Origin of the sequence: Tsukamurella hominis, assembly GCF_965137015.1 — a bacterium.
Lineage (GTDB): Bacteria > Actinomycetota > Actinomycetes > Mycobacteriales > Mycobacteriaceae > Tsukamurella > Tsukamurella hominis.
Map to the genome: position 1 here is coordinate 1 of NZ_CBCRZG010000017.1, position 56,342 is coordinate 56,342.

Annotated in this window: 55 protein-coding genes, 1 tRNA gene, 2 rRNA genes and 1 riboswitch (1 of these 59 running past the window's edge); of the genes, 41 read left to right on the top strand and 17 right to left on the bottom strand. The window is 71.6% G+C overall.

Annotated features, from left to right (window positions below; all coding sequences use genetic code 11):
- From ACM9LD_RS18610 to recN, 8 genes are all read left to right on the top strand, one after another.
- A 23S ribosomal RNA gene (locus ACM9LD_RS18610) occupies positions 1 to 96 on the top strand; the annotation flags it as partial.
- Between the two features lie 139 nt (positions 97 to 235).
- Positions 236 to 352: ribosomal RNA gene (gene rrf, locus ACM9LD_RS18615) — 5S ribosomal RNA — on the top strand.
- A gap of 138 nt (positions 353 to 490) precedes the next feature.
- Positions 491 to 1,825 (top strand): hypothetical protein, encoded by a 1,335-nt coding sequence (locus ACM9LD_RS18620; protein WP_415678049.1) that lies wholly within the window; start codon positions 491 to 493, stop codon positions 1,823 to 1,825.
- Positions 1,822 to 2,772, top strand: coding sequence for an HAD-IIA family hydrolase (locus ACM9LD_RS18625; RefSeq protein ID WP_415678050.1), 951 nt, complete (start codon positions 1,822 to 1,824; stop codon positions 2,770 to 2,772). Before ACM9LD_RS18620 ends, ACM9LD_RS18625 begins: the two co-directional genes overlap by 4 nt.
- Before the next feature lie 10 nt (positions 2,773 to 2,782).
- Positions 2,783 to 3,001 (top strand): hypothetical protein, encoded by a 219-nt coding sequence (locus ACM9LD_RS18630; protein WP_415678051.1) that lies wholly within the window; start codon positions 2,783 to 2,785, stop codon positions 2,999 to 3,001.
- Entirely contained in the window at positions 3,001 to 3,825 is an 825-nt protein-coding gene (locus ACM9LD_RS18635; RefSeq protein WP_415678052.1) for a TlyA family RNA methyltransferase, read from the top strand. The genes ACM9LD_RS18630 and ACM9LD_RS18635 overlap by 1 nt, the downstream gene beginning before the upstream one ends.
- Positions 3,822 to 4,727 (top strand): NAD kinase, encoded by a 906-nt coding sequence (locus ACM9LD_RS18640; RefSeq protein WP_415678053.1) that lies wholly within the window; start codon positions 3,822 to 3,824, stop codon positions 4,725 to 4,727. Before ACM9LD_RS18635 ends, ACM9LD_RS18640 begins: the two co-directional genes overlap by 4 nt.
- A 4-nt stretch (positions 4,728 to 4,731) precedes the next feature.
- The gene (gene recN / locus ACM9LD_RS18645; RefSeq protein WP_415678054.1) at positions 4,732 to 6,513 is read left to right on the top strand and encodes a DNA repair protein RecN; all 1,782 of its coding nucleotides are present in this window, start codon (positions 4,732 to 4,734) and stop codon (positions 6,511 to 6,513) included.
- A gap of 74 nt (positions 6,514 to 6,587) precedes the next feature.
- On the opposite strand, the gene ACM9LD_RS18650 is transcribed toward recN, so the two are convergent.
- A complete protein-coding gene (locus ACM9LD_RS18650; protein WP_415678055.1) occupies positions 6,588 to 7,607 on the bottom strand; it encodes a hypothetical protein in 1,020 nt (339 codons plus the stop codon).
- A 166-nt stretch (positions 7,608 to 7,773) separates the two neighbouring features.
- Here ACM9LD_RS18650 and steA point away from each other — a divergent pair, with 166 nt between their 5' ends.
- The 13 genes from steA to ACM9LD_RS18715 all read left to right on the top strand — a co-directional run bounded on the left by steA (position 7,774) and on the right by ACM9LD_RS18715 (position 20,920).
- Complete coding sequence (gene steA / locus ACM9LD_RS18655; protein ID WP_415678056.1) at positions 7,774 to 8,964, top strand: putative cytokinetic ring protein SteA; 1,191 nt, start codon at positions 7,774 to 7,776, stop codon at positions 8,962 to 8,964.
- A complete protein-coding gene (locus ACM9LD_RS18660; RefSeq protein WP_415678057.1) occupies positions 8,965 to 9,885 on the top strand; it encodes a copper transporter in 921 nt (306 codons plus the stop codon). It begins immediately after the preceding gene.
- A 65-nt stretch (positions 9,886 to 9,950) separates the two neighbouring features.
- Positions 9,951 to 11,684, top strand: a complete 1,734-nt coding sequence (locus ACM9LD_RS18665; protein ID WP_415678058.1) for a CTP synthase — start codon at positions 9,951 to 9,953, stop codon at positions 11,682 to 11,684.
- On the top strand, positions 11,665 to 12,348 hold the full coding sequence (locus ACM9LD_RS18670) for an NUDIX domain-containing protein (protein ID WP_415678059.1): 684 nt from the start codon (positions 11,665 to 11,667) through the stop codon (positions 12,346 to 12,348). Before ACM9LD_RS18665 ends, ACM9LD_RS18670 begins: the two co-directional genes overlap by 20 nt.
- A 14-nt stretch (positions 12,349 to 12,362) precedes the next feature.
- Positions 12,363 to 13,295: a site-specific tyrosine recombinase XerD gene (gene xerD, locus ACM9LD_RS18675; protein WP_415678060.1), complete on the top strand. Its 933-nt coding sequence runs from the start codon at positions 12,363 to 12,365 to the stop codon at positions 13,293 to 13,295.
- A gap of 148 nt (positions 13,296 to 13,443) precedes the next feature.
- Positions 13,444 to 14,331, top strand: coding sequence for a ParA family protein (locus tag ACM9LD_RS18680; RefSeq protein WP_415678153.1), 888 nt, complete (start codon positions 13,444 to 13,446; stop codon positions 14,329 to 14,331).
- A complete protein-coding gene (locus tag ACM9LD_RS18685) occupies positions 14,328 to 15,233 on the top strand; it encodes a segregation and condensation protein A (RefSeq protein ID WP_415678061.1) in 906 nt (301 codons plus the stop codon). The genes ACM9LD_RS18680 and ACM9LD_RS18685 overlap by 4 nt, the downstream gene beginning before the upstream one ends.
- Complete coding sequence (scpB, locus tag ACM9LD_RS18690) at positions 15,230 to 15,883, top strand: SMC-Scp complex subunit ScpB (RefSeq protein WP_415678062.1); 654 nt, start codon at positions 15,230 to 15,232, stop codon at positions 15,881 to 15,883. Before ACM9LD_RS18685 ends, scpB begins: the two co-directional genes overlap by 4 nt.
- Positions 15,876 to 16,484, top strand: coding sequence for a hypothetical protein (locus tag ACM9LD_RS18695; protein ID WP_415678063.1), 609 nt, complete (start codon positions 15,876 to 15,878; stop codon positions 16,482 to 16,484). The genes scpB and ACM9LD_RS18695 overlap by 8 nt, the downstream gene beginning before the upstream one ends.
- A 42-nt stretch (positions 16,485 to 16,526) precedes the next feature.
- On the top strand, positions 16,527 to 17,471 hold the full coding sequence (locus ACM9LD_RS18700) for a pseudouridine synthase (RefSeq protein WP_415678064.1): 945 nt from the start codon (positions 16,527 to 16,529) through the stop codon (positions 17,469 to 17,471).
- Positions 17,472 to 17,485: 14 nt separating this feature from the next.
- Positions 17,486 to 18,169, top strand: coding sequence for a (d)CMP kinase (gene cmk, locus ACM9LD_RS18705; RefSeq protein WP_415678154.1), 684 nt, complete (start codon positions 17,486 to 17,488; stop codon positions 18,167 to 18,169).
- Positions 18,166 to 19,599 (top strand): ribosome biogenesis GTPase Der, encoded by a 1,434-nt coding sequence (gene der, locus ACM9LD_RS18710; RefSeq protein WP_415678065.1) that lies wholly within the window; start codon positions 18,166 to 18,168, stop codon positions 19,597 to 19,599. Before cmk ends, der begins: the two co-directional genes overlap by 4 nt.
- Positions 19,600 to 19,603: 4 nt before the next feature.
- Positions 19,604 to 20,920: an MFS transporter gene (locus tag ACM9LD_RS18715; protein ID WP_415678066.1), complete on the top strand. Its 1,317-nt coding sequence runs from the start codon at positions 19,604 to 19,606 to the stop codon at positions 20,918 to 20,920.
- A 4-nt stretch (positions 20,921 to 20,924) separates the two neighbouring features.
- Here ACM9LD_RS18715 and ACM9LD_RS18720 read toward each other — a convergent pair whose 3' ends face one another.
- The 5 genes from ACM9LD_RS18720 to ACM9LD_RS18740 form a co-directional block, all read right to left on the bottom strand.
- Entirely contained in the window at positions 20,925 to 21,290 is a 366-nt protein-coding gene (locus ACM9LD_RS18720; protein ID WP_415678067.1) for a GntR family transcriptional regulator, read from the bottom strand.
- Positions 21,287 to 22,201 carry a hypothetical protein gene (locus ACM9LD_RS18725; RefSeq protein ID WP_415678068.1) on the bottom strand — a complete coding sequence of 305 codons (915 nt, stop codon included), beginning with the start codon at positions 22,199 to 22,201 and terminating at the stop codon, positions 21,287 to 21,289. The genes ACM9LD_RS18720 and ACM9LD_RS18725 overlap by 4 nt, the downstream gene beginning before the upstream one ends.
- A gap of 3 nt (positions 22,202 to 22,204) precedes the next feature.
- Positions 22,205 to 22,714 carry a hypothetical protein gene (locus ACM9LD_RS18730; protein WP_415678069.1) on the bottom strand — a complete coding sequence of 170 codons (510 nt, stop codon included), beginning with the start codon at positions 22,712 to 22,714 and terminating at the stop codon, positions 22,205 to 22,207.
- Between the two features lie 379 nt (positions 22,715 to 23,093).
- Complete coding sequence (locus tag ACM9LD_RS18735) at positions 23,094 to 24,209, bottom strand: MlaD family protein (protein ID WP_415678070.1); 1,116 nt, start codon at positions 24,207 to 24,209, stop codon at positions 23,094 to 23,096.
- Positions 24,210 to 24,333: 124 nt separating this feature from the next.
- Positions 24,334 to 25,122 carry a siderophore-interacting protein gene (locus tag ACM9LD_RS18740; RefSeq protein WP_415678071.1) on the bottom strand — a complete coding sequence of 263 codons (789 nt, stop codon included), beginning with the start codon at positions 25,120 to 25,122 and terminating at the stop codon, positions 24,334 to 24,336.
- 113 nt (positions 25,123 to 25,235) lie between these two features.
- Here ACM9LD_RS18740 and ACM9LD_RS18745 point away from each other — a divergent pair, with 113 nt between their 5' ends.
- Genes ACM9LD_RS18745 through ACM9LD_RS18755 form a run of 3 tightly spaced genes read left to right on the top strand, consistent with a single transcriptional unit; the run spans position 25,236 to position 27,939 of the window.
- Positions 25,236 to 26,615: a DUF2252 domain-containing protein gene (locus ACM9LD_RS18745; protein WP_415678072.1), complete on the top strand. Its 1,380-nt coding sequence runs from the start codon at positions 25,236 to 25,238 to the stop codon at positions 26,613 to 26,615.
- Between the two features lie 59 nt (positions 26,616 to 26,674).
- On the top strand, positions 26,675 to 27,157 hold the full coding sequence (locus ACM9LD_RS18750) for a hypothetical protein (RefSeq protein WP_415678073.1): 483 nt from the start codon (positions 26,675 to 26,677) through the stop codon (positions 27,155 to 27,157).
- A gap of 47 nt (positions 27,158 to 27,204) precedes the next feature.
- The gene (locus ACM9LD_RS18755) at positions 27,205 to 27,939 is read left to right on the top strand and encodes a tyrosine-protein phosphatase (RefSeq protein ID WP_415678074.1); all 735 of its coding nucleotides are present in this window, start codon (positions 27,205 to 27,207) and stop codon (positions 27,937 to 27,939) included.
- A gap of 9 nt (positions 27,940 to 27,948) precedes the next feature.
- Here ACM9LD_RS18755 and ACM9LD_RS18760 read toward each other — a convergent pair whose 3' ends face one another.
- Both ACM9LD_RS18760 and ACM9LD_RS18765 read right to left on the bottom strand, forming a co-directional pair.
- Positions 27,949 to 28,407: a hypothetical protein gene (locus ACM9LD_RS18760; protein ID WP_415678075.1), complete on the bottom strand. Its 459-nt coding sequence runs from the start codon at positions 28,405 to 28,407 to the stop codon at positions 27,949 to 27,951.
- Between the two features lie 39 nt (positions 28,408 to 28,446).
- On the bottom strand, positions 28,447 to 29,508 hold the full coding sequence (locus tag ACM9LD_RS18765) for a PQQ-dependent sugar dehydrogenase (protein WP_415678076.1): 1,062 nt from the start codon (positions 29,506 to 29,508) through the stop codon (positions 28,447 to 28,449).
- A gap of 69 nt (positions 29,509 to 29,577) precedes the next feature.
- Between ACM9LD_RS18765 and ACM9LD_RS18770 the strand changes: the two genes are divergently transcribed.
- The 3 genes from ACM9LD_RS18770 to ACM9LD_RS18780 all read left to right on the top strand — a co-directional run bounded on the left by ACM9LD_RS18770 (position 29,578) and on the right by ACM9LD_RS18780 (position 31,037).
- A complete protein-coding gene (locus tag ACM9LD_RS18770; RefSeq protein WP_415678077.1) occupies positions 29,578 to 30,051 on the top strand; it encodes a hypothetical protein in 474 nt (157 codons plus the stop codon).
- Positions 30,052 to 30,136: 85 nt separating this feature from the next.
- Positions 30,137 to 30,213: transfer RNA gene (locus tag ACM9LD_RS18775), tRNA-Pro, on the top strand.
- Between the two features lie 101 nt (positions 30,214 to 30,314).
- The gene (locus ACM9LD_RS18780; protein WP_415678078.1) at positions 30,315 to 31,037 is read left to right on the top strand and encodes an NAD(P)H-dependent oxidoreductase; all 723 of its coding nucleotides are present in this window, start codon (positions 30,315 to 30,317) and stop codon (positions 31,035 to 31,037) included.
- Here ACM9LD_RS18780 and ACM9LD_RS18785 read toward each other — a convergent pair.
- On the bottom strand, positions 31,032 to 31,646 hold the full coding sequence (locus tag ACM9LD_RS18785) for a DJ-1/PfpI family protein (protein WP_415678079.1): 615 nt from the start codon (positions 31,644 to 31,646) through the stop codon (positions 31,032 to 31,034). The two genes, ACM9LD_RS18780 and ACM9LD_RS18785, sit on opposite strands and share 6 nt — an antisense overlap.
- Positions 31,647 to 31,707: 61 nt before the next feature.
- Between ACM9LD_RS18785 and ACM9LD_RS18790 the strand changes: the two genes are divergently transcribed.
- Positions 31,708 to 32,148, top strand: a complete 441-nt coding sequence (locus ACM9LD_RS18790; protein ID WP_415678080.1) for a nitroreductase/quinone reductase family protein — start codon at positions 31,708 to 31,710, stop codon at positions 32,146 to 32,148.
- Positions 32,149 to 32,200: 52 nt separating this feature from the next.
- A complete protein-coding gene (locus tag ACM9LD_RS18795; RefSeq protein WP_415678081.1) occupies positions 32,201 to 32,866 on the top strand; it encodes a hypothetical protein in 666 nt (221 codons plus the stop codon).
- Here ACM9LD_RS18795 and ACM9LD_RS18800 read toward each other — a convergent pair.
- Positions 32,856 to 33,425 (bottom strand): maleylpyruvate isomerase N-terminal domain-containing protein, encoded by a 570-nt coding sequence (locus tag ACM9LD_RS18800; RefSeq protein WP_415678082.1) that lies wholly within the window; start codon positions 33,423 to 33,425, stop codon positions 32,856 to 32,858. The two genes, ACM9LD_RS18795 and ACM9LD_RS18800, sit on opposite strands and share 11 nt — an antisense overlap.
- A gap of 53 nt (positions 33,426 to 33,478) precedes the next feature.
- Here ACM9LD_RS18800 and ACM9LD_RS18805 point away from each other — a divergent pair, with 53 nt between their 5' ends.
- Positions 33,479 to 34,312 carry an alpha/beta fold hydrolase gene (locus ACM9LD_RS18805; protein ID WP_415678083.1) on the top strand — a complete coding sequence of 278 codons (834 nt, stop codon included), beginning with the start codon at positions 33,479 to 33,481 and terminating at the stop codon, positions 34,310 to 34,312.
- A 7-nt stretch (positions 34,313 to 34,319) separates the two neighbouring features.
- Here the strand turns inward: ACM9LD_RS18805 and ACM9LD_RS18810 are convergent, their stop codons facing one another.
- A complete protein-coding gene (locus ACM9LD_RS18810; protein WP_415678084.1) occupies positions 34,320 to 34,781 on the bottom strand; it encodes an OsmC family protein in 462 nt (153 codons plus the stop codon).
- 38 nt (positions 34,782 to 34,819) lie between these two features.
- On the opposite strand from ACM9LD_RS18810, the gene ACM9LD_RS18815 reads away from it, so the two are divergent.
- The 10 genes from ACM9LD_RS18815 to gcvP all read left to right on the top strand — a co-directional run bounded on the left by ACM9LD_RS18815 (position 34,820) and on the right by gcvP (position 46,875).
- Positions 34,820 to 36,301 carry a M28 family peptidase gene (locus tag ACM9LD_RS18815; protein ID WP_415678085.1) on the top strand — a complete coding sequence of 494 codons (1,482 nt, stop codon included), beginning with the start codon at positions 34,820 to 34,822 and terminating at the stop codon, positions 36,299 to 36,301.
- Positions 36,302 to 36,369: 68 nt separating this feature from the next.
- Positions 36,370 to 38,676: an accessory Sec system translocase SecA2 gene (gene secA2, locus ACM9LD_RS18820; protein ID WP_415678086.1), complete on the top strand. Its 2,307-nt coding sequence runs from the start codon at positions 36,370 to 36,372 to the stop codon at positions 38,674 to 38,676.
- A gap of 28 nt (positions 38,677 to 38,704) precedes the next feature.
- Entirely contained in the window at positions 38,705 to 39,310 is a 606-nt protein-coding gene (locus ACM9LD_RS18825; protein WP_415678155.1) for a CDP-alcohol phosphatidyltransferase family protein, read from the top strand.
- 89 nt (positions 39,311 to 39,399) lie between these two features.
- A complete protein-coding gene (gene gcvH / locus ACM9LD_RS18830; RefSeq protein WP_224647836.1) occupies positions 39,400 to 39,804 on the top strand; it encodes a glycine cleavage system protein GcvH in 405 nt (134 codons plus the stop codon).
- A 136-nt stretch (positions 39,805 to 39,940) separates the two neighbouring features.
- Entirely contained in the window at positions 39,941 to 40,381 is a 441-nt protein-coding gene (gene odhI, locus ACM9LD_RS18835) for an oxoglutarate dehydrogenase inhibitor Odhl (protein WP_068525802.1), read from the top strand.
- Positions 40,382 to 40,386: 5 nt separating this feature from the next.
- A complete protein-coding gene (gene ftsR, locus ACM9LD_RS18840; protein WP_462933953.1) occupies positions 40,387 to 41,121 on the top strand; it encodes a transcriptional regulator FtsR in 735 nt (244 codons plus the stop codon).
- An 85-nt stretch (positions 41,122 to 41,206) separates the two neighbouring features.
- Positions 41,207 to 41,725, top strand: a complete 519-nt coding sequence (locus tag ACM9LD_RS18845) for a bifunctional nuclease family protein (protein WP_415678087.1) — start codon at positions 41,207 to 41,209, stop codon at positions 41,723 to 41,725.
- A 238-nt stretch (positions 41,726 to 41,963) separates the two neighbouring features.
- Complete coding sequence (locus tag ACM9LD_RS18850) at positions 41,964 to 42,578, top strand: MerR family transcriptional regulator (RefSeq protein WP_415678088.1); 615 nt, start codon at positions 41,964 to 41,966, stop codon at positions 42,576 to 42,578.
- Positions 42,579 to 42,635: 57 nt separating this feature from the next.
- Positions 42,636 to 43,829: a macrolide family glycosyltransferase gene (locus ACM9LD_RS18855; RefSeq protein WP_415678089.1), complete on the top strand. Its 1,194-nt coding sequence runs from the start codon at positions 42,636 to 42,638 to the stop codon at positions 43,827 to 43,829.
- 50 nt (positions 43,830 to 43,879) lie between these two features.
- Positions 43,880 to 43,987: riboswitch (glycine riboswitch) on the top strand.
- 56 nt (positions 43,988 to 44,043) lie between these two features.
- Positions 44,044 to 46,875, top strand: coding sequence for an aminomethyl-transferring glycine dehydrogenase (gcvP, locus tag ACM9LD_RS18860; RefSeq protein WP_415678090.1), 2,832 nt, complete (start codon positions 44,044 to 44,046; stop codon positions 46,873 to 46,875).
- Positions 46,876 to 46,938: 63 nt separating this feature from the next.
- Here the strand turns inward: gcvP and nhaA are convergent, their stop codons facing one another.
- Positions 46,939 to 48,795 carry a Na+/H+ antiporter NhaA gene (gene nhaA / locus ACM9LD_RS18865; protein ID WP_415678091.1) on the bottom strand — a complete coding sequence of 619 codons (1,857 nt, stop codon included), beginning with the start codon at positions 48,793 to 48,795 and terminating at the stop codon, positions 46,939 to 46,941.
- A 99-nt stretch (positions 48,796 to 48,894) separates the two neighbouring features.
- Positions 48,895 to 49,167, bottom strand: coding sequence for an antitoxin (locus ACM9LD_RS18870; RefSeq protein ID WP_415678092.1), 273 nt, complete (start codon positions 49,165 to 49,167; stop codon positions 48,895 to 48,897).
- 476 nt (positions 49,168 to 49,643) lie between these two features.
- Between ACM9LD_RS18870 and ACM9LD_RS18875 the strand changes: the two genes are divergently transcribed.
- Positions 49,644 to 51,554 (top strand): HNH endonuclease signature motif containing protein, encoded by a 1,911-nt coding sequence (locus ACM9LD_RS18875; protein WP_415678093.1) that lies wholly within the window; start codon positions 49,644 to 49,646, stop codon positions 51,552 to 51,554.
- 78 nt (positions 51,555 to 51,632) lie between these two features.
- Here the strand turns inward: ACM9LD_RS18875 and ACM9LD_RS18880 are convergent, their stop codons facing one another.
- The 4 genes in view from ACM9LD_RS18880 to ACM9LD_RS18895 are tightly spaced (at most 35 nt apart) and all read right to left on the bottom strand, a layout consistent with a single transcriptional unit that may run on beyond the window.
- Positions 51,633 to 52,223 carry a hypothetical protein gene (locus tag ACM9LD_RS18880; protein ID WP_415678094.1) on the bottom strand — a complete coding sequence of 197 codons (591 nt, stop codon included), beginning with the start codon at positions 52,221 to 52,223 and terminating at the stop codon, positions 51,633 to 51,635.
- Between the two features lie 24 nt (positions 52,224 to 52,247).
- Positions 52,248 to 53,351: a hypothetical protein gene (locus ACM9LD_RS18885; protein WP_415678095.1), complete on the bottom strand. Its 1,104-nt coding sequence runs from the start codon at positions 53,349 to 53,351 to the stop codon at positions 52,248 to 52,250.
- A 10-nt stretch (positions 53,352 to 53,361) separates the two neighbouring features.
- Positions 53,362 to 54,180 (bottom strand): spermidine synthase, encoded by an 819-nt coding sequence (locus ACM9LD_RS18890; protein WP_415678096.1) that lies wholly within the window; start codon positions 54,178 to 54,180, stop codon positions 53,362 to 53,364.
- Between the two features lie 35 nt (positions 54,181 to 54,215).
- A protein-coding gene (locus tag ACM9LD_RS18895; protein WP_415678097.1) for a malate synthase G crosses the window boundary here: on the bottom strand, positions 54,216 to 56,342 show its 3' portion. The gene runs 75 nt beyond the window's last position; only the last 2,127 of its 2,202 coding nucleotides appear in the window; its start codon lies beyond the right edge, outside the window; it ends in the stop codon at positions 54,216 to 54,218.

Sequence of the window (56,342 nt, forward strand, 5' to 3'; positions counted from 1 at the left end):
TAAGACCCCCTACAGACTATGGGGTTGATAGGCCAGAACTGGAAGCGCAGTAATGCGTGTAGGTGACTGGTACTAATCGGTCGAGGGCTTACCACACACATAACATTCGCCAAAACGAGCAACGAGCTCACAGAATGTAAGCGTGTAACTAACTACAGAGACCAGATCCTGTCTGGTTCGCGTCCACTATGCAATGTCTGAGACAACACACGACTGTGTGATTGTTTCGCAGTGTTACGGCGGCCATAGCGGAGGGGAAACGCCCGGCTCCATTCCGAACCCGGAAGCTAAGCCCTCCAGCGCCGATGGTACTGCACTCGCGAGGGTGTGGGAGAGTAGGACACCGCCGGACTAAAATTAGATACAGGATGAAGGCCCTTGGGGATCGTGTCGAACACTTCGCAGTGTTCCACCTCCCCAGGGGCCTTCGCCATGTCCAAGTACAGTAGTAGCGTGGGTCGCCTCGGAGGCGACGGGAAGCGGGTGCAACGTGGCGGCTGAGTCGAACGGCGACCGCCGGCAGCGTGCGGGGTTCACCAATCCCGCCGACCGGACCGACCGCAGCAGCGGCGGAGATTCGTCACGTGGCGCAAGCCGGGGTGCGGATCGCGGTGCCGGACGTTCCGACGAACGACGCGGCGGTGGCGATCGCTCCGGCGGTGGACAGCGCGGCGGCTACCAGGGACGCACCGGCGGTGACCGACGCTCCGAGGGTGGCCGTGGCGAGCGCCGTGACTTCGGCGGCAATCGTGGCGGCGACTCCCGCGGTGGAGACCGTCGGGACAGCCGTGGCGGCGACTTCCGTGGCGGGGACCGTCGCGACAATCGCGGTGGAGACTTCCGTGGTGGGGACCGTCGGGACAACCGTGGTGGAGATTCCCGTGGGGGCGATCGGCGCGAGTTCGGTGGCCGCCCATCGGGCGATCGTCGTCGCTCCGGTTCCGGCGATCGCCGGTCCTCCGGGTCCGGTGATCGTCGCGAGTTCGGCGGCAGGCCCTCGGGCGACCGCCGGGGCGGCAGCGGTGACCGCCGTTCCGGCGGAGGCTCCTACGGCTCCCGCAACGGCTCGGGCTCGCGTCCCGGTGGCCAGGGCGGACGTTCCGGCGGGTTTCAGCGCGACGAGCGCTCGGACCGCCCGCGGACCCGCGCCGGCGAACCGTCGATCCCGAAGGACGTCGATCCCAAGGAACTCGATCCGGCGATCCGGCGCGACCTGCTGAGCCTCGACAAGAACAACGCCGAGCTCGTCTCCTCGCACCTCGTGCTGGCGGGACGTCTGCTCGATTCCGACCCGGTCGCGGCGCTCTCGCACGCCCGGGCGGCCCGCGAACGCGCCGGGCGCATCGCCGCGGTGCGCGAGGCGTGCGGCATCGCCGCGTACATGAACGGCGAGTGGTCCGAGGCCCTCAGCGAGTTGCGCGCCGCGAAGCGGATGGGCGGCACCGTGAACCTGCTGCCGATGATCGCCGACAGTGAGCGCGGCCTCGGCCGGCCCGAGAAGGCCATCGAGACCGCCCGCGGCGATGAGGCCGCTCAGCTCACCGGCGACGACCGGACCGAGCTGCGGATGGTCGAGGCCGGCGCCCGCATGGACCTGGGGGAGTACGACAAGGCCGTCGTGACCCTGCAGGCCGAGGACCTCGATCCGGCGCGCCGCGGTTTCCACGCCGCCCGCCTGTTCTACGTCTACGCCGAGGCCCTGCTCGGGGCCGAGCGCCGCGACGACGCCCTGACCTGGTTCCTCAACGCGGCCGCCGCGGACGAGGACGAGGCCACCGACGCGGAGGAGCGCGTCGCCGAGCTGTCCGCCGACTCCGCGGAATGAGCGCAGCGCTCGCGGCCGGCTACGACCGGCTCCTCGTCGACCTCGACGGCACCGCCTACGCGGGCGCCGCCGCGATCCCCGGTGCGTCCGAGGCCCTCGACGGGCTTCCCGTCACCTACGTGACCAACAACGCCAGCCGGAGTCCCGCGGAGGTCGCGGAGCACCTGCGCGACCTCGGCTTCGCGGCGCCCGACGACACCGTCGTCACCAGCGCCCAGGCCGGTGCCGGGCTGCTCGCGTCCCTGGTGCCCGCGGGCACGCCGGTCCTCGTGGTCGGCGCTCCTGCGCTGCGCGCCGAGGTCGAGGCCCGCGGCCTGCCCCTGGTTGAGAAGGCCGAGGACGCTCGCGCCGTGATCCAGGGCCACAGCCCCGAGACCGGCTGGGCGCGACTGTCCGAGGCGGCCCTCGCGATCCGCGCCGGCGCCGTCTGGGTCGCCACCAACACCGACGCGACGCTCCCCACCGAGCGCGGACTGCTCGTCGGCAACGGGTCGATGGTCGCCGCCGTACGCAACGCCACCGAGCGCGAGCCCCAGGTGGCCGGGAAGCCCTACACCCCGATCTTCGTCGACGCGATGCGCGCGGCCGGGGCCACCACGGCCCTCGTCGTCGGCGACCGCCTCGACACCGACATCGAGGGCGGCAACGCCTTCGGCTCGGACACCTACCTCGTGCTCACCGGCGTCAACGACGTGCAGGACGTCGTCGCCGCGCCCGACCGGCACCAGCCCACGTACGTCGCCGAGACCCTCGAGGGACTGCGACAGCCGCGCGCGGCGACCTCGCCCGGACCGCGCGCCGGGTGGACCGCCACCGTCGACGGCGATGACCTGACCGTGACCGGCGAGCCCGGCGCGGATCGCGCCGACGCGAAGTACGTGGCGATCGCCGCCGCCCGGGAACTCTCCGAGGAGCGCCGGTCGGGCCTGCGGCTGACCATCCGATAGCGTGGACACCGTGGAGCCAGCAGTGTTTCGATCCGGCGATCCGGCCGACGTGCGCACCGCCGTCGAGGACCTGATGCACCGCGTCGACGAGCTCGAGGCGGCGCCCGTCGTCGACCCCGGCGCCGTGGCGGGCGTCGGCGAGCTGGCGACGCTCGGCCGGCAGGCCGCCCTGTTCGAGCAGGCGCACTCCCTCCTGGTCGACGCGCTCGACTCCGTGGATCGCGCCTGATGGCACGGAGGGTGCGGCTCGATGCCGAGCTGGTCCGCCGCGGCATGGCCCGATCCCGCGACCACGCCCGCGAGCTCATCGAGGCCGGCCGGGTCACCGTCAACAAGCAGGTCGCGCGCAAGGCCGCCAACCAGATCGACCCGGCCGACCCGGTGCACGTCACGGCCGTCGCCGGCGAGATCGAATGGGCCTCCCGCGGCGCGCACAAGCTGATCGGGGCGCTCGACGCCTTCCCCGACGTCCGGGTCGAGGGCCGACGGTGCCTCGACGCCGGCGCGTCGACCGGCGGCTTCACCGACGTACTGCTGCACCGCGGCGCCGAGCGCGTCTACGCCGTCGACGTGGGCTACGGGGAGCTCATCTGGCGGCTGCGCGACGACGCCCGCGTGACGGTGCTCGACCGCACCAACGTGCGCTTCCTCGAGCCGGACGCCGTCGGAGGCCCCGTCGACCTGGTGGTCGGCGACCTGTCCTTCATCTCCCTCGGCCTCGTCCTGCCCGCGCTCGCGCGGTGCGCGGCGCCGGGCGCCGACCTGCTGCCCATGGTCAAACCCCAGTTCGAGGTCGGGAAGGAGCGCCTCGGTTCCGGGGGCGTGGTCCGCGAGCCCGAGCTGCGTGCGAGCGCCGTCCGCGGCGTCGCCGAGGCCGCGGCCGCCGTGGGACTGACGACCCGCGGCGTCACCTTCAGTCCGCTGCCCGGACCGTCGGGCAACGTCGAGTACTTCCTGTGGCTGCGCAGGGAATCCGGCGGCGACGGCCCCGTCGCGCTCCCCGACGCGGTGGACGACATGATCGACACGGCAGTGACGGAGGGACCGCAGTGACCGCACCGCACGACCGCACGTTCCTGGTGGTGGTCCACACGCTCCGCAGCGACGTGGATCGCACCGTCGAGGACATCCGTCGGAGGCTCGACGCCGCGGGTGTACGGATGAAGCTCGAGAGCGACGTCCGCGAAGCGCCCGACGACGCCGCGGTCGGCTGCGAGGTCGTCGTGGTGCTCGGCGGCGACGGCGGCTTCCTCCGCGGCGCCGAGCTCGCGCGCCGCGCCGACGTCCCCATCATCGGCATCAACCTCGGGCACGTCGGCTTCCTCGCCGAGTCCGAGGTCGACACCGTGCCCGACACCATCGACGACCTCCTGCACCGGCGCTACACCGTGCACCCGCGGATGACGCTGGACGTCGAGATCCACGACGGCGACCGGCTCGTCTCCCAGGGCTGGGCGCTCAACGAGGTCTCCGTCGAGAACCGGTCCCGCCAGGGCCTTCTCGAGCTGGTGACCGAGGTCGACGGTCGCCCCGTCTCGCGCTTCGCCTGCGACGGGCTGCTCGTCGCGACGCCCACCGGCTCCACCGCGTACGCGTTCTCCGCGGGCGGCCCCGTCATGTGGCCCGACCTCGAGGCACTGCTCATCGTGCCGAGCAACGCCCACGCCCTGTTCGCCCGGCCCATGGTCACCAGCCCGCGATCGGTGATCGCGATCGAGGTCGAGGGCAGCCGGCACGAGGCGATCGCCTTCTGCGACGGCCGCCGCACCCTCGAGGTGCCCGAGCGTGGTCGCATCGAGATCCGGCGCGGTGAGGAGCCGGTGCGGTTCATCAAGCTGGGCGCCGGCCCCTTCACGGACCGCCTGGTGACGAAGTTCCAACTGCCCATCAGCGGCTGGCGCGGCCGCCGCGACGGCGACGGCGTCGCCGACAACAGCACGGGAATCGGGGGATAGCGCAGTGCTCGAAGAGATCCGCATCTCGTCGCTCGGCGTCATCGAGCAGGCCGCGGCGGAGTTCGCGCCCGGCCTCACGGTGCTCACCGGCGAGACGGGCGCGGGCAAGACGATGGTCGTCACCAGCCTGCACCTGCTCGCCGGCGCGCGCGCCGATCCCGGCCGGATCCGCGCCGGCGCCGACAAGGCCGTGGTGGAGGGGCGGTTCTCGCTCGCGGGGGCCAGCTCCGCGGATCTGGTCCGCGCGACCGTCGACGACGCCGGCGGTGAGCTCGACGACGACGCCGTGATCGCGGTGCGCAGCGTCGCCGCCGACGGCCGTTCGCGCGCCTACCTCGGCGGGCGCAGCGTGCCCGTCGGGACCCTGTCCGAGTTCGCCGGGCCCCTGCTCACCGTGCACGGGCAGAACGACCAGCTGCGGCTGCTGCGGCCCGAGCGCCAGCGCGACCTGCTCGACGCCTTCGCAGGCTCCCCGGCGACCAAGGCGCTGCGCGCCTACCAGGCCGTCCGTGAGGAGTGGCTCGCCGCGCGCGCCGAGCTCGCCGACCGCACCACCCGCTCCCGCGAGCTCGCCCTCGAACAGGACCATCTTACGGCGTCGCTGGCCGAGATCGACGGCGTGGAGCCCGTGTCCGGCGAGGACGTCGACACCGTCGAGAAGATCAAGCGCCTCTCCGACCTGGACAGCCTGCGCGAGGCCGCCGACACCTCCTACGCCGCGCTCACCGGCGCCGGCTACGGCAGCGACGGCGAGGGCGCAGGCTCCGTGCTGGACCTGCTCGGCACCGTCCGGGCGTCGCTGTCCGGCTCCGACGACGCCGCGCTGCGCGCGCTCGCCGAGCGGATCGACGAGGCGGCCACCGTCGCCGGCGACGTCGCGACCGAACTGGGCGCCTACCTCACCGACCTGCCCAGCGACCCGTCGGAGCTGGAGTCGCTGCTCCTGCGCCAGTCCGAGCTCAAGACCCTCACCCGCAAGTACGCGCCCGACATCGACGGCGTCATCGCGTGGGCCGACGAGGCCCGCACCCGGCTGGAGGGCATCGACACCTCCGCCGAGGGGCTCGCCGCGCTGCAGGCGCGCGTCACGTCGCTCGAAGCGGACCTCGCCGAGGCCGCGGCGGCGCTGACCGCCGCGCGGGTGAAGGCCGCGGGTTCCCTGGGCAAGAAGGTCACCGGCGAGCTGCGCAAGCTCGCCATGGGCGGCGCCTCGATCACCGTGGACGTGGCGCCGGACACCGTCGCGCCGGACACCGACGGCGTCGTCGTCGACGGTGCGCCGCGCCGCGCCGGCGCGCACGGTACCGACGTGGTCGAGTTCCGGCTCGTCGCGCACGACGGCGCGAACCCGCTCCCCATCGGCAAGTCCGCGTCGGGCGGCGAGCTCTCCCGCGTGATGCTCGCGCTCGAGGTGGTCCTCGCGGCCACCGAGCAGGGCCTGACCATGGTCTTCGACGAGGTGGACGCCGGCGTCGGCGGCAAGGCGGCGGTCGAGATCGGCCGGCGGCTCGCGGCGCTCGCGCAGCGGCACCAGGTGATCGTCGTGACGCACCTGCCGCAGGTCGCCGCGTTCGCGGACACGCACCTGACGGTAGGGAAGCAGACGGGCAAGGGCTCGGTCACGTCGACGCTGACCGCGCTGTCGCGCGAGGAGCGGATCGCCGAGCTGGCGCGCATGCTCGCCGGCCTGGGTGACTCCGACACCGGCCGCGCGCACGCGGAGGAGCTGCTCGAGGCGGCCGACTCCGACAAGGTCGCGCAGTCGGGTGCGCACGCGGATCGCTGACTGCACGCGGCGGCGCGGTTGCTAGTGGTTTCGGTGGGGAAGTGCCTGGTCGCCGTCGCCGAAACCGCTGGGAATCACTGTGTCGCGATCCCGCGTACGGCGGCGTGAACGGCTCGGGACGCCGCGTCGTCGGGGTTCCAGTCGAGGACATCAACGGCGGTGTCCGTCAGTTTGATCACGTGTTCGTCACCGTGAGCGATGGCCGCGTCGATCATCGCGTCGGCTGGGCCGAGCGCAGGTGGCGCGGGCGCGGCTCGCGCGGGGCCGTAGGCGGCGAATATCGCGGCAGCCGCAGACCACCCGGCCGCTGCAGTTGCATCGTGCAAGCTTGCAGGCAGCGCGGGAAGTGCGCGGCGAAGAGCGTTCGGCGCCGTCGCGGCGTGGACGAGCATCACGGGGCTACCGTGCGCATGCGTCGCATAGCGAGCGACCGCGGTGGCGACGACAGCTCGGAGCGCTTCCTCCGCGTCGGCATTCGGTGCGAGGGCGTGCTGCGCCGCCGGCCAGCCGTCGAGATCGTCCAGCTGCGCGAGCCTGCTTTCGATGCCGCCCTCGGCGTGGGGCACCCGCGGAACACCTGCGAGTGCGTCGGCGGTGGCCAGGGTTCCGCCGGGTCTCGCAGTCCTGGGTACGGGCTGCCAGCGCGCCGCCCAGTAGGCCAGTGCATGAGCGAGTTCCTCGATGCGTTCCGCAGACTCACCCCAGGTGAGCAATGCGTCGACTGCGTGACCCACTCGGATGGCGCCGTGGGTGGCACCCGCGGCTACGCCGTGGAGAAGGCGCGGCCACCAATCGGCGAGCGCCTCCCGCCATGGCGCTTCCTGCAGCACAACGGTGAAGGTCGCGATCCACGCGGTCAGCGCCGTCGGGTCACCGAGGTCGTCGGGCCATCGTGCCGGGCGGACCACGGCCTGGGGCGCATCGTCGAGCCTGGGGACGTATCCATCGAGCCACCTGTCGACCGCCTCCCCATGCCCGCGTCGGACCAGAGCCTCCACCACCATCGGACCGTGGTTGCTGAGGTAGCCGTCGAACTCGGGGCCTGTGCGGTGCAGGCGCTTGTAGGCCTCGTCGAGTTCATCGCTGCTGCTCATGACCACATGTCATCAGGTGAACCGCGGTTGAGGTCAAGGCGATCGTCAGGAGCGGGCGTGGTCGAGGCGCGGATGCGCAACCAGAGCGGCGAGAGTCGTTCAAAGTTTCCAGTGTTGTCGGCGCGCCTCCCGTGACTTCTGTGACTCACGGGGCAGTATGTGCGGCATGAAGCTCACTGGCCTGCTGTCCCGTAACACGTCGAACCTGCCCGGCGTCACCGGCACCGCCCGGGTCGACAAGGACACCACGCGTCTGCTCGGCCGGATCGGCCGCGGCGACATCGTGGTGTGCGACGAGCTGGACCTCGACCGCACCACCGCCGACCTCATGGTCGAGGCGGGGGTCGCGGCGGTGGTCAACGCGTCGCCGTTCATCTCCGGCCGCTACCCCAACCTCGGACCCGAGGTGCTGGCGGCCGCCGGGATCGAGCTCGTCGACGACGCGGGCAAGGAGGTCTTCTCGCGCGTCAAGGACGGCGCGAAGATCCGTGTCCACGAGGGCGTCGTCTACACCGGCGAGCGCGAGCTGGCGCAGGGCGAGCAGCTGACCGACACCGACGTGACCTCCCGCATGCTGGCCGCGCGCTCCGGCGTCGTCGACCACCTGGAGGCCTTCGCCGGCAACACCGTCGAGTTCATCCGCGTCGAGTCGCCGCTGCTCATCGACGGCGTCGGCATCCCGGACGTCGAGGTCAACCTCAACAACCGGCACGTGCTCGTCGTCTCCGACGGCGCCGACCACGTCGAGGACCTCAAGCGCCTCAAGCCGTTCATCAAGGAGTACGCGCCGGTCCTCATCGGCGTGAACCGCGGCGCCGACGCGCTCGTCAAGGCGGGCTACCGCCCCGACCTCATCGTCGGCGATCCGGAGATGATCACGACCAACACGCTGCGCTCCGGCGCGCAGGTCGTGCTCCCCGCCGCCCCCGACGGCCACGCGCCCGGCCTCGAGCGCATCCAGGACCTCGGTATCGGCGCGATGACCTTCCCCGCCACCGGCTCGGCCGCCGACCTCGCGCTCATCATCGCCGACCACCACGGCGCCTCGCTGATCGTCTCCGTCGGCCACTCCGCCTCGCTGGAGGAGTTCTTCGACGCGGGCCGCCGCGAGTCCAACCCGTCGACCTTCCTCACCCGGCTCAAGGTGGGCACCAAGCTGGTCGACGGCAAGGCAGTCGCCACGCTGTACCGCAGCCGCGGCCACGGCGGCGCGATCGCGCTGTTCATCCTCGCCGCGCTGGTGGCGGTCGTCGCGGCCGTGCTGGTCTCCAACCAGGGCCACGACCTGCTCCAGTGGGTCATCGACCAGTGGAACCGCTTCGCGCTCTGGGTCCAGGGCCAGTTCCGGGCCCTCTAGGTGCCGGGGCCGTCGCGCCGCCTCCGCTCGTCCGGCGCCCGCAGGCCCGCGCTGTTCTGGGCGGCGGTCCTGCTGGCCTTCGCGGTCGGGGTGGCGCTGGGCGGGGGCGTCCTCGCCCGGTTCACCACCGACGGTGACCTCAAGGACCTGCGCACGAAGGTCGATCAGCTCGAGCAGAGCAACGCCGCGCTCACGGACCGCGCCCGCGCGGCGGACGCCTTCGCCGACGCGGCGGCACCGTCGACGCTGGGCCGGAGCCTGGCCGGCATCCCCGTCCTGATGGTCGTCGCGCCGTCGGCCGACCGCGGTGACGTCGGGCAGATCGGCCGGCGGATCACGCAGGGCGGCGGCACGATTGCGGGCACGCTGACCCTCACCGACGACCTCTACGCCGAGGACAAGGCCGAGCGCCTGCGCGGCGTCGTCGACAACGCCGTCCCCAACGGCGTGACCCTCGACGCCGGCCTCGTCGACCCGCGCGCCCGCGCCGGCGACCTGCTCGGCGCCGTCCTCCTCTCCGAGGGGGCGGCGAAGCCGCCGTCGACCGGCCGGACCGACGCACTCGCCGCCCTGAAGCAGGCCGGCTTCGTCGATTTCTCCGGCCCGACGGTGCCCGGCGCGCGCGCCGCGGTGATCGTGACGGGCGGAACAGTTCCGGGCGAACGCGCGGGCGAAGGGCAGGGGATCGGCCGCCTCGCGGCCGCCCTGTCGCGGCACGGCGACGGATCCGTGCTCGCCGGCCGCACCGGATCGTCGCAGGGTGCGGGCCCGATCGTGGTCGTCCGGCAGGACAGGGCGCTCGGCGCGGGGCTCGCCACCGTCGATGACGCCGACACCGTCGTCGGGCAGGTCTCGACCGCGCTGGCGCTCGCGCAGGCGACGCGCGGCGACGTCCGCGCCTACGGAACGGGCGCCGGCTGACAGCTGGTGATAGGCTGGAGTCCCGTAGTAGAAGCAGGTTTGTCCGCTCGAATACGGGAGTCTCGTTGCCCTCTCCTCGCGTTGGCGCGCGTGTCGCCACGAAGCACATCTTCGTCTCCGGAGGCGTTGCGTCCTCCCTGGGTAAGGGCCTGACGGCCTCCAGTCTGGGACAGCTCCTCACGGCGCGCGGTCTCCGCGTCACGATGCAGAAGCTCGATCCGTACCTCAATGTGGATCCGGGCACCATGAACCCGTTCCAGCACGGTGAGGTCTTCGTCACCGAGGACGGTGCCGAGACCGATCTCGACGTCGGCCACTACGAGCGGTTCCTCGACCGGGATCTCTCGGGCATCGCCAACGTCACCACCGGCCAGGTGTACTCGACCGTCATCGCCAAGGAGCGGCGCGGCGAGTACCTCGGCGACACCGTCCAGGTCATCCCGCACATCACCGACGAGATCAAGGCCCGCATCCTCGCGATGCAGGCGCCCGACTCCGAGGGCATCGTCCCGGACGTCGTGATCACCGAGATCGGCGGCACCGTCGGCGACATCGAGTCGCAGCCCTTCCTCGAGGCCGCCCGCCAGGTGCGGCACGACGTGGGCCGCGACAACGTCTTCTTCCTGCACGTCTCGCTGGTGCCGTACCTCGCCGCGTCCGGCGAGCTCAAGACCAAGCCCACGCAGCACTCCGTCGCCGCGCTGCGCAGCATCGGCATCACGCCCGACGCGCTCATCCTGCGCTGCGACCGCGACGTGCCCGAGGGGCAGCGCAACAAGATCGCGCTGATGTGCGACGTCGACATCGACGGCGTCATCTCCTGCCCCGACGCCGGCTCGATCTACGACGTGCCGAAGGTGCTGCACCGCAACCAGCTCGACGCCTACGTCGTGCGCAAGCTGGGCCTGCCCTTCCGCGACGTCGACTGGTCCGTGTGGGGCGACCTGCTCAAGCGGGTCCACGAGCCCCGCGAGACCGTGAACATCGCGCTGGTCGGCAAGTACATCGACCTGCCCGACGCCTACCTGTCGGTCACCGAGGCGCTGCGCGCCGGCGGCTTCGCCAACTGGGCCAAGGTGCAGATCTCCTGGGTCCCGTCGGACGACTGCGAGACCGAGGCCGGCGCGTCCGCCGCCCTGCGCGACATGGACGGCATCCTGATCCCCGGCGGCTTCGGCATCCGCGGCATCGAGGGCAAGCTCGGCGCCATCCGGTACGCCCGCAAGCGCGGCGTGCCGCTGCTCGGCCTGTGCCTGGGCCTCCAGTGCATCGTCATCGAGGCCGCCCGGTCCGTCGGGCTCGAGGGCGCCAGCTCCACCGAGTTCGACGACGACACGCAGTACCCCGTGATCTCCACGATGGCCGATCAGGAGCAGGCCGTCGCCGGCGAGGCCGACCTGGGCGGCACCATGCGCCTCGGCGCCTACCCGGCGGCCCTCGAGCGCGGTTCGATCGTCGCGAACGCCTACGGCGCGACCGAGGTCTCCGAGCGCCACCGGCATCGCTTCGAGGTCAACAACGCCTACCGCGACAAGATCGCCGAGTCGGGCCTCAAGTTCTCCGGCGTCTCGCCCGACGGGCACCTCGTCGAGTTCGTCGAATACCCGAAGGAGGCGCACCCGTTCCTCGTCGGCACGCAGGCGCACCCCGAGCTCAAGTCGCGTCCCACGCGGCCGCACCCGCTGTTCGCCGCGTTCGTCGGCGCGGCCCTGAAGTACCGGGCCGAGCTCGAACTCCCGGTCGGCGTCCGCACCGCCGTGGACGAGGTACCGTCGGAGGATGACCACGCAGATGACTGAGCAGCTCGCATCGCTCGGTTCCGTGCAGACGCACGACTTCCAGGCACTCAGCAGTGAGACGGTGTACGAGGGCACGATCTTCGCGGTCCGGCGCGACGAGGTGACGATGCCGGGCGGCGGGACCGCCGTCCGGGACGTCGTCGAGCACGACGGTGCCGTGGCCGTCGTCGCGATGAACGCCGACGGCGCCATCGCGATGGTGAACCAGTACCGCCACCCCATGGGCCGGCGGATGCTGGAGATTCCCGCGGGGCTGCTCGATCACACCGGCGAGGAGGAGCCCGTGTGCGCCGCGCAGCGCGAGCTCGCGGAGGAGACGGGGCTCGGCGCGCGCGACTGGCACGTGCTCGTGGACCTCGCCCCGTCGCCCGGCTTCACCGACGAGATGGTGCGCGTCTTCCTCGCGACCGACCTGCGCTACTGCGAGATGGCCGAGCAGGAGGACGAGGAGCTCGACATGACCGTCGAGTGGATCGCCATGCCGGACGCCGTCCGCATGGTGCTCTCCGGCGAGATCGTGAACTCGACCTCGGTCAGCGCCATCCTCGCCGCCACGATGGTCACCGACGACGACACCCCTCTGCGCTGTTCCGACGCGCCCTGGCCGGGCCGCCCGACGGCCCTCGCCGCCCGCAAGGGCCGGCCCGTGGAGGACGGGCGGTAACTGTGTCGGTCGGGGTGGCACTCGACGATCAGCTGCGCGCGTACGTCGACCACCTCACCGTCGAGCGGGGCGCCGCGGCGAACACGCTGAGCAGCTACCGGCGTGATCTGGGCCGGTATCGCGAGTACCTGGCTGCGCTCGGTGTGAACGATCTCGCCGATGTCACGCAGAACCAGGTCAGCGGCTTCCTCGTCGCCCTGCGCGAGGGCGGCGACGATCATCCGCCGCTCGCCGCGAGTTCCGCCGCGCGGTCGCTGATCGCCGTCCGCGGGCTGCACCGGTTCGCGGCCGCCGAGGGCGTGACGCCGGTCGACGTCGCGCGCGAGGTGCGCCCGCCCGCGCCCGCCAAGCGCCTGCCCAAGGCGCTGCCCGTCGAGCAGGTCATCGCGCTGCTCGAGGCGGCCGGGGGAGACTCGGACGCCGACACCCCGTCGCGTCTGCGCGACCGAGCGATGCTCGAGCTGCTGTACTCCTGCGGCGCCCGCATCTCCGAGGTCACGGCGCTCGATGTCGACGACATCGACGCGGAGTCCCGGTCCGTGGTGCTGCAGGGCAAGGGCGGCAAGCAGCGGGTGGTGCCCATCGGCCGGCCGGCGCTGGCGGCCCTGGACGCGTACCTCGTGCGCGGGCGCCCCGCGCTGGTGAAGCGCTCGAATCCGGCGCTGTTCCTCAACGTCCGCGGCGGCCGGCTCTCCCGGCAGTCCGCCTGGCAGGTGCTCGCCGCGGCGGCCGAGCGCGCCGGGATCGACACCGCGACCACGCACGTCTCGCCGCACACCCTGCGGCACTCCTTCGCCACCCACCTGCTCGAGGGCGGCGCCGACGTGCGCGTGGTGCAGGAGCTGCTCGGCCACGCCTCCGTCACCACCACGCAGGTGTACACGCTCGTGACCGTCAGCGCGCTCCGCGAGGTCTACGCCCAGGCCCACCCGCGGGCCCTGGGGTGAGGTGCACCGGCCCGTGGGGCGTCGATCCGTAGAATCGGCGGTCGCGCGCGCCGCTGCATCCGTCGATGCACAGCGCGCATTAGGGTGTGAGAGGAAGCAAGAAGGAGGTGGGCCAGTGGCGGCAGCGCCGGATGCGGAGAACCCGGGCCTGGACCTGGGGGAGCTGGAGCATCACCACGCGCCGAAGCCCACGGCCGAGGACGGCCTGGATGCCACCGGCCGGCCCCGCGTCGACTTCCCCGAGCCGACGCCCAAGACCACGCACGGCCCGGCCCGCGTGATCGCGGTGTGCAACCAGAAGGGCGGCGTCGGCAAGACGACGACCACCATCAACCTGGGCGCCTCGCTCGCCTCCTACGGGCGGCGGGTGCTGCTCGTCGACCTGGACCCCCAGGGCGCGTTGTCCGCGGGCCTCGGCGTCGCGCACCACGAGCTCGAGCTCACGGTGCACAACCTGCTCATGGAGTCGCGGATCTCCGCCGACGACGTGCTGCTGCGCACCCGGGTGGACGGACTGGACCTACTCCCGTCGAACATCGACCTCTCCGCCGCGGAGATCCAGCTGGTCAACGAGGTGGGGCGCGAGCAGACCCTCGGGCGCGCTCTGTACCCGGTCCTGGACCGCTACGACTACATCCTCATCGACTGCCAGCCCTCCCTGGGGCTGCTCACGGTGAACGCGCTGGCCTGCGCGAACCAGGTGCTCATCCCGATGGAGTGCGAGTACTTCGCGCTCCGCGGCCTCGCGCTGCTCACGGACACCGTCGACAAGGTCAAGGATCGCCTGAACCCCCGGCTGGGCATGGCGGGGATCGTGGTCACCATGTTCGATTCGCGGACGCTGCACTCGCGCGACGTGATGGCCCGCGTGGTCGAGGTCTTCGGCGACGCCGTGTACCACTCGGTGATCTCGCGGACCGTGCGTTTCCCCGAGACCTCCGTCGCCGGTGAGCCCATCACCTCGTGGGCGCCGAAGTCGTCCGGCGCCACCGCCTATCGCGCCCTCGCGCGCGAGGTCATCGCGCAGGAGACGTGACCGACACCGCGGCGGCGCCCGAGCCGATCGAAGCCGAGGTCCCGCTCGACCCCGCCCCCGCGGCGGCGTCGGACGCGGAGGCGTCGCAGGCCGGCTTCACCGTCAAGCTCGCCAACTTCGAGGGCCCCTTCGACCTGCTGCTGCAGCTGATCGGCGGGCGCCGCCTGGACGTCACCGAGGTGGCGCTGCACGTGGTGACCGACGAGTTCATCGCCTACACGAAGCACCTCGGCGCCGAGGCCGACCTCGACCAGACCACCGAGTTCCTCGTCGTCGCCGCGACCCTGCTCGACCTCAAGGCCGCGCGGCTCCTGCCCGCGGGCGAGGTCGAGGACGCCGAGGACCTCGCGCTGCTCGAGGCCCGCGACCTGCTGTTCGCCCGCCTGCTCCAGTACCGCGCCTACAAGCAGGTGGCGGAACTGATGGCCCAGCTGGAGGCGAAGGCGAACCGTCGGTACCCCCGGGCCGTGGGCCTCGAGCCGCGGTTCGAGGAGCTCGTGCCCCCGGTCCAGCTGGGCGTCACGCCCGAGCAGTTCGCGCTCGTCGCCGCGTCCGCGTTCACCCCCAAGCCGAAGCCGACCGTCGGCCTCGGGCATCTGCACGTGCCCAAGGTCTCGGTGCCGGAGCAGGCCCGCCTCATCGCGGCGAGGCTGCGGGAGCGGCCCGACCACTGGTGCGGGTTCGCCGAGCTCGTCGCCGACTGCGACTCCGGCATCGCCGTCATCGCCCGCTTCCTCGCGCTGCTCGAGCTGTACCGCGAGCGGGCCGTGCTGTTCGACCAGCCCGAGGCGCTCGGCGACCTCAAGGTGCGCTGGTCGGGCGAGAACGATGGCACGGTGGTGGGCGGGACCCGCGACGAGTACGACGAGACACCCGGCGACGACTGGCAGGAGGAACAATGAGCGAGCAGGCCGAGGATTTCGCCCTGGTCGAGGGCATGGAGCAGGACGAGCTCCGGTCGGCGCTGGAGGCGCTGCTGCTGGTGGTGGACGCGCCCGCGACCGCGGAGCAACTGGGCACCGCCCTCGAGGAGCCGGAGGAGCGGATCACCGCCGACCTGCGCACCTGGGCCGGCGAGCTCGCCGAGCGGCGTTCGGGCATGGAGCTGCGCGAGTCCGCGGAGGGCTGGCGGCTCTACAGCCGCGCCGAGTACGCGCCCTACGTCGAGCGGCTGCTCCTCGACGGGGTGCGCTCCAAGCTGACCCGCGCCGCGCTGGAGACCCTCGCGGTGATCGCCTACAAGCAGCCCGTGACCCGGTCGCAGGTGGGCGCGGTGCGCGGCGTCAACGTCGACGGGGTGATGCGCACGCTCGCCGCCCGCGGCCTGATCACCGAGGCGGGCACCGACTCCGGCGCCACGACCTACGCGACCACCGAACTCTTCCTCGAGCGGCTCGGCCTGAGCTCGCTCGACGAGCTGCCGCCGCTCGCGCCGCTGCTGCCCGAGGTCGACGTGATCGAGGACCTCAGTTCCCACCTCGACGAGGAGCCGCGGTTCGCCAAACTCGGCCGCAAGAGCGCCGACGTGATCGGATTCGATCCCGATGCCTGACCTCTCCGCCGTCCTCCGCGAGGCCTTCCCCGTCGGCGCCGCCGGCCCGACGGTGCGCCGCTGGTGGCCGCTCGTCCTCAGCGGGGCCGTCGCCGCGCTGACCGCGTGGGCCGCGACCGCGACCTGGTTCGGGCTGACCATCGGCCGGGTCGGGGTGCCGTTCGGATTCACGGGCACGGGACGGATGGTGCTCACCGGCGCCGAGGCGGACGCGGCGGTGACCGGCGGGTTCGGGCGTCCGGACGTGCTGGCCGACGGGGTGCTCCCGTGGGGGTACGCCACCGCCGGGCTCGCGATCGTCGCTCTGATCCTGGTGATCGTCGCCACGGTGCGTCCAGCCTTCGCCGCCCGCGGCCGCGCGTTCGCGAGCGGGCTCCTCGGGGTGGCCGCGGTCCTGTCGATCCTGGTGTGGATCTTCCCCGCCATGATGATGAGCGGGCTCGAGGACCTGACCGGCGGCGACGCGGGCGGCGACCCGCTGTTCTTCCCACCGAAGGGCGGTCTGGTGAGCACGATCGTGGTCACGTCCGCCGGGGCGGCGGTGCTGTTCATGGGCCGCCGGAACCGCCCGCTGAGCGCCGCCCGAACCGCGCCGCGCTGACGAATACCGATTTCGGCCGCGACCTGCGATCATGGAGGGATCATGAACAGACCCGCTCGCCGTGATGGCACACCGGACAGAAGCAGAACCAGCAAGCCGAAACAGGGCGCGAAGCCCCAGCAGAAGCAGGCGGGACGCCAGGGCGGCGTCCCCCGCCTCTCGAACGCCAAACCCGCACGCACGCAGAACGTCCCCGTGCGCGACCCCGATGATTGGGACGCGCCGGAGAAGACCCCGCACCCGGGCGGCGACAGCGACAAGATCCGCCTGCAGAAGGTGCTGGCCCAGGCCGGCGTCGCGTCGCGGCGCGTGGCCGAGGACATGATCGCCGACGGCCGCGTCGAGGTCGACGGTGAGATCGTGACCGAGCAGGGCCGCCGCGTGGACCCGAACGTCGCGGTCGTCCGCGTCGACGGCGTCCGCGTGCTCGTCAACGAGAACCTCGTGCACCTCGCGCTGAACAAGCCCCGCGGCTGGCAGTCGACGATGAGCGACGACATGGGCCGCCCCTGCGTGGGCGACATCGTGGCCGAGCGCGTCGCCGCCGGCCAGCGGCTCTTCCACGTCGGCCGCCTCGACGCCGACACCGAGGGCCTGCTGCTCATCACGAACGACGGCGATCTCGCGCACCGGCTGATGCACCCCTCCTACGAGGTGCCGAAGACGTACCTCGCGTGGGTGCAGGGCGAGGTGCAGCGCCGGCTCGGCAACACGCTGCGCTCCGGCGTCGAGCTCGAGGACGGCCCCGCGAAGGTGGACAAGTTCTCCGTGCTCGAGGCCTCCGAGGGCCGCTCGATGGTCCGCCTCGTGCTGCACGAGGGCCGCAAGCACATCGTGCGCCGGCTGCTGGCGGAGGTCGGTCACCCCGTCGAGCGCCTGGTGCGCACGCACGTCGGGTCCGTGGCCCTCGGCGATCAGCGCCCGGGCTCGCTGCGCGTCCTCGGCCGCGACGAGGTGTCGGCGCTGTACCAGGCGGTGGGACTGTGACTCTCGTGATCGCCATGGACGGCCCCTCGGGGACCGGCAAGTCGACGGTGGCCCGGCGCATCGCCGAGAACCTCGGCGCCCGCTACCTGGACACCGGCGCGATGTACCGTGCCGCGACCGTGTGGGCGCTGGAGCAGGAGGTCGACCTCACCGACCCCGCCGCGATCGCCGCGGCCACGGCGGACCTGCCGCTGGCCATGGGCTGCGACCCGCTGTCGGAGCAGGTCGAGCTGGACGGGATCTCGATTACCCGCCGGATCCGGGAGGACGACGTGACCGCGGCCGTCTCCGCCGTGTCCGCGGTCCCCGAGGTGCGCGAGCAGCTCGTGGACTACCAGCGCGCCATCGCCGCCGACGACGACTCGCCGATCGTGGTGGAGGGCCGGGACATCGGCACCGTCGTCTTCCCCGATGCGCCGGTGAAGATCTACCTGACGGCCTCGGCCCAGGCGCGCGCGCAGCGCCGCCACGCGCAGAACACCGAGCTGGGCCTCCCCAGCGACTACGACGAGGTGCTGGCGTCCGTGCAGCGCCGCGACGGCCTGGACTCGACGCGCAAGATCTCGCCGCTGCGTCCGGCCGACGACGCGATCGAGCTGGACTCGTCGGACATGAACCTGGAGGAGACCGTCGCGGCGGTGGCCGAGACGGCCGACCGCGCGCTGAGCGCCTCCCGCGATAAGGAGGTCACCCGATGAGTGACAACGAGCTCGAGTACGCCGGCGACGACGGCACCTGGGACGACGAGGGCGACTTCGCCGACTACGAAGGCGATTTCGCCGACCTCGAGGCGGAGGCCGCCGAGGCCGCCGCGAAGCTGCCGACGGTCGCCATCGTGGGCCGTCCGAACGTGGGCAAGTCGACGCTGGTCAACCGCATCCTCGGACGCCGCGAGGCCGTGGTCGAGGACATCCCGGGCGTGACCCGCGACCGGATCAGCTACGAGGCCAACTGGGCCGGACGACGGTTCCTGGTGCAGGACACCGGCGGCTGGGAGCCGGACGCGAAGGGCATGCAGCAGTCCATCGCCGCGCAGGCCGAGGTCGCCATGCGCACCGCCGACGCGATCGTCGTCGTCGTGGACGCGACCGTCGGCGCCACCGCGACCGACGAGGCCGTCGCCCGCGTGCTGCGCCGCTCGAAGGCCCCCGTCATCCTGGCGGCGAACAAGGTCGACGACCAGCGCACCGAGGCCGAGGCCGCGACCCTGTGGTCGCTGGGGCTCGGTGAGCCGCACACGATCTCGGCCGCGCACGGGCGGGGCACGGGCGACCTGCTCGACATCATCCTGGAGAAGCTGCCGGAGACGCCCCGCGAGGGTACCGGCGGCACCGGGCCGCGCCGCATCGCGCTCATCGGCAAGCCGAACGTCGGCAAGAGCTCGCTGCTCAACAAGCTCACCGGCGAGAACCGGTCGGTCGTCGACAACGTCGCCGGCACCACCGTCGATCCGGTGGACTCGCTCGTCGAGCTCGGCGGCAAGACGTGGAAGTTCATCGACACCGCGGGCCTGCGCAAGAAGGTCAACCAGGCCAGCGGACACGAGTTCTACGCCTCGCTGCGCACCAAGGGCGCGATCGAGGCCGCCGAGGTCGCGATCGTGCTCATCGACGCCTCCCAGCCGATCACCGAGCAGGACCTGCGGGTGCTGTCGATGGTGATCGAGTCGGGGCGCGCCCTGGTGATCGCCTACAACAAGTGGGACCTCGTCGACGAGGACCGCCGGTACATGCTCGAGAAGGAGATCGACCGGGAGCTCGTGCAGATCCCGTGGGCGCTGCGCGTGAACATCTCCGCCCAGACGGGCCGGGCGCTGCAGAAGCTGGTGCCCGCGATCGAGACCTCGCTCGAGTCGTGGGACAAGCGCATTCCGACGGGCCGCCTCAACAACTGGCTGCGCGACGTGATGGCCGCGACCCCGCCGCCCCTGCGCGGCGGCAAGCTGCCCAGGGTGCTGTTCGCGACCCAGGCCGCGACGCGCCCGCCGACGTTCGTGCTGTTCACCACCGGCTTCCTGGAGGCGGGCTACCGGCGATTCCTCGAGCGCAGGCTCCGCGAGGAGTTCGGCTTCGACGGCTCGCCCGTGCGGGTGAACGTGCGGGTCCGCGAGAAGCGCGCGAAGAAGTAGCGCCGTGACGGCGGTGGAGGTGCCGACCGCGCCCGTCCCGCGCCGCCAGGTGGCGGCGTGGTGCGCGTGGGACTGGGGGAGCGCCGCGTTCAACGCGGTGATGACCACGTTCATCTTCACCGTGTACTTGACCGGTGCCGTCGGCGAGGACCTCCCGGGCCCGATCAGCGCCACCAGCTGGCTGTCGTGGGCGATGGCCGCCGCGGGCGTGGTCGTGGCGCTGACGGCGCCGGTCCTGGGTGGGCGTGCCGACGCCGCGGGCCGGCGGAAGTTCTCGCTCGCCGTGTGGAGCGCCGTGGTCACGCTGTGCACGGCCGCGTGCTTCTTCGTGCGCGACGAGTACCAGTACCTGTGGCTCGGCCTGCTGCTGCTCGCCGTGGGGACCGCCGCCTTCGAGCTGGCGAACGTGCCGTACTACGCGATGCTGCGGCAGGTCTCCACGCCGAAGACGATCGGCCGGGTGTCCGGGATCGGCTGGGCGTGCGGCTACTTCGGCGGCATCGTGCTGCTGCTGATCTGCAACTTCGGCTTCATCGCGGGCGACGGGCCGACTCGTGGGTTCCTCGACGTGCCCACCGAGGGCGGGCTGAACATCCGGCTCGTGGCCCTGTTCGCGGCGGCGTGGTTCGCGATCTCCGCGTTGCCGGTGCTCTTCCTCGTGCCGGAGCTCCCCGCGGACCCGAGCGCGGCGCCCCGCCGCGGGCTTGCCGGGGCCTACCGCGACCTGTTCGCGACGATCGGCTCGCTCTGGCGCGCGGACCGCAACGTCGTGTGGTTCCTCGTCGCGTCGGCGGTGTTCCGCGACGGGCTCGCGGCGACCTTCACCTTCGGCGCGGTGCTCGCACACAGCGTGTACGGGATGAGCGAGTCGACGGTGCTGCTGTTCGGCGTGGCCGCCAATGTCGTGGCCGCGCTGGGCGCGGTGATCGCCGGGCGGTTCGACGACCGGATCGGCCCGAAGCCCGTGATCGTGACCTGCCTCGCGGGCATGCTGATCGCGGGCACCGTGCTCCTGTTCGTCAGTGGCGAGACCATGTTCTGGGTCTTCGGGCTCATGCTCACGGTGTTCGTCGGCCCGGCCCAGTCCTCGGCGCGCAGCATGCTCGCGCGGATGACGGTTCCCGGCCGCGAGGGCCAGATGTTCGGGCTGTACCAGACCACCGGCCGCGCGGCCTCGTTCCTCGGACCCGCGCTGTTCGGGCTCTTCGTCTGGGTCTTCGGCACCGACCGCGCCGGCATCGGCGGGATCATCCTGGTCCTCGCGCTGGGGCTGGTCCTGCTCCTGCAGGTGCAGCCCGCCCGTGATCGCGCGCTCGCCTGAGCGGTCACCGGTGTACGGCGTCGATGGCCTGCTGGTGTGTGAAGCCCAGTTCCATGGCGGCGGCGAGATAGTTGCGAGCCAGGCGGTGCAGGTCCTCGGTGGGCGGCGCGACGGTGGCGGCGGGCGGCGTGAGTACGTGCGTGCCGCGCCCGCGACGCGACTCCACCCAGCCCTGGGCCTCGAGGTCGCGGTACGCCCGCCCGACGGTGCCGACCGCCACGTCGAGGTCTCGGGCCAGCTGCCGCAGCGGGGGGAGCCGGTCGCCCGGCTGGAGTCCACCCGAGGCGATCACGCCGGCGATCTGTCGCCGGATCTGTTCGTACGGCGGCAGCGGATCGTCGGCGCGGACCACGATGGCGGGCCCGGTCATGGCCGGACTTCCTCAAGCCGGACCGCCGCCGTCCCGGTCCTTCGAGTGCGAGAGGGGATCAAGAAGGCGAGGAACGCCCAGATTCCGAGGGCGAAGCCCATCGCGGCTCCCGCCGGGAAGGCGAAGCGGCCGATTGCCCACAGGGGCGAGTCCTCCGCCGAATGCGCGACCTGGAGGGCGGCCTCGATGAGCGACCAGCCCATCACGACCAGGAGGAACCCTGTGGCCATGGCGGTTGCGGCGATCGTGCGGGTGGAGATGCCCACGCGGAGCGCGATGTCGAGTTCGGCCTGGTCAAGGGCGCCCCACTTCCGGGCGCCGATCACGGTGATAGCCGCGAGCAGCGTCGACACGACGATCGCGAGTGCTGCGGGAATCGCGTAGAACGACCCGGTGAACGGTGTCGTGATCTCGACGCCGCCGTATTCCCCGGGCGAGGCGAAGGCGCGGGGCAGGCCGGCTTCGTCCGGAGACGCGGTGACACAGCCGATCGCAGCGAACGCCAATGCGGCCATGACCCCGATCACGGTGGCCACGAGGAGCTTGCGCGGAGCGGTGACGTCGATCGTCCGCGGTGAGAGTGATGCGACCCGAACGGATTCGCGTGCGCGGACTGCCGAGCCGATGATTCCCGTGGCGGCCCCGAGGCCGAGCTGCAGGACGATGAGCGCGGCAGGGAACGCGAGGAGAAGTCCTCGTCCCAGTCGGTCGTCGACGATGAGTGTCGTCGCCGTGGCGACGGCGAGCAGCGAGGCGACGCCGAGTGCGGCCGCTACCGAGCGGGACGCTCGGCGGGCTTCCGGGGTGCGCGGGGCGGCGGCGTCAGTGGTGACCAGCACGTAGATCACGCGGATGACCACGGCGGCGATCGCGAGCGGGATGAGGGGCAGGAGGAAGATGCCGATGAACATGGGTCAGTTCTCCTTGGGAGCGTCGCGCCACTGCGACCGGAGATCGGCGACCGGGGTCTCCGATGCGAATCGGGCTTTATCGAACGGTGTGGTCGTGATGCGGATACCGGTGTCGCTGTTGATGACGAGCACGCTTCCCAACTTGTCGCGCAGGCCGTCGGTGCGAGCGAAGGACCGAGCGAGTGTTGACGCGCCGTCCCTGGTGCCGTCAGGGCCGACGCCCGGGCCGCACATCTCGATCGTGAGCGCGATTCGTCCGTCCGCCGACTGCTCGGCGCTGAAGGCGCCGCTGAAGTTGACGGGTTGTTCGAGTTCGGCGAGCCCCTGTCCGGCGCGCTTGATCGCTGGGCCGATGCCCTCGTTGAACACGATGAAGTCCCCACCTGCGCACTCCGGCAGGGCCACCAGGGTGCCCGACACCGGGTACTTCGTCACCGTCGTGCTCAATCCGCAGCCGGCGAGGGCGAGGCCCGCGAGGACGACCGCGGGAGCGGCGATCAGGGAGCGACGCATTTTGACTCCTTGTGTCGTGTGTTTGATACAAGGAGTTGATCACAGCGCCGGGCAATGTGTCAACTGTTTAGAACAATGCCTCCTCGTCTCGAGGCTGTGCTCGGCGCCGCGTGGGGGACGATCCGGCCCGGATGGCGCGCCATGGGGGAATCGGTGTTCAGACGGGGAGAATTGGCGTCTGACGGGGGATTCGGCGTCGCGCGGGGGTAGGCCGAGCCCCCACCGAGCGTGCGGCGTCCGGTGGGGGAGCGAACGCTCGAGTCGCGGCTCGGTGCCGCGCGGGGGACAAACGAGATCGAGGTCGAGTCGACCGTCAACCCACCGCGCACACCCCCGGCCCATCAGCCGCTGGCGATGGGCCGGGGTCGGTGCGGCGGGGTCAGCGCGGCGCGGTCGCCGACGCGGAGGGAGCAGCGGGCTTCGACGTCGCGCCCGGCTTCGCCGGCGTGCCCGGCTTCACTGCGTCCGCGCCGGGCGGCAGAACAGCTGCCACGGCGGGGTAGTCCACCGACAGGCGCAGGTTCAGCACCGGGCCGTTCGGAGTGTTCGGCATCGCCTTGCGCACGTTGTCCATCAGCTGCGACAGCTGGATCCCCACGCCGGTCGCGCTGCCGTTCGGGAACGCGGCGAGGATCGGCTGCAGCAGGCTGACCAGCATCGGCGACGCGGTCTTCAGTCCCTCGAGTGCCTGGGGAGTGAGGATCGCTTGCAGGCCGGCGACGAGGCCGGTGCGCTCGTCGTTGAGCCCGTCCTGCACGGCGAGGGTCTTCTTGCTGTCGCCGTTGTGGAGCGGCCGGTGGTCGAGGCCCGCCTGGAACGCCGGGATCATCGCGGCGAGCGCGGGATCGGCGGCCTGGAGGGCGGCGACCACCGTCGGGAAGGTCTGGGCGGTGGAGAGGCGCTGCGTGTCCTTCATCGTCTGCGCCACGCTGCCGAGCGCGGTGAGGAGCGGCAGCATCGCCTTCGACGAGGCGTCGACGTTCAGCAGCACCTGGCTCATGTGCGGCCGCAGGGCATCGTCGTTCACGTCGCCGAGGGTGGTGATCATGTTCGAGACGGTGTTGTCGGTGATCCGGCGGGTCGGGGCGAGTTCGGCGCCGTTCTGCAGGGCGCCGCCGCCCTCGTGCGGGGTGAGGATCACCTCGGAGACGCCGAACAGGTTGCCGGCGGAGAACGCCGCCTCGACGTTGTTGGTGAGGGTCCGGCCCTGCGGGCCGTCGAGGCGCAGGGTCACGCCCTGCTGTGCGTTCCCCAGCGACCTGATCTCGCTGACGGAGCCCACGTCGATGCCCTGGATCCGCACCTTGGCGCCCTCGACGATCCCGGCGGCCACGGTCGGTGTCCGGAGGGTGAAGGTGAAAACGTCCTGCGGACGCAGCGCCTGCACTCCCCAGGCCGCGAGGGCGATCAGCGCCAGGCACACGCTGAACGCGACGCCGCGCCGCCGCAGCTGGGCGGGCGACGGGGAGAAGCCGGGCACGGGAGCAAGATCCACAGATAGACAAATTATCCGTAGCTGTCTGAAATCCATGCTCCGACGGGGCCCTTTGTGCCCACACTCACGTCGCGCGTCGACCTGTGACGGCCGCCACTGCGCGCTCGTCGGCGCCCGGAGTGAGCTAGTCGATCTGCCCGACGGGCGTGCGCTTCTCCGCCTGGAAGGCGTCCTCGGCGCGGCCACGCGCCCAGTAGCCGGAGATGGAGAGTCGCTCGCGCGGCACCTGGAGCTCGCGCAGCACCTTGCGGATCGCCTTGATCGACTCGCGCTCGCCGTGGACGAAGGCGTGCGCCGTGCCGCGGTCCGCGGGCCAGTCCGCGACCGCCACCTGCCGCGCCAGGAAGTCGACGTCGGTCACGTCGGGGTTGACGGCCCAGCGGACATCCACGCCCGACGGTGCCGTCAGCGCGATCCGGTCGGAATCGCTCTCGACCTCGATGATCGCGGCGCCCCGCGCGTCGGCCGGGAGGGCCTCCAGGGCAGCGGCGATCGCGGGCACCGCCGAGAGATCGCCGGCCAGGAAGTGCCACGAGGCCCCGGGGTCGGGGGAGTAGGCGCCGCCCGGTCCCATGATGGTGATCGTGTCGCCCGGCTGCGCCCGCCGCGCCCACGGGCCGGCCAGTCCCTCGTCGCCGTGGACGACGAAGTCGATCGCGATCCGGCGCTCGGCGCGGTCGAAGGACCGCACGGTGTAGGTGCGGGTCGCGTCGCCGAAGGCGAGCTTGACGTAGGCGTCCGTGCTGGGCAGGCCGGGGAGTTCGGGGTCGCCGAAGGAGGCGAGGCTCTCGCCCTCGGCTATCACGCGGACGAGGTGAGCGCCGATCGCCTCGGTGAGCACGACCGTGGCCGCGTAGGTCGGCCGCGCGCGGCGAGCGGGGGTGGGGGAGCTTTCAGTACGCGTTTCAGTCACGACCTCCACCGTACGCCTCAAAAGTTAGGGTCGCCTAATCGTCTTGAATCCGGAGTGGCTTTGCTATTCAGAACGCTCCGATACCCGCGCGGCCGGGACTAGCATCTCCCACCATGAGTGCAGATGCCCCGAACGGCAAGGACCTTCGCAAGCGCGTCTCCCGCTCCGCCCAGGCGGGATTCACTCCGGACGGCCGCGACCCCGTCGACATCATCCGCGAGCAGAACAGCACTCGGATCCAGGAACTGGTGCCGGAGCGGATCGCCCGGATGCTGCACTCGCCGTTCTCCTTCTACCGCGGCGGGGCGGCGCTCATGGCGCACGATCTCGCGGGGGAGGCGAACACCGGTGTCACCGTCATGAGCTGCGGCGACGCGCACATCTCGAACTTCGGCCTGTTCGCCTCGCCGGAACGCCGACAGCTGTTCGACGTCAACGACTTCGACGAGGCGGGCAACGCGCCCTGGGAGTGGGACGTCAAGCGCCTCGCGGCGAGCGTGAAGATCTCCGCCCGCGAGAACGGCTACACCGAGGATCAGGCGAGCAGCGCGGTCGTCAAAGCGGCGGGGGCGTACCGGACCACGCTCGCGGGCCTCATGGAGCAGGGCGCCGTCGACCGCTACTACCAGTCCGTCGACGTCGACCGGCTCACCGCGCAGGCCGCCGACGACCAGTCGCTCAAGGATCTCATCGAGCAGACCGCGAAGAAGGCGCGCAAGCGGACCTCGGCGCGCATGGTCGAGAAGATCACCGCGACCAGCGAGGACGGCGAGCCGCACATCGTCGCCGACCCGCCCACGCTGGTGCCTGCCCCGGCGAAGCTCGTGGAGGGCTTCGAGGGTCTCTACGCGCAGTACCTGGACACCATCCGCGCCGACGCCGCGCAGCTCCTCGGGCAGTTCCGCGTGCTCGACTGGGCACTGCGCGTCGTCGGTGTCGGCAGCGTCGGCACCCGCTGCTTCATCGTGCTGCTCGGTCGCGACGTCCCGGGCGGCGGCACCGAGACCCTGTTCCTCCAGGTCAAGGAAGCCGCGCAGTCCGTCCTGCAGACCTACGGCAGGCTCGGCCCGTCGACGATGCCGCCCCGCGCGCCGAAGACGGGCGCGCAGGCCTGGCGCGTCGTCGCCGGGCAGCAGATCCTGCAGGCGCAGTCCGACTCCTTCCTCGGCTACACCCCGACGGTGCGCGGCAAGGACTTCTACTGGCGCCAGTTCCGGGACATGAAGGGCTCCGTCGTCCCCGAGCTGCTGACGCACGACCAGTTCGAGCGGTACGGCCAGGCGTGCGCCGCGGTCCTCGCCCGTGCCCACGCGCAGTCGCCGGGCGCGGCCACCGCCTCGGCCTATCTGGGCAAGTCGACGGAGTTCGAGGAGGCGGTCGCGACGTTCGCCACCGCCTACGCCGACCAGAACGAAAAGGATTACGCCGCAGTGCAGGCCGCCGTCAAGGCGGGGGTCCTGCCCTGCGCCGATACGGGCGTCGGACAGTCTTAGCGCGACCTTGACGGCGCCGGACCTTCCGCCCGCGCCCCGGCCCGCGTAGACCGGTAGGCGTGACTCTGATGGAGGTACTGCCCTCACTCGCCCGCGCCGGCATCGCCCGGTCCTTCGATCCCACGATCTGGCCCGACGGCACCGCGATGGACGGCGACGACGTCCTCATCGCCGGCGTCCCGGCGGCCGCGCTGGCAGACGGCGGACCGTCGGCCTACCCCGTGGTGGTGAGCCGCATCAGCCGGCTCGTGCGCTCGGGCCCCGTGGTCCTGTGCGACGTCGCCGGGGAGTTGCCGCCGCACGCGAGCCTGGCCGATGTCGCCTGGCCGGGCGCCCGGCTCGCCGGGGCCCGCATGCGGCAGCTCCTGGTGCGCGGCGCCGACGGTAGGAGGCTCGCCGCCCGGGTCGAGGTTCCCGCGGACGTCCCCGTGGACGCGCCGATCGCCCTGGCTCTCGCGCTGCCGCACGGCCTCGCGACGCCCGGCTCCCGGGCCTGGTGGCCCGCCGCGGACGCGCACCGGGGCCTCGAGCGCCTGGCCTGAGCGGCGTCCCCGTCGGGGGAGCGAGCCCGGTCGATTAGGCTTCGTGCGTGCACAATTTCCGCGATGCCGCGGGCGTGGACGGCTACCCCGCCGACGGGGGCCGGATGCGCCGGGGCCTGCTCTTCCGCTCCAGCGCGCTCGACGCCGACGCGATCGATCCCGCCCGCCTCGCGGAGGCCGGCCTGGCGGACGTCTTCGACCTCCGCATGACCGTGGAGGTGACGCCGAAGCCCGACGTCGTGCCCGACGGTGCGCGGTACGTGCGGCTCAACGTGATCGGTGACGACGTCGAGCTCGGCGCGCTGGATCCCACGTCGCTCAAGGACGCCGCGGGCGCCCGCGAACTGCTCTCCGACGTCTACCGCATGTTCGTCACCGAGGAGAACGCCCGCGCGCAGTTCGCGGCGCTCGTGCGTGCGGTCGCCGACGAGGAGCGGCCGCAGGTCTTCCACTGCACCGCGGGCAAGGACCGCACGGGCTGGGCCGCGGCGCTCGTGCAGCGGATCCTCGGCGTCTCGCCCGACGACGTGATGGCCGATTACCTGCTGACGAACGAGTACTCCGCGGCCGTCATCGACAAGATCGCGGCCGGGGCGGCCGCCGAACGCGGCGAGGCGGTCGGCGAGGCCGCGCGGGTGCTGGCGGGTGTCTTCCCCGAGGCGCTGACCGCGGCCTTCGACGAGGCCGACGCCCGGTACGGCGGCTTCGACGGGTACGTGCGCGAGGGCCTCGGAATCGATGACGCCGTCGTCGCCCGGCTGCGCGCGAAGCTCGTCGCGTAGCGCGGGCTCCTAGCCGAGCTTGCGGCCGCGGGTCGAGAACCGCCCGTCGTCCTGGGTGAAGCCCGCGGAGTCGACGGAGCACTGCAGCCCGCCGTCGCTCAGCGCGGTGCAGGACGCGCCGTGCACCGAAAGCCGGGCGCCCGCGGGCAGCTCCCGGGGGCGCTCCTGCACCGTTAGTGTGTCGAGGTAGCGCCAGCCGCGCTCCGTGATCTCGACGGCCTCGGGCCGGACCGCCCGATTCTTCACCGTGATCCGGGTGCCCGCCGGCGCGGAGATCCCGCACCGCACCGTGGTCGGGTCCGACGCCACGGTGCAGACCCGCTTGCCGCCGTCGTAGCGGTACAGGAACGCGTACCCGCCGCCGTCCGTGCGGTAGCGGTCGGCGTCCACCGCCGGTTCCGCGGCCGCGGGCACGGCGACCACGAACGCGCCGACGACCATCGCCGACACCAGGAGAGCACGCTTCATGCACGCCACTGTAGCGCGCGTGCACCGCGGCTACCAGGGCTAACGGCCGGGCACGCGCACGATCCGGTCGTCGCCGGGGCGCGGGTCGCCGCGCCCGTCGGTGTTGTTGGTGAGGATCCACGCGGAGCCATCCGGCGCGCGCACGACGTCGCGCAGGCGACCGAGGCTCTCGCGGTACTGCTCCGTCGCCGTGGCGGTCGCGGCGAGCGGGACCGTCCGCAGCCGCTCGCCGCGGAGGTTCGCGATGAGCAGATCGGAGCCGACGACCGCGATCCCGCTCGGGCTCGCGGACGACGTCGACCACTGCTGCAGCGGATCCACGAAGCCTTCGCGGCGCCCGATGCCCTCGACCTCCGGCCAGCCGTAGTTCGCGCCCGGGCGGATGAGATTGAGCTCGTCCCAGGTGTTCTGGCCGAACTCGCTGGCGTACAGGGCGCCGTCGGACGCCCAGGCCAGGCCCTGCGCGTTGCGGTGGCCGAGGCTGTAGACGAGCGAGTCGGGGAACGGATTGTCGGCGGGACGGCCCCCGTCGGGCGTCATCCGGAGGATCTTGCCGCCGAGCGCGCGCGGGTCCTGTGCGTCGTCGGGCCGTCCCGCGTCGCCGACGGTGGCGTACAGCATCCCGTCGGGCCCGAAGGCGATGCGCCCGCCGTTGTGGATCGACGCCGCGGGCAGGCCGGTGAGGATCGTCCGCGCGGGCCCCAGCGTGCGCGATCCCGGCGCGCCCTGCAGCGGCATCCGGACGATCCGGTTGTCGTCCGCGGTGGTGAGGTACGCGAACAGGTCGCCGTCGCGGACGGCGATCCCCAGCAGGCCGCCCTCGCCGCGCGCCGCGACCCCGTCGATCCGGCCGACCTCGCGCGGCTTCCCGTCGACGATCTCCACGATCCGCCCGCGGTCCCGCTCGCTGACCAGGGGAGCACCGTCGGCGAAGGCGATCGACCAGGGCGCGTCGAGGCCTGTGGCGATCGTGTCGTCGACCGCGGGCCCGGCACTCGGGCTCGGTGCCGCGGTCTCCGACGGTGCGCCGCCGCACGCTGCGAGGGGGAGCGTCGCGAGCAGCGCGATCGCAACGCCGCGGTGCCGGATCGGGGTGCGCATGGGTCCACAGTAGGGCGGAACGTCCGGTTTCACCGGCGTTGCGACTGCGTTCAGTGCTTCACTGGGCGGGTGGACGCGCTGACCGGATTCGTGGGCTGGGTCCCCTTCGCTGAGCTGCCCTCGGCCGACGTGCCGCGTGGCCCGGGCGTCTACGTGGTGGTGCGGCCGTCCGACGCGCCGCCCGCCTTCCTGGACGTGTCGCCCGCCGGTCACTGGAAGGGGAAGGATCCGACGGTGCCCGTCGCCGAGCTCGAGCGGCGCTGGGTGGCGGGGGAGCGGGTCGTCTACATCGGCAAGGCGGGTGCCGGCCGTCGCGGGCGCCGCGGTCTGCGCAAACGACTCGACGAGTACCGCCGCTACGGGGCGGGCGAGCGGGTCGGGCATTCCGGCGGCCGCCGGATCTGGCAGCTCGCAGACCACGGCGACCTGCTCGTCGCGTGGTGCGAGACCGCGGACGACGCCGCCGCACCCACCGAGAGCGCCATGCTCGCCGGCTTCGAGGCGCAGCACGGGTGCCTGCCGTTCGCCAACGCGCGGCACTGAGCACCGGCACCGACCACCGAGTGCAGGCGATTTCTCGTCCGCGCGACGCATGGGGTAATCTCCTACAGCACCGCGAGAGCGGCCACGGGCTGTGGCGCAGCTTGGTAGCGCACCTGACTGGGGGTCAGGTGGTCGCAGGTTCAAATCCTGTCAGCCCGACCAGAAGTCCCGAGACACACAGTGTCTCGGGACTTTCCTGGTTTCCGGGGCGAGCCGCTCCGCGTCGATGGAATCCCCGATCGCTGCGCGGGGTTGGCCCTGACATGAGCGACGAACGAGAGAACGGGCACGCACTCTGGGTCTCGGCGCATCCGCGGGCGGAATCGCTGACGGCGACGCTGCGCGGCGCGGGGGTGGGGCGGCTCCGGGCGGACGGCTGGTCGGTCGACGTCGCCGACCTGTACGCCGAGGGCTTCGACCCGGTCCTGGTCGACGAGGGCGGCGCGGACGTGCGCGCCGAGCAGCGCCGTCTCCTCGCCGCCGATCTCGTGGTACTGCAGTTCCCGCTGTGGTGGTACGGCCCGCCGGCGATGCTCAAGGGTTGGATCGACCGGGTCTTCGAGCGGGGCTTCGCCTACGACGTGCCGGATCCGGCCACCGGCCGCAACCGCAAGTACGGCGACGGTGGCCTCGCCGGCCGGAGGGCGCTGGCCGTCGTCACCGCCGGTGACCGGGCGAATTCGATCTCGCCGCGCGGGATCAGCGGAGACGTCGAGGACCTGTTCTGGCCGCTGCTGCACGGCACCTTCTGGTACACCGGCATGGAAGCGCTTGCACCGCATCTGATCACGGACGTCCACGGGATCGATGCCGACGGTGTGCGTCGCCTCGCGGACGGTCTCGCCGAGCGGCTCGGCACCGTCGGGACCGAGGAGCCGATCCCGTACCTGCCCATGACGGACGAGTACTACGACCATTCGATCGCCCTGCATCCGCACGTCGCGGCAGGGCTGGCGGGAGGGCCGGCGCACCGGCACCGGTCATAGGCCGTGCAGCGCCGCGAACGGGTCCTGCGTGGAGTCCGTCCGGTGGTCGAGCTCGGCCATGGCCACGGCGACGCCGGCGACCTCGTCGCCGCAGAGCGCCCGGATGAGGGCGACCGTCATGTCCATCCCCGCGGCCACGCCCGACGAGGTCCAGCGGTCGCGGTCCTCCACCCACCGGGCGTGCGGAACCCACTCGACGGTGCTGCCGAAGGTCTCGACCCAGCGGAACGCGTACTTGTTCGACGTCGCGCGGTAGCCCTCGAGCAGGCCCGCCGCCGCGAGCAGCGCGGAGCCGGTGCATACGGACGTCACCAGCCGGGCGGCGGTGCCGTGGCCGCGCAGCCAGGCGAGGAAGGCATCGTCGGTGATGACCTCGCGGGTGGCGAGGCCGCCCGGGACCAGGATGATGTCCGGCGCGGGCGCCGCGGCGTAGGTGTGGTCGGAGTTGACCGTGACGCCCTGCGAACTGCGCACGGGCGACTCGCCGGGAGCGAGGAAGGTGACCGAGAAGTGCTCCGGCAGCAGGCCGAACAGCTCGACGGGGCCGAAGACGTCGAGCAGCTCGAAGCCGTCGAACAGGACGATCTGGACGGAGCGCGGGGCGGCCATGACCCGACCGTACGGGAGCCGCGGGCGGGCGGCCCGGAGCCGCCGCATGCATGATGGGCGCATGAGTCTTTCCGACAAGGTCACCGAGCTCGGCGCGTGGGGTCTCGAGAACGGGCATCGCGCCCTGCTCGCGATCACCGGCGGCCGCTTCCCCAAGCGCGTGCTCGGCATGCAGACCCTGGAACTGCACACCATCGGCCGGAAGTCCGGGCAGCGTCGCTCGACGATGCTCACGGCGCCGATCTACGGGCCCGACCGCGTCGTGGTGGTCGCCTCCAAGGGCGGGCACTCGGACAACCCGGACTGGTTCAAGAACCTGGCGGCGAATCCCGACGTGGAGATCACCGTCGACGAGGTCACGAGCCCGTGGACCGCCAAGGCCGCCGACCCGGCCGAGAAGGCGCAGCTCTGGCCCCAGATCACCAAGGCCTACAGCGGCTACGAGGGCTACCAGAAGCGCACCGACCGCGACATCCCCGTGGTGGTGCTGACCCCGCGCTGACGCATCGCCGAATCACCCGTATCGATCCGGGGCCCGGGCTACCGTTCCGGACATGACGAATCAGCGTGTGAAGAAGTTCGCCACTGCGTTCGCGGCGCCCGCGGTCGTGGTCCTCGGCGTCACCGGGTGCTCCCAGTCGACGGGCGGCGAGCCGGTCGCAGCGGGCACCCCCTCCTCGACGGCGGTGGCGACGTCGGCCGCCTCGACCGCGGCCAGGCCCGGCGAGTGCGCGCCGGTGTCCGGCCGCGTGCTGACGCTGCCGACGAAGGCGGCGGGGGAGCCCACGCTCGGCTTGCCGCAGCCGACCGGATGGGAGCGGGAGACCTCCCAGGACTCCGACGTGATCCGCGGCGCCATCGTCAACAAGGAACTGGTCAGCGACGCCTTCGCCGCGAACGCGGTGATCACGCTGGAGAACGCCAAGGGCATGACCGCCCAGCAGGCGCTCGACTCCCAGGTGGACTCGCTGCGCCAGGGCCTCAAGGTCACGGGCCTGCAGCCCGTGCCGGGCACCCTCTGCGGTTACCCGAGCACGACCGTCACGTACACGATGCCCGGCAGCACGCCGAACCATCAGTCGACCACCCTCGCGGTCTCCATCCCCGACGGCGTGACCCTGTGGTCCGTCACCGTCACCGTCCAGTCCAAGATGCCCGACGATCCGCTCTACCGGCGCGACGCGCAGGCGATCCTGACGGGGCTGCAGATCACGAAGTGAACTGAGGGTCCCGCCCGATGAAGGCCATCAGCGAGGTCACCTCGTCGGTCCCTGCCGGAACCGGGATCGGGGCGCCGAACTGGCCCGACTCCTGCAGCATCGGCCCCATCGACTCGAGCCCGCTGTGCAGTGCCTTCGCGAACGCCGGATCGAGATCCGGCGTGATGCCGTTCGAGCGACCCAGATCCCAGGTGTGCATGAAGACGTCGGCGGTGTAGAACTGGTCGACCAGCGCGTCCAGCGGCTTCTCCCCGAACATCTGCGTGGTGAGCACCCGCGACGCGTCCGGCGCGTCGAGCAGGGCCTGTACCGCCTCGGTCAGCTGGCCGAAGGCGGCCACCGGCTCTGCCGCGTCCGACGGGGCGCCGGGCAGCTCCACACCGTTCATGGCGAGGAACCCGGGCAGCCACTCCACGAGGTGGCCGACCACCTCGCGGGCCTTCCACTCCGGGACGGGCGTCTGCGCGTCCCAGTCGGTGATCGCGCCGGCGACACCGGCGAAGGTGGCCGCCGCGGCGCGGTGCCGTTCGGCGGGGGAGAGCGTGCTGAGTTCAGTCATGGCGCCACTCTGGCACGGGCCACCGACAGGCGCGTGGCCTACCGTGAACATCCGTGACCGAACACCTGAGCATTCCCACCGCCGCGGGCTCCTTCGACGCGATCGCCGCCGGCCCCGAGGACGGGCGGCCGGTGCTGTTCCTGCACGGCTTCCCCGAGGCCGCGATCGCCTGGCGGTACCAGGTCGCGGTGTTGGGGGAGCGCGGATTCCGTGCCGTCGCCGTCGATCAGCGCGGCTACTCGCCGGGAGTGCGGCCCGAACGGCCCGCCGAGTACGGGATCTCCGAGCTGATCGGCGATGTGGTGGCGATCGCCGACGCCCTCGGTTGGGAGCGGTTCGACCTCGTCGGGCACGACTGGGGCGGCGCCGTCGCGTGGTGGACCGCCACCGACCATCCCGACCGGCTGCGGTCGCTCGCCGTCGTCTCCACGCCCCACCCGGCGGCCCTCGCCGTCGCGCTGACGACGGACGAGGACCAGGCGAACCGCTCCCGCTACATGACGGAGTGGCGTGCCACGCCGGCCACGGAGAACGCCATGCTCGTCGACGACGCCCGAGCGCTGCGGCAGATCTTCGGGCGCGACGTGCCACGGGACGCCGTCGACGACTACGTCCAGCGCCTGCAGGAGCCGGGCGCCCTCACCGCCGCCCTGAACTGGTACCGCAGCGGCCGCCCGCCGGCCGCCCTCGGCACCGTCGACATCCCGGTCCTGTACGTATGGCCGACCGAGGACGTGGCCTTCGGCGACGTGGCCGCCCTCGGGACCGCCGCGCACTGCAGCGGGCCGTACCGGTTCGAGATGCTCGAGGACGTCTCGCACTGGGCGCCCGAGCAGGCGCCGGAAGCGATCACGGGCCTGCTGCTCGAGCACCTCGACGCGACCTGACTCGGCGTTACCCGGGGATGATCTCCGGCGAGTGGGTCACCGGGCAGTTCAGGGACGCCGCGATGTAGCACTGCTCGCCGGCGTCGTGGTGCAGCGCCCGCGCCAGCTCGGCGTCGGCGCCCGGGGCGAGGACCACCCGCGGCCGGAGGTCGATGGAGGTGAATCGCCCACCGGCGCCGGGGGTCTCGACCATCGTGCCGACGGCCGCGTCCACGTAGTCCACCACCACGACGCCGCGCACCGCGCACAGCGCGAGGTACGAGAGCATGTGGCAGTTCGCGGCCGCCGCCACGAGCAGTTGCTCAGGGTTCCAGAGCGCGGGGTCGCCGCGGAAGTGCGGGTCCGCCGAGGCGGCGATCGATGCCGCCGCCGCGGAGCTGAGCCGGTGTTCCCGCGGGTAGGAGCGGTAGTCGGCCGTGCCCTCGGGCGAGGACCATTCGATTTCGACGGAGTAAGTGTGCGCGTTCACCCCGCAATCGTCCCCCTGTTGTGTATCTAATGGGGAGCATGTTGCACAGGCGAAAGAAGTCCACCACCGTCCGGGTCGTCAGCGCGATGGCGGCCATGAGTCTCGTCGCGGCGGGCTGCGGCACGTCGGGCGACGACGCGGCGTCGTCGAGCACGGCCGCCGGCTCGTCGTCGAACGCCGCGCCCAGCAGTGTCGATCGTCCCGCTCCCGCGGGCGGGGCCGACGACGCCGGCGCCACGGAGAAGGCCCGCGCGCTGGCGGACGCGGTCACCCTCGACGGTGCGGTCAAGCACCTGGAGGCGTTCCAGGACATCGCGAACCGCAACGGGGGCAACCGCGCCCTGGGCTCGCCCGGCTACGAGCAGAGCGTCGAGTACGCCGAGAAGGTGCTCCGCGATGCCGGCTACACCCCGCAGCGCCAGGAGTTCTCGACCGCCGTCTGGTCCGCGTCCAAGGTCGACGTGCAGGCCGCGGGCGCGCCGGTGAAGGCCGCGGCGCTCTCGTTCTCGGGCGCCACCGAGGGCACCGTCACCGCCAAGGCCGTGGTCACCGGCACGCAGGGCTGCACCGACGCCGACCTCACCAAGGTCACCGCCGGGTCGATCGCGGTGGTGCAGCGCGGCAAGTGCACCTTCGGCGAGAAGTACAAGGCCGCCGCTGCGAAGGGCGCCAAGGCGCTGGTCATCACCAACAACCAGGCCGGTGACTGGAAGGGCGGCACGCTGGGCCTCGACGAGGGCGCCTCCATCGCCGTCGTGGGCGTGGCGCAGGACGCGCCGATCACCGACGGCCAGGACGTCACGCTCACCGTCGACGCGAAGACCGAGAAGGCCAAGACCTGGAACATCCTCGCCGAGACCACGAAGGGCGACGACGCGAACGTCCAGATGGTCGGCGCGCACCTCGACGGCGTCACCGAGGGCCCCGGCATCAACGACAACGGCACCGGTTCCGCCGCGGTCCTGGAGACCGCCGCCAAGCTCGGCGCGGGCGCGGACGTCAAGAACAAGGTCCGCTTCGCGCTGTGGGGCGCGGAGGAGGAGGGCCTCGTCGGCTCGGAGCACTACGTGAAGGAGCTGAGCGAGGAGCAGGCGTCGAAGATCAAGCGCTACCTCAACTTCGACATGCTCGGCTCGCCCAACGGCGGCTACTTCACGTTCGACGGGGACGGCTCGTCCAAGCTCGACGGTGGCGCCGGCCCGGCCGGCTCGGGCGTGATCGAGCAGGTCTTCCGCAACTACTTCGCGTGGCGCAACGTGCCGGTGGAGGCCTCCGCTTTCGACGGCCGCTCGGACTACGGCCCCTTCAAGGAGGTCGGCATCGCCTCCGGCGGCATGGACACGGGCGCGGACGGCAAGAAGACCGAGGAGCAGCAGCGGCAATGGGGCGGCACCGTCGGCGACATCTTCGACCCGAACTACCACAGCCCGCGCGACACGATCGAGAACGTCAACCGCGACATGTACCGCATCGCGCTCGGCTCGGTGGGCTTCTCCACGGCGTACTTCGCGGCGCTCTGACGCACCGGTACGCTCGACCACGCAAGCGGTCGAGTGATTCACAGTGCGTGATGTAGTGCGGAGGTCCGGTGGGCAGGTTCAGCAACAAGATGTGGAAGGTGCTCGGCGCGCAGAGCACGCGGAACCAGTCCCGTTCCGTCGCGCTGATCGAGCAGTCCGCCGCATTCGACGAGTGGGCGCAGGGGCTCTCCGACGACGAGTTCCCCGACGCCGCGCTGGCGCTGGACGTCTACGCCGCCAAGTCGGACGACCGCGCGAAGTTCATCGCGATCGCCCGGGAGGGCGCCGATCGCGCGCTCGGGCTGCGCCCCTTCGACGTTCAGTTGCAGGGCGCCGACCGGCTGCTCGAGGGCGACGTGGTCGAGATGGCCACCGGCGAGGGCAAGACCCTCGCCGGTGCCGTCGCCGCGGCGGGCATGGCCCTCTCGGGCCGGTCCGTGCACGTGATCTCGCCGAACGACTACCTCGCCCGGCGCGACGCGGAGTGGATGAAGCCGTTCTTCGACCTGCTCGACGTGACCGTCGGCTACGTCGCCGAGGCGTCCACCCGCGACGAGCGGCGCGCGGCCTACGCCAAGGACGTCGTCTACGGCTCGGTCAACGAGATCGGCTTCGACGTGCTCCGCGACCAACTCGCCACCCGCGCCGAGGACCTGCTGTCCCCGAAGCCCGACGTGGCGATCGTCGACGAGGCCGACTCGGTCCTGGTCGACGAGGCGCTCATCCCGCTGGTGCTGGCGGGCTCCGTCAAGGGCGACGTACCGCAGGCCGCGATCATGGAGGTCGTGGCCCGGCTGCGCGAGGGCAAGCACTACGAGATCGACGCGGACGGCAAGTCCGCCTTCCTCACCGACGACGGCGCGAAGCTGGTCGAGGAGGAGCTCGGCGGCATCGACCTGTACTCCGACGCGCACGTCGCGTCGACGCTGCCGCAGGTCAACATCGCCCTGCACGCCTACGCCCTGGTCGAGCGCGACGTGCACTACATCGTGCGCGACGGCCAGGTGAAGCTCATCAACTCCTCCCGCGGCCGCGTCGCCGAGCTGCAGCGCTGGCCCGACGGCCTGCAGGCGGCCGTCGAGGCCAAGGAGGGGCTCTCGCAGACCGACTCCGGTGAGGTGATCGACACGATCACGGTGCAGGCGCTGCTGCAGCGCTACGCCCTGGTGTGCGGCATGACCGGTACCGCGATCGCGGCCGGCGAGCAGCTGCGCCAGTTCTACGACCTGGGCGTCTCGCAGATCCCGCCGAACACGCCGAACATCCGCGTCGACCAGCCCATGCGGGTCTACGACAACAAGGGCAACAAGGTCGCCGGGATCGTCGACTACGTGCGCGAGGTGCACGAGACCGGCCAGCCGGTGCTCATCGGCACGCACGACGTGGCGGAGTCCGAGGAACTCGCGCACATGCTCAAGATCTCGGGCGTGGTCGCGACGGTCCTCAACGCCAAGAACGACGCCGACGAGGCCCGGATCATCGCGGACGCCGGCACCAAGGGCGCCGTCACCGTGTCGACCCAGATGGCGGGCCGCGGTACCGACATCAAGCTCGGCGGCCACGACGCCGGCGACGAGAGCCCGGAGCACGACGAGGTGGCAGAGCTCGGCGGGCTCGCCGTCGTGGGCACCGGCCTGCACGACACCGAGCGGCTCGACCAGCAGCTGCGCGGCCGCGCCGGCCGCCAGGGCGACCCGGGCACGTCGGTGATCTTCGCGTCCGTCGAGGATCCGATCGTGGAGCGGCACCTGCCGCTCAAGCGACCGCCGGGCGGCGCCGACCCCGAGACGGGGGAGTTCCCGCGCGGCAAGGCCGCCGACATGCTGGATTCGGCGCAGCGCGTCGCCGAGGGCGGGATGCTCGAGACGCATGCGAACACGTGGCGCTACAACCAGCTGGTCAACCAGCAGCGCGACCTCGTGATGGCGCGGCGGCACACCCTCCTCACCACGGAGCGGCCGCTCGAGGACTTCGCGGAGCTGGAGCCCGAGCGGCTCGCGGAGCTGCGCGAGGCGGGCGTCGAGGACGAGGTCCTCGAGCAGGCCGCCCGCGAGGCCTTCCTCTACCACCTCGACCGGGCCTGGGCGGAGCACCTCGCGTTCGTCTCCGAGGTGCAGACCACGATCCACCTGCGTGCATTGGGCCGCCAGTCGCCGCTCGACGAGTTCCACCGCCTGGTGATCGAGGAGTTCCGCAAGCTGCCGGAGGAGGCCGTGCGCCGCGCCCGGGAGACGCTGCGGGAGGCCGAGATCACCGCGGACGGGATCGATCTCGACGGCGCCGACCTCGGACGCAACACGCTGACCTGGACGTACATGGTCCACGACAACCCGTTCGCCACGAAGGGCATGGCGAACATGTTCGGGATGATCTGAGCGGGGCGTGAACGAGACCGGGGGGTCCGTGCCCGAGGCCGGCGGCGCACCGTCGGCCCCGGGGAAGCCCCCGAGCCCGCTGAACGTGCCCAACGCGCTCAGCGTCCTGCGCCTCCTCGGCGTGCCGCTGTTCCTGTGGCTGCTGCTGGTGGAGCACAGCGACGCCTGGGCGCTGGTGGTGCTCATGGCGTCCGGGTTCACGGACTGGCTCGACGGCAAGCTCGCGCGGCTGCTGAACCAGCAGACGCGGCTGGGGGAGCTGCTCGACCCGGCCGCCGATCGGCTCTACATGATCGCCGTCCCGATCGCCTTCGGCGTCCGCGAGATCCTGCCGTGGTGGGTGATCGGGTTGCTCATCGGCCGCGAGGTGGTGCTCGCCGGGACGGTTCCCTTCCTGCGCAGCCGCGGTATCACCGCGCTGCCGACGCTGTACCTCGGCAAGGCGGCGACCTTCGCCCTCATGTACGCGCTACCCATGCTCCTGGCGGGCACCTTCGACAACGCGCTCGGGGCGGTGATGCACCCGCTGGGCTGGGCGTTCCTCATCTGGGGCCTGGGCATGTACTGGTGGACCCTGGCGCTGTACTGGTGGCAGACGGTGCTGGTGGTGCGTGACCTGCCCCGGGTGCGGTAACCGGGGGGTGTGTTGCTCAATCATCGTGCCGCCCACTAAGTTGTAACCCGCTGCGCGGCCCCGCTCAGCCCTCGCGAAAGGACATCACGTTGAGTGCCAGCTTCCCCGGAGAACTGCTGTACACCCCCGATCACGAGTGGCTGCTGAAGAAGAGCGAGACCGTGGTGCGGATCGGGATCACCGATTTCGCCCAGGATCAGCTGGGTGACGTGGTCTTCGTGCAGCTGCCCGAGGACGACGCCGAGGTCGCCTCCGGCGATTCGTTCGCCGAGGTGGAGTCCACCAAGAGCGTCTCCGACATCTACGCGCCGCTGTCCGGCACCGTCGTCGCGATCAACGGCGAACTCGACTCCAGCCCGGACCTGATCAACTCGGATCCCTACGGCGAGGGCTGGATCGTGGAGATCGAGGCTGCGTCTCCCGAGGACCTGGAGACCGCCCTGGGCGAGCTGCTGGACGCCGATGCGTACAAGGCGCTGACCGCCGAGGCGTGAACGCCTTTCCTTAGAACGGCTTTAGAGCCGCCGAATCCGGCCGCCTCCGAGGCGCCGGGCACGGTACCGTGGACCCTACGTCCATCAGGTGTCGTGAACTACAGACCTGTGCAGTAATCACTGACGAAGGAGCGATGTGAGCGAGAACGACAAGGGCAACGAATCGGCCCCCGTTGAGACCACTTCGGTGTTCCGCGCCGACATCATCCGCGAGATGGACGCCTCCGGCGGCCCCGAGAACGATGCGCCCGTCCAGGGCCTCGACAACCTCCCGGCCGGCGCCGCCCTGCTCGTGGTGAAGCGCGGCCCGAATGCGGGTTCCCGCTTCCTGCTGGACCAGGAGACCACCTCCGCCGGCCGCCACCCCGATAGCGACATCTTCCTCGACGACGTGACGGTGTCGCGTCGGCACGCGGAGTTCCGCTCGGTCGAGGGCGGCTTCACCGTCGTCGACGTGGGCAGCCTCAACGGCACGTACGTCAACCGCGAGCCGGTCGACGCGTCGCCGCTCGCCCACGGCGACGAGGTCCAGATCGGCAAGTTCCGCCTGGTCTTCTTCGTCCCGGCGGCCGGCTGACCCCTGTGACGGCCCCACGCCAGGAACCGGCGGCCCCGAGCGCGATGTCGATCGGGGCCGTCCTCGAACGTCTTCGTGACGAGTTCCCGGACGTGACCATCTCCAAGATCCGATTCCTCGAGTCGGAGGGACTGGTCACGCCCGACCGGTCCCCGTCGGGGTACCGGCGGTTCTCGCCGAAGGACTGCGAGCGGCTCAGGTACGTGCTCACCGCGCAGCGCGACTACTACCTGCCGCTGAAGATCATCAAGGAGCAGCTGGACGCGCACGATCGGGGCGAGGCCGTCGAGGGCCCCGCTCCGCGTGCGCCCCGCGCGCTCGCCGCGGTGTCGTCGAAGACGGCGCCCGCCACCGACTTCTCGGCGCGCCGGCAGACCCGGATCAGCCGTGCCGACCTGCTCGCCCGCTCCGGGGCCGACGAGGCCTTCCTGCGGGAGCTGGAGCGCTCGGCGCTGCTCACCTCCGGCAAGGCCGGCTTCTTCGACGAGGACGCGGTCGCGCTGGTGCAGGCCGCCAAGGCCCTCGCCGAGTACGGCCTCGAGGCGCGGCACCTGCGCGCCTTCAAGACCTCGGCCGACCGCGAGGCCGGCCTCATCGCCCAGATCGCCAACCCCGTCGCCCGCGGCGGTGACGCGGGAGCCGCCGAGCGCGCGGCCGAGCTGGTGCGCGAGCTGGCCGCCCTGTCGGTCACCTTTCACACGCAGTTGGTCAAGGCCGCCGTCAAGGACGCGGTGCGCTGACGCCGCCACTGGACCGGGCGCGGTTCGCTGCTCGGCAACCGGGCGTCGGCGCTCGATCCCGCTGCCGCGCCGGTAAGCTGGAACCATGATCGAGATGACCGTCGCGGGCATCCGGATGGACCCGCCGCAGAACGATCCCGTCCTGCTCCTCCGGGAGGTCTCGGGCCCCCGGTACCTGCCCATCTGGATCGGCCAGGGCGAGGCCACCGCGATCGCGATCAAGCTGCAGGGCGTCGAGCCGCGCCGCCCGCTCACGCACGACCTCATCGTCGACCTGCTCGAGACCCTGGGGCGCTCGGTCACCGAGGTGCGGATCACCGGGCTCCAGGAGGGCACGTACTTCGCGGACCTCGTGCTCGACGGTGACCAGACCGTCTCGGCCCGACCGTCGGACTCCATCGCGATGGCGGTGCGGCTCGAGGTCCCGATCTTCGCGGAGGAGGAGGTGCTCGCCGAGGCGGGTCTCCTGCTGCCGGACGAGGAGACCGCCTCGGAGGCAGACGAATCCGGCGAGGAGCCGCCGGCCGACGAGGAGGTCGAGGCGTTCAAGGAGTTCCTCGATTCGATCTCGGCGGACGACTTCAAGGCCCCCGGCGAATCCTGAATCCGACGGCGATCGCTCGTGGATCCGGCGCCGCGGAGGGGGCGTGGAAGAGGTCACGATTCGATCTCGACCTCAACTTCAACTTGAGGGTGTCGGTGTGTCGCGTTGATTCGTCGCTCTCCGGGCCCTAGCGTTCACGCCGAACACCGCGGAATGGCACCGAGGGAATTACACCGACGGCCTCCACGCGGGAGGCGTACTCTCAGGAGTGCGCACGGACCTCATGAGGGAGACGGCAGTGACCGATCAGGACGGCCCCGGGCAGAACGCGCCGCAGGCGGATACCACCGTGGGCACGCAGGGCTCGCTGGACGACATCGCTCCGGGCCTGTTCCCGAACGACACCATTCCGGACGAGCTGCTCGGCTACCGCGGCCCCAGCGCCTGCCAGATCGCCGGGATCACCTACCGGCAGCTCGACTACTGGGCCCGCACCTCGCTCGTGGTGCCGTCCATCCGCAGCGCGGGCGGCTCGGGCACGCAGCGTCTCTACTCCTTCAAGGACGTGCTCGTCCTGAAGATCGTCAAGCGCCTGCTCGACACCGGCATCTCGCTGCAGAACATCCGCGTCGCCGTCGATCACCTCCGCCAGCGCGGCGTCGAGGACCTGGCGCGCATCACCCTCTTCTCCGACGGCACCACCGTCTACGAGTGCACCAGCGCCGAGGAGGTCGTCGACCTCCTGCAGCACGGCCAGGGCGTCTTCGGCATCGCGGTCTCCGGCGCGATGCGCGAGCTGACCGGCACCATCGCCGACTTCCCCGGCGAGCGCGCCGACGGCGTGGCCGCCGAGGCCGCCCCCGAGGACGAGCTGGCCTCGCGCCGCCGCAACCGCGCCCGCGCCACCGGATAGTCGGCCTCGAGAAAAGTCGTTCGCCCCGGCGCCGTCCCGGGGCCTAGCGTGTGCGGCATGGCCCACATCGCGATGTTCTCCATCCCCGCCCCGGGCCACGTGCTCCCGTCGCTGGACCTCATCAGGGAACTCGTGCGCCGCGGCCACCGGGTGACCTACGCCAACGACCCGTCCATGCGCGCGACGATCGAGCCCACCGGCGCCGAGTTCCGCGCCTACGATTCCGTGCTCCCGAAGATCGGCGACGCCGCCGGGACCGACGACGCGGAGGCCTACGGCGGCGACGTCATCGACCAGCTCTCCCTGTTCGCCGACGAGTACGAGAACCAGCTGCCCCGGTGGTTCGCGCTCTATCAGGACGACCGCCCCGATCTGATCCTCTACGACATCGCCGGGGCGATGAGCGTGGTCCTGGCCAGGACGTGGGGGATCCCGACCCTGCAGGTCTCGCCGACCTACGTGGCCTGGGACGGCTACGAGCAGGACATGGCCGACTTCCACACCCTGCTCCGCACCGACCCGCGCGGGATCGCGATGCTGGCCCGGCAGGACGCCCTCCTCGCCCGCCACGGGGTCCATGAGGACTCGCTCCACTTCCTGGGGACCCCGGAACGCTCCCTCGTCCTCATCGCGCCGTCCATGCAGCCGAACGCCGACCGGGTGGACCGAAGTCGGTACACCTTCACCGGCCCGGCCCGTCGGCTGCCGGAGGTGGCGGCACCGTCGGGCGACACGGACCGCAGGACGACGCTCCTGGTCTCCTTCGGCTCCGCCTTCACCGACCAGCCCGCGACCTACCGCGCCGCCTGCGACCTCGCCGCGCAGCGGCCCGACTGGCGCGTGATCCTGCAGGTCGGGGGCAGGACGGATCCGTCGACGGTGACCGCCACCGACGGGTCCGTGCCGCCGAACGTCGAGGTGTATCCGTGGATCGACCAGGTCGCGGTGCTGCAGGAGACCGACGTCTTCCTCACGCACGCCGGGATGGGCGGGTCGAGCGAGGCGATGCTGACCGGCACGCCCGTCGTGACCGCGCCGCAGGCCGCCGACCAGTTCGAGAACGCGACGATGCTCGCGGCGGCGGGGATCGCCGTGCCGATCCCGGAGGAGCTCTCGGGGACGACGCTCGGGGCGGCGTGCGACGCGGCGCTCGCGCTCACGGGCCGGGCGGGGGAGCTCGCGGCGGAGCTGTCCGAGCTGGGCGGACTCGACGCCGCGGTGGAGGTCGTGGAGTCCCGGCTCCCGGCGTGACCTCACCGTACGGGCGTTCTGCTGAAATGCGTTAGAATCTTCCTGCGTCGCAACACCGCGTGGGAGAGCCCAGCGGGCACCGTCGAGCACGGGCCCCGGGCGCCGAAGGAGCAACACCTCTCCGTCAATCTCTCAGGCACCAGGACCACGTGGGTTGGGCGCCTCTGGAGCCGCCGGCGACTGAGGGAGAGGGCACCCGGCCCGGAGGTCCCCAGTGTCCGACAGCACTCCCGCGAGCAACTTCCCCGCGCGCCACATCGGCCCCGACGCGAGCGATCTCGAGCAGATCCTGCGCGTCATCGGCGTCGACAGCCTCGACGACCTGGCCCGCGCCGCGGTCCCGTCGGCCATCCTGGATCCGGCGGCCGACAACGGCCTCGGCGCCCTGCCCGCCCCGATCGACGAGCACGACGCCCTCGCCGAGCTGCGCGCCCTCGCCGACCGCAACACCGTGGACCGCACCCTGATCGGCCTCGGCTACTACGACACGCTGACCCCGCCGGTCCTGTTGCGCAACATCATCGAGAACCCGGCCTGGTACACGGCCTACACGCCGTACCAGCCCGAGATCAGCCAGGGCCGCCTCGAGGCCCTGCTCAACTTCCAGACCATGGTCTCCGACCTCACCGGCATGGAGATCGCCAACAGTTCCATGCTCGACGAGGCGACCGCCGCCGCCGAGGCCATGACCCTGCTGCGCCGCGCCGGCAAGTCCAAGAGCCCGCGGCTGGTCGTCGATCGCGACGTCTTCCCGCAGACCCTCGCCGTGATCGAGACCCGCGCCGAGCCGCTGGGCATCGAGGTGCTGGTCCACGACGTGACCACCGGCCTGCCCGAGGGCGAGTTCTTCGGCGTCATCCTGCAGACCCCCGGAGCCTCGGGCCGGATCGCCGACGTGCAGTCCGTGATCGACGGTGCCCACGAGCGCGGCGCGCTCGTCGCCGTGGGCGCGGACCTCCTGGCGATGACCCTGCTGACGCCTCCCGGGGAGCAGGGCGCCGACGCCTGCTTCGGCACGACGCAGCGCTTCGGCGTGCCGCTCGGCTTCGGCGGCCCGCACGCCGGCTACCTCGCGGTGCACAGCAAGCACGCGCGGCAGATCCCCGGCAGGCTCGTGGGGGTCTCCGTCGACGCCGACGGCAACCTCGCCTACCGCCTCGCCCTGCAGACCCGTGAGCAGCACATCCGCCGCGAGAAGGCCACGTCGAACATCTGCACCGCCCAGGTGCTGCTGGCCGTGCTCGCCGCGATGTACGCCTCCTACCACGGCCCCGAGGGGCTCCGGGCCATCGCGCTGCGCGTCCACGCCCGCGCCTCGGCGCTGGCCGCCGCGCTCGGCGACGCCGTCGTGCACGCCGACTTCTTCGACACCGTGCTCGTGCAGGTCCCGGGCCGTGCGGACGATGTGCTCGCCGCCGCCAAGGCCGCCGGCTACAACCTGTGGCGCGTGGACGACGACCACGTCTCCGTCGCCTTCGACGAGACGTCGACCGAGGCCGATGTCGCCGCGGTCCTCGCCGCGTTCGATGCGAGCCCGGTTCAGGCGGCCCCGTCGGACATCGAGAACCGGACCTCCGAGTTCCTGACGCACCCGGCGTTCCACGCCTACCGCACCGAGACGGCGATGCTGCGCTACCTGCGCAAGCTCTCCGACAAGGACATCGCGCTGGACCGCTCGATGATCCCGCTGGGCTCGTGCACCATGAAGCTCAACGCGACCGCCGAGATGGAGTCCATCACCTGGCCGGAGTTCTCGCGGCTGCACCCGTTCGCGCCCGCCGCGGACACCGAGGGCATCCGCGCGCTGATCGCCCAGCTGGAGGAGTGGCTGGTCGCGATCACCGGCTACGACAGCGTCTCGCTGCAGCCGAACGCCGGCTCGCAGGGCGAGTACGCGGGCCTGCTCGCGATCCGCAACTACCACCTCTCGCGCGGCGACGCGCACCGCACCGTCTGCCTGATCCCGTCGTCGGCGCACGGCACGAACGCGGCGTCGGCCGTCATGGCGGGCCTGCGCGTCGTCGTGGTGGCCTCGCGCGAGTCCGGCGACGTGGACACCGCGGACCTCAAGGAGAAGATCGCCAAGCACGCCGACGAGCTCGCGGCGATCATGATCACCTACCCGTCCACGCACGGCGTGTACGAGCACGAGGTGCGCGAGATCTGCGGCGCGGTCCACGAGGCCGGCGGGCAGGTCTACGTCGACGGTGCCAACATGAACGCGCTGGTCGGGCTCGCGCGGCCCGGCAAGTTCGGCGGCGACGTCTCGCATCTGAACCTGCACAAGACCTTCTGCATCCCGCACGGCGGCGGCGGCCCCGGCGTCGGCCCGATCGGCGTCCGCAGCCACCTCGCGCCCTTCCTGCCCGGGCACCCGCTCGAGCCCTCGCTGGGTACGGGCCCGACGATCTCGGCCGCGCCCTTTGGCAGCGCCTCGATCCTCCCGATCACGTGGGCGTACATCCGGATGATGGGCGCCTCGGGGCTGCGCAACGCGACGCTGACCGCGATCGCCTCCGCGAACTACATCGCGGCGCGCCTGAACGACTCGTTCCCGGTGCTCTACACGGGCGAGAACGGCCGCGTGGCGCACGAGTGCATCCTCGACGTGCGCGGCATCTCGAAGGAGACCGGCGTCTCCATCGACGACGTCGCGAAGCGCCTGGCCGACTACGGTTTCCATGCGCCGACGATGAGCTTCCCCGTCGCGGGCACGCTGATGGTGGAGCCCACGGAGAGCGAGTCGCTCGGCGAGATCGACGAGTTCTGCGACGCGATGATCGCCATCCGCGCGGAGATCGCCCGCGTGGCGTCGGGGGAGTGGCCGGTGGACGACAATCCGCTGCGCGGCGCCCCGCACACCGCGGAGTGCCTTGTCACCGAGTGGGATCACCCCTACTCGCGTGAGACCGCTGTCTACCCGCAGGGCCTGCCGTCGGGCGGCGCGCGCGCGAAGGTGTGGCCGTCGGTCCGTCGCATCGACGGGGTCTACGGCGACCGCAATCTCGTGTGCTCCTGCCCGCCGATCGAGGCGTTCGCCGAGTAGGTACCCGCCGGCACCGGCGCGTCCGGAAGCGGGCCTGTCGATCCGCGAGGCCCGGAACCCGGGTCACGACCGCCGGCGCGTGGCGGAGGCCAGCTCGGTCGATTCGAGCGCCGCGATCAGCGTCCGCGCGTCGTGCGGACCGCGGTGCCGGACCCCGTTGAGGAAGAAGGTCGGGGTGCCGCGGGCACCGCTGTCGTGCGCACTGCGCAGATGTCGCCGGATCAGCTCGGCGACTTCGGGGTCGGCGACGGCGGCGTCGTACTGGTCCAGGTCCAGCCCGATCTCCTCGGCGTACCGTCGGAGGTCCTCGGGTTCCTGATGGTCCTGGTGGGTGAACAGCATGTCGTGCATGTGCCAGAAGGCGCCCTGCTGGGCGGCCGCCTCGGCCGCGATCGCCGCGCGGAAGGCGTGCGGGTGCACGTCCTCGAGGGGCAGGTGGCGCACCACGTACCGGATGTCGTCGCCGAAGTGCTCCTGAAGGTCCCGGCCCATACCGGTGGCCCGGGCGCAGAACGGGCACTCGAAGTCGAGGTATTCGACCACGGTGTACGGGGCGTCGGGCTCGCCGATCGCGTGGTCGCTGCCGTGTACCGCGGGGTCCAGCGTGACCGGCAGGTCGGCCGACGTCTCGCCCCACCGCACCCGCGCGAGACGGAACACCGCCCAGCCCAGGAGCAGGGAGAGCACCATCGCGATGAGGACTCCGGCTGTCGCCGCCTGGGCCTGCCGTTCGTCGTCGAAGGCGAGCGAGATGATCAGCAGGGCCATCGTGAAGCCGATCCCGGACAGTGCCGCGCCGCCGAGGACGCTGCCCCGACCGACACCGTCGGGCAGCTTCCCGAGCCCGAAGCGCACGGAGAGCCACGTGCCCGCCGAGATCCCGACGAACTTGCCCAGAACCAGGCCCGCGACCACGGCCCACGTGATCGGCGAACGCAGCGCGTCGCCGAGGCCGTCGCCGCGGAGGTCGATGCCCGCGTTGGCGAGGGCGAAGATCGGGACCACGACCAGTGACACCACGCCGCGCAGCGACTCGTGCATCCGCTCGTTGACGGAGATGGATCGACGCACGCCGCTCGTCACGATCCGCGCCGCGCCGGCGGCGGGCGCCTGCCAGTAGTCGCGGAAGAGGTGCTTGGCCGCGACGACGTCCGCGCGGTCCGGGTTCGCCGACGGGATCATCAGCCCGGCGGCCATCCCGATGAGGGAGGGGTGCACGCCGGACTTGATCGTCGCCGCCCAGATGAGCACGATCAGCAGGACGTACGGGCCGCTGCGCCACTGCCCGCTCCGCCCGACGAGCCACAGGAGCACGAGGCCCGCGAGCGCGATGCCCAGGGCGGTGAAGTTCAGGTCCTCGGTGTAGACGGTGCCGATGATCGCGACGGCGAGGAAGTCGTCGACGACGGTGAGTGTCAGCAGGAAGACCCGCAGCTGGCTGGACATCCGCGGGCCGAGGATCGCGAGCATGCCGAGGAGGAAGGCCGTGTCGGTGCCCACGACGACGCCCCATCCCGACGGTGCGGTGCCACCGGCGATCGCGAGGTAGATCAGGGCGGGGAGCGCGACGCCGGCGAGGCCCGCGACCAGCGGGACCATCGCCCTGCTGCGGTCCCGGAGCGAGCCGACGGCGAATTCCTGCCGAACCTCCAGGCCGATGAGGAAGAAGAACACGACCATCAGGCCGTCGTTGATCCAGTGATGCAGGTTCATGTCGAACCGCAGGCCGCCGATGTCCACGCTGATCGGCGTCTCCCAGAGGTGGAAGTAGGCGTCGGAGAGCGGCGAGTTCGCCCACAGGAGCGCGATCAGTGAGACGACGACCAGCAGCAGTGCGCTTCCGGACTCGGTGCGCAGCTTCTCGACCGCCGTGTCGGCCCACGCACTCAGCCGACGGTCGGGCACATCGGTGGTGGACATGTCGGACACCCTACGGCGGAACCGGTGTCACGGCCTGCCGGTCCCGCGACGCGAGCGTGCCCACCTCCTCAGGAGGTGGGCACGTGTCGTCGATCGGTGTCAGCCCTGGGGCGGAGTGCCGGGAGCGGCTTCGCCGGAGGGTGGAGTGGCCCCACCGGCGGGCGGGGTGGCGCCGCCGGCGGGCGGCGTTGCACCGCCGGCGGACGGGTTCGCGCCGCCGGTCACGTCCTTGACCTTGTTCACCGCCTGATCGATCTTGTCCTCGTGGCCGGCGAACTTGCCCTTCGCCGCACTACCCGCCTTGTCGATCACCTTGTTGACCTGGTCGGGGTTCTTGCCGAGCAGTTCCTTGATCTTGTCGAGAAGCGCCATGATGCAACCTTCCGATGGACTCGTTCGCTGACCGCCGTCGCTCCTGCTTCACCGCGACGGCCCGCGGCTGTGTTCCTCGTTCACCGTATCCGAGATCGGGGGTGCCGCCGAGGTCTCGATCGCTCCGATTCCAGACGACGGGGCCCATATGTGGCGAAACCGTGCTCGCGTGCTGGCGTACTCGGAGACGTCTGTGCGGCTTGGTGCCCGCCCGCGGCGGGCACCGGGGCGGCGCGCGCGGCGAGCTCGAGCGCCGGTATTGCCGACCGGACGTCCGTTCGAACGACGCTCGAACAAATATGGCGTGAACGTTCGAACGAGCGTAGAATCGAAGGATGACGATGCCGGCCGGGGTGAGCAACCTACCTGGGGGAATGATCCCCGCGGGGCTCATCGGCGCGGCTGGTCAGGAGCGTGCGGTCGCCGAGGTATTGTTCGAACAACGTCGATGCGAGAGCCTCGCGTACTGCCGGACGATGACGGCCGTGTACGCCCTGCATCGGGTGATGTACGCCGACGACGAGGCGGAGTACCTGGCCCGGCCGGGGGACTTCGCGGAGGCGCTGGAGGCCCGACGGAGACTCACCGCGGCAGGCGTGGCGTTGGAGGCGCAGGTCTCGACGCTGCTGCGGCTGGGGTCGACAGCCGCCCGGATCGCGATCGAGACGGCGATCGGCCTCGTCGAGCGGTTGCCCAAGGTGTTCGCGTTGATCGGGGAGAACGTGATCTCGCCCAAGGCGGGGGAGGCGGCGCTGCATCGGTCCCGGGCCCTCGACGGGGAGCAGGTGCGCCGGTTCGACGAACTCCTCGCCGACCGGCTGACGATGGACTACGAGGTGCTCTCACTCCCCGCGTTGCGGGAGGCTGCCGACCTGATCGTCGATCAGATCGATGCGGAGGCGGCCGAACGGCGGCGCCGCGCGGCGATCGAGGACCGGAGGGTGAGCTTCCGTCCCGAGCAGGACGGCATGGCCGCGGTGTTCGCCCTCATGCCGGCAGAGGATGTGCGCGAGGTGGAGGCGCGGGTCGACCACGTCGCGGGCACCGTGTGCGACGCCGATCCGCGGACGCCGGCGCAGCGTCGCGCTGACGGCTGGGTCCAGCTCACCCGGGGATACGGCACCCTCGGCTGCCATTGCGAGACGCCCGACTGTCGTTATCGCGAGGCGCGTTTCCACGGCGAGCCGGATGCGGATGGCGTGATCACCCGATTCGTGACGATGATCAACGTCGTCATCAACGAGCGTGACCTCCCTGCGCCGGACGGCGGTTCCGATCATGGGGCGGCGCTCGCTACCGATGCGCGGGGTGGTTTCGGGTATCTGGTCGGGCACGGACCGATCACCGGCGACCACGCGCGCGAACTCGCTGCTCGCGAGGACGCGAGGATCCGCCCCTTCGGACAGAGGCTCGACGAAACGGAGATCGCTGAACATCAGCCCTCGGGACGGACAGAGCGCGAGCAGACCTCTGTTCCCGCAGCGGACTTCGATGGTCCGCGCGGGAGGTTGGACTTCGCGGTCGTGTGGGCGGACATCGTCGTCCGGCTCGAAGGTCATGAGGGTCCGGGTCAGGGTGACGGGACGTGGTTCGGCGGAGGCCCGCCGCCCCCGGACGGGCCACCACCCGACGCTCCGCCGCCCGACGCTCCGCCGCCCGACGGGCCGCCGCCCGACGGGCCGCCGCCTGGTCCCGATGACGACCCCGGTCTCTGGCGCGCGCCTCCGAACATCGGTGTGGACACCGAGGTCGACGCGTGCGACGCGGGTGGTGCCGGTGCAGTGGTGTCCGCGCGCGGGAGCCACGGATATCGGCCGTCGGCGGACCTGCGGCGGTACCTACGACTGGTCTTCCCGCGGTGCGTGTTTCCCTACTGCACCCGTCCAGCGACGCGGGCGCAGCTCGACCATCGGCGCGAGTACGACCACCGCGACCCGGAACTCGGTGGCGCTACCTCGGTGGAGCAGCTGCAGCCGCTGTGCACCGCACACCATCAGCTCAAGACCGCGGGTGGGTGGATCGACGCGCGCCTGCCCGACGGCCGGATCCTGTGGACTTCGCCGGACGGACGTCGCTACATCGTCGACCCCAGCGGCACCGTCCTCGCACTGTTCCCCGACCTGAAGCGCGTGCGCTGGACTCTGCCCGACAGCACCGAAGAATCGAACCGCCGCAAGCACACCCCACCGCCGGGAGGTCGCACGCGCCTCCAACGCGAACACGCGCGCCGCGAGCGCCTACGGCAGCGCAACGTCGCCGCGATGGAGGAGGAGCTCGCCCGCGCGAACACTCCCATCAGCACGATCGAGGAGCATCTCGCCGCCGCGATCGGCGAGTCCAAGTCGCCGAGCCGGACCCCGTCGTTCGACGGCCCGCCACCTTTCTGACCAGGATCCCGCGCAACCTCTAGGCGCGCCGCACGGCCCGGGGCTCGGGTACACAACGGCCTCGGTTCACCCGCATCGTCACCACTTCGGCAGGGATTCCGTCCACGGGTGGTCAGGCGGAAGCCCCACGCGCTTCTCCTGGGCGTACTCGCGATACTGCACGGGTAGGAGCACTGGCACGTCACGAGAGTCGGCGTGGAGGAAGTCCCAACGGCCCTCGTAGTCCGCGAAAACCCTCAGTGCGACCCTCGACCGATCGATGCCGGCGTTGCGTCGACCGGCAGGTATCCCCGGCTCGGTGTACCAGTGCATGTGGCTGATCCACGCAGCGGCAGCGACGTGATCGCGCGGGATCACGAAACTGCGCGGTGCGATGGATTCAGCTTCCGGGACCGCGACGAGGACGAAGTACTCGCGCTCGTGTGCACTCGGTTGCTGGCTCTTGACGCCGATCGGCCAGCTGACTCGGTTCGCCTGCTTGTACCGCGAGGTCTTGACCTGAACCTCGATCTGTCGACGATTGGTCCCAGCCGCGTGCACAGCGAGGATATCGGTCCGCTCCAGACCGTCGCGGGTCAAGGCCGGTGCCCAACCCCGGCGCGCGAGCTCGGAGGCGACGTGGTGCTCGCCGATCGTCTTGGTCTGCTTGGTGTCGGGCATGCTCGGCATTCGGTCAGGATCGATCGGCGCCCGCTACCGCCGGTTGAGGGTGTCCGCGAGGGAGATGACGGCGGCGTTCGAGGCGGGTGCGAGGGGCTCGACGGTGCCGAACTCAACTGACGTGGTCTTGGCCGGCGCGGGCTCGCCGACGACCCGGAAGCCGGCCTCGGCCAGCGGCTTCGCGTTGCCGCCCTGGGTGAGGAAGGAGACGAAGTCGGCGGCGGCGCGATCGTGCGCGTCGGTCGTGTCCTCGCGGTCGAGCACGGCCGCGGGGTAGGTGGCCGAGGCGGTCGGGCCCGCCGGGTACACCGCGACCGGGGCGGCGTTGCCGCGACCCCGCGCGAACGCGGCGAGCTGCTGCTCGGTGACCGGCACGGCGCGGATCGCGTCGCCGGGCTTGGTCAGCGCGTCGAGGGCGGCGCCGGCGGTGGTGGACTTCGGCGCGTCCTTCGCCCACCGCGCGAGCGAGCCGGTGACCACCGGGCTCTTGGCCGCCTCGTCGGACAGGGCGGCCCCCGCCGTGCGGGCGACCGCGGCGGCGACCGACTGGGCCGCGAGGTACGTCCCGTCGGCCTCCGCCCCCGTCGGCAGTGCGATCCGCAGCTGCTCCTGCTTCGCCGACAGGTCGAGCCAGCGAACCTCGTCGAAGGCCGACCGCGCCGAGCCGCGCACGGCGAGGACCACGGGCGACGAGGCGATCGACGTCGGCTGGCCGGACACCTCGGCGGGCTTGGCGGCTGCGAGCCGGGCGGTCCACTGCGTGCTCTCGGGGATCCACAGCGACGGGGCCGGGCCCAGCTTGGGGTCCCACGTGCCCGACAGCGCGTCGAGCGCGACCGGCGAGTCGATCCCCGATACCTCGATCTTCGGGCAGTAGTCCGCCGAGACGGCACCGCTCGCGTTGAAGCTCTCCGCGACCCGGCGCAGCGGGCCGACCAGGGCGGGCGCCGCCGCCACCTGCACGGCGAGGTCGCCGCGCACGCACGAGGCGGCGGCGTCGCGGCCCTCTTGCTCCGAGCGGCCCGACAGCCACACCATGGCGGCCGCCACAGCGGCGATCACGACGACGACGGCCACCGCGGCGATCAGCCAGCGCGCGACGCCACGGGAACCGGTTCCAGAACGATGTGATCCCATCGAGAGCAACCTACCCGAAGAGCCCACGCGGTGGCATAGGAGACTCCTGTGCGTTCGCGCTGGTGAAAGGCTTCGCCCCGGCGACGAACCGGGCGGCCTCGGCGCCCGCCAGCAGGGTTCCCGGGAACGGATCGCCGGCCAGGCGGCGCCCCAGACCGCGTTCCAGCAGATCCGGCACGGCGCCCGCCACCAGCACGAGGTTCCCGAATCGTCGACCCTTCAGCACCGCGGGCTCGGCCGCGATCGCCACGGAACTCCCGACGGAGTCGCCGAACACCTGCGCCACGGTCGCGGTGACGGACCGGGCGAAGGCGAGCGGCGCACCGTCGGCGATGTTGAGCGCCACCACCGCGCCGGGCGCGAGTAGCGGCGTCAGCGACGCGAAGAATTCGCGCGTGGTGAGCGCCGCCGGGGTGCGGGCCCCGGCGAAGACGTCCAGGATCAGCAGGTCGACGGTGCCGCGCATGCCCGGGGGCAGCGCGGTGGCGGCGACCGCGGCGTCGGCGCAGCGGATCTTGATCTGCTCGCGCTTCGGCAGGGGCGCGGCGGCGCGCACCGCGTCGATCAGCGCGCGATCGTTCTCCAGTACCTGCTGGCGCGAGCCGGGGCGGGTGGCGGCGATGTACCGCGGCAGCGTGAAGCCACCGCCGCCCAGGTGGACGGCGGTGATCGGCTCGCCGGCCGGTCGCGCCAGGTCCACGACGTGCCCGATCCGCCGGACGTACTCGAAGACGAGGTTCGTCGGGTCGCCGGTGTCGATGTAGCTCTGCGGCGTCCCGTCGAGAAGCACTGTGAACGCACCGGGCCGGTCGCGATCGGCTTCGATCACGACCGGCCCGGCATCGGTCACGGGGTCGGAACCGCTCAGCTGTTCGCGGCCTTGTACTCGCGACGGCGCGCGTGCAGGATCGGCTCCGTGTAGCCGTTCGGCTGCGTGCCGCCGAGCAGGATCAGGTCCTTCGCGGCCTGGAACGCGATGTTGGTGTCGAAGTCCGGCGCCAGCGGGCGGTAGTCCGGGTCACCGGCGTTCTGCTGGTCGACGACCGGAGCCATGCGCTTGAGCGCCTCGATGACCTCGTCCTCGGTGACGACGCCGTGGCGCAGCCAGTTCGCCAGCAGCTGCGAGGAGATGCGCAGGGTCGCGCGGTCCTCCATGAGGGCCACGTCGTGGATGTCCGGCACCTTCGAGCAGCCGACGCCCGCGTCGATCCAGCGGACCACGTAGCCGAGGATCGACTGCGCGCTCTCGTCCAGCTCCTCGCGCTTCTCCTCCTCCGACCAGTTCGCGTTCTTCGCGAGCGGGATGGTGAGGATGTCGTCGACCGACGCGGGATCGCGCTTGGCGATCTCGTTCTGCACCTCGAACACGTCCACCAGGTGGTAGTGCAGGGCGTGCAGGGTGGCGGCGGTGGGCGAGGGCACCCACGCGGTGGTCGCGCCGGCCTTGGGCTGGGCGATCTTCTGCTCGAGCATCGCGGCCATCAGGTCGGGCATGGCCCACATGCCCTTGCCGACCTGTGCCTTGTGCTGCAGGCCCGCGTGCAGGCCGATGTCGACGTTGCTGTCCTCGTACGCGGGGTACCAGGTCTGGCCCTTCAGCTGGCCCTTGCGGACGATGGGGCCCGCGACCATCGACGTGTGGATCTCGTCGCCGGTGCGGTCCAGGAAGCCGGTGTTGATGAACACCACGCGGTCGTTCGCGGCGGCGATCGCGGCCTTGAGGTTCACCGACGTGCGGCGCTCCTCGTCCATGATGCCCACCTTGAGGGTGAGCGCCGGCAGGCCCAGCAGCTGCTCGACGCGGGCGAAGATCTCCGCGGCGAAGGCCACCTCGTCGGGGCCGTGCATCTTGGGCTTCACGATGTACACCGAGCCGGTGCGCGAGTTCTTGATGTCGCCCGACAGGCCGTGGATCGCGATGAGCGAGGTGACGATGCCGTCGAGGATGCCCTCGCCGATCTCCTCGCCGTTCAGCAGGATCGCGTCGGTGGTCATCAGGTGGCCCACGTTGCGGACGAACAGCAGCGAGCGGCCGTGGAGCACCAGTTCGGAGCCGTCGACGGCGGTGTACACCCGGTCCGGGTTCAGGGTGCGGGTGAAGGTCTTGCCGTTCTTCGACACCTCCTCCGCGAGGTCGCCCTTGTTCAGGCCCAGCCAGTTGCGGTAGCCCACGACCTTGTCGTCGGCGTCGACGGCCGCGACCGAGTCCTCGAAGTCCATGATCGTGGTGACCGCGGACTCGACGAGCACGTCCTTGACGCCGGCGCGGTCGGTCGAGCCGATCGGGGAGGCCGCGTCGATCTGGATCTCCAGGTGGAGGCCGTTGTGGCGCAGCAGGATGCCCGACGGTGCGTCCTTCTCGCCCGTGTAGCCGACGAAGGCCGACGGGTCGGCGAGGCCGACCGAGGCGTCCTCGCTGGAGCCGGACGCGCCCTTGACGGTGGCCAGCAGTTCGGTGCCGTTGATGCGGTACTCGACGACGTCGGCGTGCGAGCCGGACTCGAGCGGCACGGCCTTGTCCAGGAAGTCCTTGGCGAAGGCGATCACCTTGTCGCCACGGACCTTGTTGTAGCCGGGCTTGCCGCCGGGCGCCTTCTCGGCGCCGTCGGCCTCCGAGATGGCGTCGGTGCCGTAGAGGGCGTCGTACAGCGAGCCCCAGCGGGCGTTCGCGGCGTTGATCGCGAAGCGGGCGTTGAGGATCGGGACCACCAGCTGCGGGCCGGCGGTCGAGGTGATCTCGGTGTCGACGTTCGCCGTGGTGATCTCGCGGTCCTCGGGGACCGGCACCAGGTAGCCGATGTCGGTGAGGAACTGCTTGTACGCGGGGAAGTCGGTGATCTCGCCCGGAGCGGCCGCGTGGTACGCGTCGATCTTCGCCTGCAGCTCGTCGCGGGTGGCGAGCAGCGCCCGATTCTTCGGGACCAGGTCGGCGATCAGCTGCGCGGCGCCCGCCCAGAAGGCGGTCTGGTCTACACCGGTGCCCGGAAGTGC

Bases quoted from the DNA above. Each gene is read 5' to 3' on its own strand.
- der (WP_415678065.1), top strand. From the start codon at position 18,166: ATGAGTGACAACGAGCTCGAGTACGCCGGCGACGACGGCACCTGGGAC.
- ACM9LD_RS18880 (WP_415678094.1), bottom strand. From the start codon at position 52,223: ATGCCGAGCATGCCCGACACCAAGCAGACCAAGACGATCGGCGAGCAC.
- ACM9LD_RS18790 (WP_415678080.1), top strand. From the start codon at position 31,708: ATGAGTCTTTCCGACAAGGTCACCGAGCTCGGCGCGTGGGGTCTCGAG.
- ACM9LD_RS18745 (WP_415678072.1), top strand. From the start codon at position 25,236: ATGAGTGCAGATGCCCCGAACGGCAAGGACCTTCGCAAGCGCGTCTCC.
- ACM9LD_RS18795 (WP_415678081.1), top strand. From the start codon at position 32,201: ATGACGAATCAGCGTGTGAAGAAGTTCGCCACTGCGTTCGCGGCGCCC.
- ACM9LD_RS18670 (WP_415678059.1), top strand. From the start codon at position 11,665: ATGACCACGCAGATGACTGAGCAGCTCGCATCGCTCGGTTCCGTGCAG.
- ACM9LD_RS18635 (WP_415678052.1), top strand. From the start codon at position 3,001: ATGGCACGGAGGGTGCGGCTCGATGCCGAGCTGGTCCGCCGCGGCATG.
- ACM9LD_RS18760 (WP_415678075.1), bottom strand. From the start codon at position 28,407: ATGAAGCGTGCTCTCCTGGTGTCGGCGATGGTCGTCGGCGCGTTCGTG.
- ACM9LD_RS18725 (WP_415678068.1), bottom strand. From the start codon at position 22,201: ATGTTCATCGGCATCTTCCTCCTGCCCCTCATCCCGCTCGCGATCGCC.
- nhaA (WP_415678091.1), bottom strand. From the start codon at position 48,795: ATGTCCACCACCGATGTGCCCGACCGTCGGCTGAGTGCGTGGGCCGAC.
- ACM9LD_RS18730 (WP_415678069.1), bottom strand. From the start codon at position 22,714: ATGCGTCGCTCCCTGATCGCCGCTCCCGCGGTCGTCCTCGCGGGCCTC.
- ACM9LD_RS18765 (WP_415678076.1), bottom strand. From the start codon at position 29,508: ATGCGCACCCCGATCCGGCACCGCGGCGTTGCGATCGCGCTGCTCGCG.
- ACM9LD_RS18650 (WP_415678055.1), bottom strand. From the start codon at position 7,607: ATGAGCAGCAGCGATGAACTCGACGAGGCCTACAAGCGCCTGCACCGC.
- ACM9LD_RS18625 (WP_415678050.1), top strand. From the start codon at position 1,822: ATGAGCGCAGCGCTCGCGGCCGGCTACGACCGGCTCCTCGTCGACCTC.
- ACM9LD_RS18885 (WP_415678095.1), bottom strand. From the start codon at position 53,351: ATGGGATCACATCGTTCTGGAACCGGTTCCCGTGGCGTCGCGCGCTGG.
- ACM9LD_RS18855 (WP_415678089.1), top strand. From the start codon at position 42,636: ATGGCCCACATCGCGATGTTCTCCATCCCCGCCCCGGGCCACGTGCTC.
- ACM9LD_RS18700 (WP_415678064.1), top strand. From the start codon at position 16,527: ATGAACAGACCCGCTCGCCGTGATGGCACACCGGACAGAAGCAGAACC.
- ACM9LD_RS18875 (WP_415678093.1), top strand. From the start codon at position 49,644: ATGACGGCCGTGTACGCCCTGCATCGGGTGATGTACGCCGACGACGAG.
- ACM9LD_RS18780 (WP_415678078.1), top strand. From the start codon at position 30,315: ATGAGCGACGAACGAGAGAACGGGCACGCACTCTGGGTCTCGGCGCAT.
- ACM9LD_RS18845 (WP_415678087.1), top strand. From the start codon at position 41,207: ATGATCGAGATGACCGTCGCGGGCATCCGGATGGACCCGCCGCAGAAC.
- cmk (WP_415678154.1), top strand. From the start codon at position 17,486: ATGGACGGCCCCTCGGGGACCGGCAAGTCGACGGTGGCCCGGCGCATC.
- ACM9LD_RS18720 (WP_415678067.1), bottom strand. From the start codon at position 21,290: ATGACCGGGCCCGCCATCGTGGTCCGCGCCGACGATCCGCTGCCGCCG.
- ACM9LD_RS18785 (WP_415678079.1), bottom strand. From the start codon at position 31,646: ATGGCCGCCCCGCGCTCCGTCCAGATCGTCCTGTTCGACGGCTTCGAG.
- scpB (WP_415678062.1), top strand. From the start codon at position 15,230: ATGAGCGAGCAGGCCGAGGATTTCGCCCTGGTCGAGGGCATGGAGCAG.
- ACM9LD_RS18870 (WP_415678092.1), bottom strand. From the start codon at position 49,167: ATGGCGCTTCTCGACAAGATCAAGGAACTGCTCGGCAAGAACCCCGAC.
- ACM9LD_RS18800 (WP_415678082.1), bottom strand. From the start codon at position 33,425: ATGACTGAACTCAGCACGCTCTCCCCCGCCGAACGGCACCGCGCCGCG.
- ACM9LD_RS18815 (WP_415678085.1), top strand. From the start codon at position 34,820: ATGTTGCACAGGCGAAAGAAGTCCACCACCGTCCGGGTCGTCAGCGCG.
- steA (WP_415678056.1), top strand. From the start codon at position 7,774: ATGAAGCTCACTGGCCTGCTGTCCCGTAACACGTCGAACCTGCCCGGC.
- ACM9LD_RS18695 (WP_415678063.1), top strand. From the start codon at position 15,876: ATGCCTGACCTCTCCGCCGTCCTCCGCGAGGCCTTCCCCGTCGGCGCC.